Origin of the sequence: Mariprofundus erugo (assembly GCF_005818865.1) — a bacterium.
Classification (GTDB): Bacteria; Pseudomonadota; Zetaproteobacteria; order Mariprofundales; family Mariprofundaceae; genus Mariprofundus; species Mariprofundus erugo.
In genome coordinates this window covers 57672-98569 of the sequence record NZ_VBRY01000012.1, presented here as the reverse complement: position 1 = coordinate 98569, position 40898 = coordinate 57672, and the positions used below count along the sequence as shown (strand labels likewise).

Here is a 40898-nt window from a genome sequence, read left to right as displayed (position 1 = left end):
CTGGAGCCGCTGGAGCCGCTGGAGCCGCTGGAGCCGCTGGAGCCGCTGGAGCCGCTGGAGCCGCTGGAGCCGCTGGAGCCGCTGGAGCCGCTGGAGCCGCTGGAGCCGCTGGAGCCGCCGGAGCCGCTGGAGCCGCTGGAGCCGCTGGAGCCGCTGGAGCCGCTGGAGCCGCCGCCTGCGCATCAGGCTGTAAAGATTCCTCAATCGAACCCTTGATTGCAGCCAGCAGGGCAAGAGGAACCTTACCTTTTCGCTTGGCTAATTTGACCCCTTTGCCAGCACCACTGATCGCATTGGATGCATCTGCCGGTGTTGCCGGTGCTGCCGGTGCTGCCGGTGCTGCCGGTGCTGCCGGTGCTGCCGGTGCTGCCGGTGCTGCCGGTGCTGCCGATTCAGTATGCTGTAATGAGGTTTCTATCGACCCTTTAATGGCGGACAGAATATCAACCGACAACTTTCCAGGTTTACGCTTGGCAGGTCTGCGCACCGGCTTGTCTGCCTCAGCCGGTGCAGCCGCCACCGGGCTTTCCGCATCGGTCGCTGCGGCGGACAAGGCTGAGAAGCGTTGTGCCAGAGGCTCAATGTCAATCAGCCGACTACCATCCGGCTGCGCAATTCTTTCCTGCAGTTGATCATGCAGATCATAAAGGAACTGCGTCAGAGGGGCTGGATCTGCCAGCTCATGCGCAAGTGAATACTCCATGGCCTCTTCAAACAGATGAGCCAGTTCACACACGTCATATACGCCCAGCATCTGGGCAGACCCCTTGATCGTATGGGCATCCCGACGAATCAGGTTCAGCCCGTCCCGATCAAGTTTTCCCTCTTCAAGCAGTACAAGCCTGCGGCTGATCGAAAGCAGCCGCTCCCTTACCTCATCAAAAAATGGTGCAATAAAATCGGACACATCAAATTCCGACATATGCTCAGGACATATTCAGCAGACTTTCCGATGCCTGGCTCAGACGGGCAGACGCTTCTTTATTGGCGCGCATCTTGTCACCGGATACATGCAGAAGCTCGGAAATATGCTGAAGCGCCTGCAACACCTTGCTGTTGCGGTCGGCCTGTCGCTCCGAGGCCTGAACAAGTACGGATGCAGCCTGTGCATTCTTCAAGGACATGCCTTCGAGTCGACGCAGAACATCAACTGTCTGCTCAAAGCCCTGCAGATAGGTATCAATCTGCTGAATGCTCTCACCACTGCCGGCAATCGTCCTTGCGGAATCGGATGCCAGAGAAAGATCGGAACGGATGCTGTCGACCAGCTCACGGGTCTGAGCCGCCATACGCTGAACCTCGCGGGTCACACCGGCAGTGGCAGAATCAGCACCATCAATGGAAGCGTTGAGAACCATAAGCTGACTCTCTTCTGTAATGTCCTGAATACGATCAAGGCCGGCAGCCAGCTGCTCCAGACGTGCTTCCAGCTCTTTCACAGTCGCTGGAATGGTTTCAAGACGGACACGCACACTGCCTGCACCGGCCACACTCTCAGCCGCCTCTGCTGCACCACCCTTGGCAAAGGAGGTAGCCACTTTTGCGTTTTTCTCAAGGTTGGTGATATTGGTCGTCATCTTGCCACCGGCATCGGCAATCAGCTCAAGCCCCTTGATGACGCGCTCCATAAAGCGGGACTGCTGCTCCGTAGCATCAGACTGCTGCTCACTGGCATGGATAATATCGCCGACACTCTCAGCCACGCTGCTGGTTGCCCTGGATACCTCTTCCGCACGTTTGAGCAAGCCGCGGCTCAACAACTCAAGCAAGAGAACAATAAATGCGATAAATCCAAGCAGCATATACAGATGCATGTCGGCATCCTGCTGGTGCTGCTGTGAACGCTCTTTCAGCCGCTGCTCAAGTCCATCCACAATAACAGCCAGCTTTTTCTGTGCTGCAAGCACCAGATTCTGGGCCAGAAGGGTCACCTGTGGTGCCTGACTGGCAGGAATTTTGCCATCAACCACGTCATTGGCGATGGTCATCACTTCACCCATCAGACCAACCACCTTGGTCAACGCCTCTTTATCCTTGTCATTCAGATAAGGGTTATTATTCAAGCTGTCGTAGCTGGCCTGATAATCACTGACAGCCTTCTTCAGAACCGGATAGTTTTTCTCCTCTGCGGTCATGGCAAAGTCATTCAGTGGCACCATGATATTGGAAAGGGAGGCTTTAAATGCCTCAATTTCGAACTGACCCTGATACACACCTTCCAGCTGCTGCATCCCCTCCCTGTCCTTCAGCGATGCCACATAGACAATGCCTATGAGCACTGCGAACAAAAGCAGTGAAAGCATGGAATTTCGCCCGGCAAGTTTGCGCAGCGAAATTTGACCGGTTGCCCCGGAATCAGCGTGTGTAGTCATAAATCATCCTCCCCTCTGGTGCTTGCCATACTGAATATAGTTTCAGCTTTGGCAATATTTCAAATTATCTGACTTTTCATATGTTGAGCGACAGCTCCGGAGCAGCATCCGGACAGACGACTGTACTGTCACCATTGCAATATTTCAGACGCAAGCAGCACTGTCGCGATAGCAGCTCGGCATCCCCTGCAATCAGCCTTCAGATTGCAGGGCCGGCATGAAGTAACGGGCTGCAATCAAGGATATTAAAGCTGTGCCCATCGACTGTCATGCGGGTGACAGAGATATCCCCTTCCACCCGGTCAGCTGATGCAAGATCAGCCTCGGAAATATGCTTGATTCCCAGCACATCATCAACCTGCATGCCCACATGCATCGATTCATGACGCAAAATAAGAAAACGGGTGCGCGGAGTTTGCGCCGCATCCGAAGCAGCAATGGTCGTCACCTTGCCAATATCAATCATACATACAATCTGGCCGTGAATATTGGCAAGCCCGCGCAAATGGGCCGGCCCCATCGGCACCGGCGTCAAAGGATGCGGGCGTAAAACCTCACGAATCTGGCTTGAACGCACCAGCAGGGCAGACGAGCCAACCATCACGTGCAGCAATGCCACCATCCCTGTTTGACCTGCCGCAGACGGTCTGCCCTGTTCCTGTTCACTCATACTTCCGCCCCTCGCTTCATAATGTGTGCATACAAGCTCAGTATCTTGCGAACTCTGGCCTGCAATTTCAACGGTTCAACCGGTTTACCGATAAAATCATCGGCACCTGCCTTGAGCCCCTGCACCTCATCTTCCTCGCCCTTTCTTGCCGTCAGTAAAATGACCGGCATATCACCAAAACGGTCCTGCTCGCGGATATGCCTGAGCAGCTCCATACCATTCATGTGCGGCATATCCGAATCAGTCAGAACCAGTGCCGGCTTGAAGCGCTGGAGCATATTCCACGCCTGCTGCCCGTCTTCCGCCTGCATTACCTTATAGCCGTCGGCATGCAGAATAAACTCCACCAGATTACGCACACTGGGCGAGTCATCGACAACGAGAATCGTCTGCTCGACACTGTCAATCGCCTGTTTTGCCTGACTGCGATCATGCCGCTTCTGCACCTCGCCAAGACTGAGAAACTGCTGATCTGAACCAAGGTGGTCACGTAACTTGAAGCCTTCAGGGAACGAACAAACCCTCAACACCTCCTGCAGGCTGGTCTGCCCCGTCAATGCCTTGGAGACGCCATCCTCGAACATGGTCAGCATGCCGTCCTCTCTTGCCGCCTGCATCAACTCCCGATCCTGAGCTGCCCGACCGATCAGCTTGCGCATACGGTCATTCACAAACATCACCTCGTGAATACCGATGCGCCCCTTATACCCGATATGCATACAGTGGCTGCAGCCGACCTTATCATAAAATACCACCTGCTGCGGTATATCGAGACGCTTGACCAAATCAGCGTCCGGACGAACTTCCTTGCGACATTTCGGACACAGGCGGCGAACCAGGCGCTGGGCAACCACCAGACTCAGTGATGAGGCAAGCATCATCGGGTCGATACGCATATCCAGCAACCGGGTCACAGTCGATGGTGCATCATTGGTGTGCAGCGTCGAAAAAACCAGGTGACCGGTCTGGGCCGCATGCAATGCGATCTCGGCCGTCTCCTCATCACGGATTTCACCGACCATCACCACATCCGGATCCTGACGCAGGATCGAGCGCAGCACGGTGGCAAACGTCATTCCGGTTTTTGTATTCACCTGCACCTGATTGATTCCTTCGATCTGGAACTCAACCGGATCTTCAATCGTAATCAGGTTCATCTCTTCACTTTTGATATGATGCAGAAACGAATACAGGGTGGTGGTTTTACCACTTCCGGTCGGCCCCGTCACCAGCACTGCTCCGGTCGGCTGCTGGATACACTGCAGAATGCGCTTATAGGCCAGCTCTTCAAAACAGAGCACGTCGAGATTAAGGGCCAGACCGCCCTTATCGAGAATACGCATCACCACCTTTTCACCATGCAGTGCCGGCAGGGTGGAGATACGCATGTCGTAACTTTTATCTTTCAGTTTTACACGGGCCCGCCCGTCCTGCGGCGTGCGCGTATTGGATATATCAAGCTTGGACATGATCTTGATTCTGGATACAACCAGCGGATGCGCCCTTGATGGAAAGCGGATCATGGGGCGCAGCCGCCCATCCACACGCAGACGAACCACACTCTGGCTCTCGCCGGGTTCAATATGAATATCGGAACTGCCGATTTTCATCGCCTGCACAATCACGCCGTTGACCAGCTTGATCACGGGCGACTCTTCTGCTCCCCGCTTCAGCTCGTCAAGATCAGCTTCCTCCTCATGCGGATGAAACTCCTGCGTCAACTCCTGGGTCAGGGCGTGTTCGTCGTCCAGTCCATCCATGGCATCACCGAATGAGCCATCACTCTGCTGATAGCACTCGGCAATTTTTTTCAGGATATAATCGGTACGGCCAAACTTCGGTATGATCCGTTTACCCAGCTTGAATGCCAGTGTATCCAGCATCGATACATCCTGGGGATTACCCGTTGCAATCACAATTTCAGACGGTGTTTGTGAAAGAGGAATAAACTCATAGTCATAGCAGAGCTTTTCCGGGCAGATAGAGAGCAGCGACTTCTCTATATAGACAGCGCGCACATCCACATACGGCGTTTTGTACAGTCTGGAAACTTCATCAATGAGTGCATCTTCATCAATATCATTCAACTCAAGCAGGGCCGCCAGCAAGCCCTTGCGACGTGCCGTGTCCGACATTTCGGCAACAGACAACTGTGCCTCGGTGACCACACCGGACAAAAGCAGTAACCACTGATGTTTTTTTAAATCCATTGCTCCTGACATACGTCACCCTGTTAAAATACGAGACGTTAACATAACACTGCATAACCGACAAAAAAAGGGTTACAGGTCACACCTGCAAGCATGCCCGCATAGTCCGGTGAATGAGAAATCCAGCCCTGTTTGAGTCCCGCCAGTATTACGTTGCAACCAACCTGCTGAAAACAGCCATCAACCTGTGGAGTATAACCGCTAAAATAAAAAGGGGCAGTTGCATCACGCAACCACCCCTTTTCAATTCCTGCAGGAGAACTTTTTCTGTCAGCAGAGAGACCTAGTCACCGGTCCCTACGTTGGCATAAAAGGCTGTACCGCTTGCCTTGTCCTCATAGAGCTCAACCCACGCCTCAACACCCTGCTCGGTATCAGGCAGGCTGGCCATCGGAATCACCGCATTCACATTCTTATTCAGCGAATCAATGATACGGCACAGACCACCCAGTTCGAAAGCGGTATTGTTATTGGTACTATGATCACGGAATGTCATGTTGCAGTTGATACCCATGTCATTCAGACCATCACTGGAGTCACGCAATACGTCCTGCTGGATATTAATCACGTCACCATCGACAGAACCACGGGTGTGAGACAGCAGCAGCACCTGGGCGCCATTCATCGTCTGAATGAAATCACTGAATCGACCGGTCACAATCGGATCAAATTCAAATGCGCTATCCACCTTCTGAAATACTGCAAAGTTGATATTCCGCACTTCAGCAGCAGAGGCCTGGCTGGCAACCATACCACACATCACCACCCCAAAAACCATCAACGCTTTTTTCATTTTCAACTGGCCTCCACCAATAAATTCAAATCACAGCAACGATTGTAACGTGTTATTTGCCGAGAACTGCCCCGGTTTCCTTGAAGAAATAAACAGCGATACCGCTCTTTGGATCATCCCAAACATGATGCCAAACCCTCTCGGTCTCGATCGGATGCGGCATGATGATACCGGTAATCTTCTGACCATCGCTGGTCAGCATAGGCAGAAATACATCACACTTTCCGCCAACAGTCCAGTCGGGACCGCTTGAGGTGTTCACACTCAGCTGGCAATCGATACCCAGATCTTCATAACCGTTTGCACCACCGGAGCGCAGCACGTCGTTCTGGATATTCAGCACATCACCATCGTGAATGCCAACGGTCTGGGTGAGAACCAGGAAATCAGCCTTGCCATCGAGCGAGCCGATAATATCTTCACCCTTGATCTCGTCCGGCCACTGAAACGACTTCTGGTCCGGCAACTTGAAGAAAGCAGCCACATGCACATGCGTGCCCAGTTCGGATGCTGCCGCCACACCTGAAAATCCAATCATCAAAGCACATGCCATCAAAAACTTTTTCACATCAATCCTCCTTTATTGTTTTATTGTGATGCTTTACAGGGAGACTTCAAAACGAAGCAGACCGGCTTTCACCCTTGGCGCCGTTGGATCCCCTCCGGGATTCTGAATAACCTGGAATGAGGGCTGAATGGCAAGCCATGCAGCAGCCTGAATCCGATAGGTGAACTCATAGGTTGTCTCGGAGACCTTGGTTGATCCGACCGCATCGGCATGAAAATCAGCGCGAGCCATACCAACGCCGAACTCATCATCACCACGGGTTGGCACAATGCCCTTCATATGCACACCGGCACCGATATAGGTATAGATCTGATTGCGCGCTTTCGGAGAGTAGCCGTACTGACCAAAGACACCGATGGCGGCACCACTGTCGAACTGCATCAACTGCTGATCGACCACACCATACAAGCCATAGTTTTTACTGAAATTCTGGCCGGCAAACGTTACGTTGGCGGAGTGCTGCCAGTAGCCGATTTTATAGGCATTGGTTTCACCACTGGTAAAGCCAGCCTCGGTAATGACCATATTACCTTCACCGGCCTTGAATCCGCGTGTTGCCGGATCACCATCGTAAATGGCCGCCTGAACATAGACACCATCCATCGGCTCAACACGCAGACGCGCGCCAAGACCCGCTTTCGGGAAGATGGATGCGGCAATATTACCGGTCATATCCGGACCGATACCGAAGGAGCTGTTCAAAAACAGCCCGCCATATTCACTGGCATAGAACTCGGAATTCAGGTCGTGCAGACCACCGAGGATAGAAACCATGCCATCAGCAAATACCTGCTGATACCATGCTTCATAGATAATATACTGATTGGGAGCCTCGATATTACTGTAGCCCTGCAGATCACCGGTATAGGTCGTAGGATTGCTACCCGTGTTACCCAGCCCGTAAACGTGCAGTGTACCACCCGGCCACATACCCGCCTTTTCGGTATCAAGCTCAATCACCAGATCCATATTGGTCTGGTAAACTGTCTTGACCTGACCATTGGCCGTGACCGGATTGGCGGTAAAGTTTCTGGCGAACTCGCCGGTATAGACGCCCTCAATCGTCAGACCGGAAGCCTCCATCGCTTCACGCTGGCCACCCCAGCCACCGGTAATACCGGGAGCTCCGAGCAATTCATCAAAACGCTCTGCTGCAGTGGCCGGGGTTGCCCCCAGCATGGCTGTTGCAGCCAGGCCCATGGTGATTTTTTTCAATAGGTCATGCTGTGCCTTACGCACATGATTCATCTCCCCCACACTTCTCCCCTCTTTAATTAATTACAGGTTTCGGATTGCGTAAATCGCATCTTCCATCATTTGATTGATTTTCTCTTCCATCGCGTGACGCATACGATCAACGTCGCGCTTGTTCAGACCAGCTTTCTCCAACTCATCAAAATCCTTCATACTGCCCATTGCATCGCGCAGCTTTTTGATGATCAGATTCAAACGCTTCATGTAATCGGCCGAGTTACCGGCATCGGCAGCAACAGCAGACTTGTAACCGGTAACCGCTCCATTTTCTGTAACTGCAAGCGGCGCCGACAACGCAAAAGCGGCAGCAAGTGAAATCGCTATCAGACTTTTCTTCACTGAATTTCCCCTGTCCAATGTTTTTTAAGAAACCCTATGAAATCAATCTGAACCACTATTGTCAAGTATTGCCATAATTAAAAAAAATAGGGTTATTAACCACTTCAGGTAATCTACTGAGCCAGTGCGGCAGTGACGTGTTCATTATTCACTGATATGGCTATAGTCGCGCCATGACGCGTTACCTGTTTAAACGACTTGCCGGCATGATCCCGTTACTCTTCGGGATCACCATTATCTCTTTCGGCATGATGCACCTGGCACCTGGCGAGCCAAGTATTGTCGGACAGGAGTTCAACCCGAAGGTGTCTGCCGAGGATATTGAGCGTCTGCGCAGCTATTACGGACTTGATAAACCATTATACGAACAATACTGGCAATGGCTGCAGCGACTGGCGCAGATGGACCTCGGCCAGTCATTTTCGGCTGATGGTCGCGCCGTTCTCGACAAAATCAATGAACGCATTCCCGTCACCTTGTGGATCAATTCACTGGCAATGCTCCTGATCATTGCCATAGCGATCCCGCTCGGCATTGCCAGCGCCGTCAGACGCGACTCCTGGTTTGACAAGGGCACCACCATCCTGGTGTTTATCGGCTTTGCCATCCCCTCATTCTGGCTGGGACTGTTATTAATGATCAGCCTCGGCGTCAATCACAACTGGCTGCCTGTTTCCGGCATACACGATTACAGCTGGCGCCAAATGAGCTTCTGGCAACAACAGGCCGATCTGTTCGAGCATCTGCTTTTGCCGGTATTTGTTTCAGCCATCGGCGGCATCGCAGGCATGAGCCGCTTCATGCGCACCGGCATGCTGGAGGTGATCCGGGCCGATTACATCACCACTGCACGGGCCATGGGCATCCCTGAAGGAACCATCCGCTATCGCCTGGCCCTGAAAAATGCGATGCTGCCCATCATCACGCTGCTTGGCCTCTCCATTCCCGGCCTGATTGGCGGCTCTGTCATTGTCGAGCAACTCTTCTCGCTCCCCGGCATGGGACTACTGTTTTACGAAGCCGTGATGTCGCGTGATTACCCGCTGGTGATGGGCATCACCGTAATTGGCGCCATCCTCACCCTGCTGGGCAATCTGATTGCCGATATTGCCTACGCGTGGGCCGACCCGCGCATTCGCCACGGGAGCCACAAATGACCTCGACAACCGCCATGCCATCATCCGGGACTGCCGCCATCCTTCATATCCTTAAAAACCACCCTCTTGTGGTGATTGGCGGCAGCATTGTGATGACTGTTGCCGTGCTGGCGATTCTCGCCCCGTGGATCGCCCCCTATGATCCGACAGAAATCGATGTCAGCGTCATTCTGATGCCGCCGTCATGGCAACACTGGTGCGGGACCGATACCCTTGGCAGGGATGTTTTTTCCCGCATGCTGTTCGGTGCCCGCGTCTCCCTTGCCGTCGGCTTTGTTGCCGTCGGCATTTCACTGTTGATCGGCCTGTTGCTGGGGGCGATTTCCGGCTATGCCGGCGGTCGTACGGACAGCATCATCATGCGTATCACCGATATGGTTCTCTGCTTCCCGACCTTCTTTCTCATTCTGGCCGTCATTGCTTTTCTCGAACCATCCATCTGGAACATCATGATTGTGATCGGCCTGACCTCCTGGATGGGCATTGCCCGTCTGGTTCGCGCCGAGTTTTTAAGCCTGAGGCAACGGGAGTATATTCTTGCCGCCCGCAGCCTGGGCATCTCCCCGCTCCGGATCATGTGGCGCTATATGCTGCCAAATGCGCTGGGCCCGATTCTGGTCTCCGCCGTGCTCGGCATTGCCGGCGCCGTTCTTGTCGAGTCAGGCCTCTCTTTCCTCGGCCTCGGAGTACAACCACCTGATCCCTCCTGGGGCAATATCCTGACCGATGGCAAAGACAATATTCAGATTGCCTGGTGGCTCTCGATGTTTCCGGGCCTGGCCATTCTGATTACCGTACTCGGCTACAATTTGCTGGGCGAAGGGTTACGCGATTATTTTGATCCACGGCTGAACCGATAGTGGTCGATGACAACCACTACATGACCCTCGCCCTGCAGCAGGCCGAACTGGCCGCAGCCATGGGTGAAGTGCCGGTCGGCGCTCTTCTCGTTCTCGCTGACGGCCGCCAGTTTGCCGCACACAATGAGCCCATCACCCGGCATGACCCGGCAGCACACGCCGAAATGAGAGCCATTCAGGCGGCCTGCAAAGCCTGTGAAAACTACCGGCTTTCCGGAGCCACCCTCTTTGTCACCCTTGAGCCGTGCACCATGTGTGCCGGAGCCATTGTTCACGCCCGCATCAGCCGTGTGGTCTATGGTACCAGCGACCCGAAAACAGGGGCGGTTGACTCTCTCTACCGGATTTTGTCCGATACACGATTAAACCATCAGCCTGAGGTCACATCCGGCATCATGGCTGATGCATGCAGCACCCTGCTGAAGGATTTTTTCAGACAGCGCCGCAAACAGCGCTGATCTCATTCACAACCCGTCATGAAGCGACTGCTCGCCTCCTGCCGGTGCCCCCTTAAACTCACGACCAAGCAGAAAGAACTCGGCTGACGTTTTGCGGCTGGCTGCCGGTTTGATGTTTTTTATCCGCTTGAATGAAGTACCCAGATCCTTGCGGAAAGCATCATACCCCTCACCCATAAAGGTTTTCATCAGAATATCCCCGCCAGGGCGCAGATATTGACGGGCAAAGTGCAGCGTCATTTCATTCAGACCGATCATACGCATCTGATCCACCAGTTTATGACCACTCATCTCCGGTGCCATATCCGATACCACCAGATCCACCTGCCGCCCTCCCAGCGCCTCGGCCAGCGCCTGCTGCCCGGCCGGAGAGTCAAAATCACCCTGAATCAGGGTTACGCCCGATATCGGATCCAGTGGCAGCAGGTCAATACCGATCACCAACCCACCCGGCCCCACATGCCTGGCCAGCTCCACACTCCATGAGCCGGGTGCACAGCCAAGGTCAACCACCACACTGTTTTTACCGATCACCAGCCCGTGCTCTTCAATAATCTCGGTCAGCTTGAAGGCCGCACGGGAGCGCTTGCCCTCCCTCTGGGCCCGCTTCACATGCGGGTCATTGGCATGCCGATGAAACCATGCCGACGTTTTGCGTGCGGCTTTACTTTTGGATTGTTGTGCCATATTAACATCTCTCTCAAGCTTTCACTGCAAAGCAGCAGAAGAACGGGATCGGGGCCGGCAAGCCCTGCCACCCTCCTTCTGCGCCACCTCCGCAGCATGCTGTTTTAATGGAAACACTGAATCGATCAGCGCCTCCGGGCAGGCCACCCAGGCCTGCAACAGATCCTCCGCATCCGGAAGACCGGCGGATCTATTACTCCTTCATACGCCAGCCGCTGCGCCAGAGCTGCCAGCATGCCAGACAGGTCACCACTACCGAAACCAGTACCACCCCCATTGAGGCAAACGGGTCAGTGTCGCCCACACCGAGGAAACCATAGCGAAAGCCGTCGGTCAGATAAAAAAACGGATTGGCATTGTTGATGGCCTGCCAGAATGGCGGCAATTGCTGTACTGAATAAAACACGCCGGACAAAAAGGTCAGAGGCAAAATGACAAAGTTGGTCACCATGGCAACCTGATCGAAATCCCTGGCCCACATGCCGCCGATCAATCCCATTCCCCCCATCATCAACGAGGCACAGATACCATAAACCAGGGCAATCCCCGGATGCGGCATGGAGAAATCAACAAACGGCAACAACACCACCAGAAAAGCCGCCGCCACCACCACCGCACGCACCACGGCAGCCAGCAGAAACGCAGCCACCACCTCGAATGCCGAAAGCGGCGCCATCAGCAGATAAATCTGCATCCCCATCACCTTGCCCATGATCATAGAGCTGGAGGTATTGGCAAAGGCATTCTGCATCATGGCCATCATGGCAAGTCCGGGCACCAGAAAGGTAAAGTAATCCACCTCCATGCCCGGCACATGTCGATCTCCCATGGCATAGCGAAAAATCACCAGATACAGCATGGCAGTCAGTGCCGGGGTGACAATCGTCTGCATATTCACCTTGAGGAAGCGACGCACCTCCCGCATAAACAGTGCTCTTGCTCCGGTAAGATTCATCTGGCTCATGACTTTACTCCGCTGCCTTGAGCCTGACTGCCATGGCCGGTCAAACGCAAAAAGACATCTTCAAGATCTTCCCTGCGAACCCCTGCATCCATAGGCGGGCCAAAACGGGCGACAGCGGCCTGATAAGCCTGGTGAAAGGTGGATTGTCCGTCCTGACTCTGCCCGAGCTTCAGACACACCCCCTCCTCACTGCCACGCGGCTCAAAGCCGGCCAGCGCCACCTGATCCTCATCAGTCAGCGTGACAGGACGACCATAGTTCAGCCACAACCATGAACTGGCAATCTCCCGCATCAGCGTTCGCATCGGCTGAGCCGTAAGCAGCTGTCCCCGATCAATAATGGCAACGTGATCACACAACTCTTCTGCCTCATCCAGATAATGGGTGGTCAGCAGAATCGTAGTGCCACCGGCATTGAGCTCGCGCATAAAGTCCCACAACCGGCGGCGCAGCTCGACATCCACACCTGCTGTCGGCTCATCGAGAATGACCAGCTCCGGTCTGTGCACCAGAGCCTGAGCCACCAGCAGTCGCCGGCGCATGCCCCCGGATAACTGACGCGCTTTTTTTCCGGCATGACGGGTCAACTCAAGACGCTCCAGCAGTTCGTCCAGCCAGGCTTCATCCGGCCGACAACCAAACAAACCGGCCGTAAAACGCAACACCTCATGCGGTGTAAAAAACGGGTCAAAGGCAATCTCCTGAGGCACCACACCCATGCGCCGTTTACACCAGTTGCGTTCACTGAACAGATCATGGCCGAGCAAGGTCACTCTGCCTTCACTCGGCCGCACAATATCGGCCAGAATATTGATCATCGTACTCTTGCCCGCCCCGTTAGGGCCGAGCAGCGCAAAAAAGCTGCCTTGCGGCACACGCAGGGAGACATCATTCAGCGCCCTGTTGCCTTTTTCATAAACCTTGCCGAGGCCATTTATCTCCAGTGCATACATAACGGCATACACTAGGGCGATGCGGATGAATTGCCATCCTGGCAATCAGCAACCTGCGCCCCCCCTGCCAGCCACACTGACCCGATGCACCATCCCCCACTGACCCGCCCGATTTCCGCATCTACAGATTCCTCTCGAACTTTGCCGACAAAACGTATATGGTGCGCCACCCTTTTTTTATTATCAACAGAACAGGAGATGCCTTATGGCTTTGAACATCTATTATGATGCAGATGCCGACCTTTCCATCATTCAGGGAAAGAAAGTCGCAATTATCGGTTATGGTTCACAGGGACATGCCCACGCCAATAACCTGAAAGATTCAGGTGTGGATGTTACCGTTGGCCTGCGCTCCGGTTCTGCTTCCGTAGCCAAAGCCGAGGCTTGCGGCCTGACCGTCAAGAACGTTGACGAAGCCGTCAAGGGCGCGGACCTTATCATGGTTCTGACCCCGGATGAGTTTCAGTCACAGCTGTACAAGAACGAGCTGGAGCCAAACCTGAAGCAGGGTGCAACCCTTGCCTTCGCGCATGGCTTTGCCATTCACTACAACCAGATCGTTCCGCGTGCTGACCTGAATGTCATCATGATTGCACCGAAGGCACCGGGCCACACCGTTCGCTCCGAGTTCGTACGCGGCGGCGGCATCCCTGATCTGATCGCTGTTCATCAGGATGCAACCGGCGATGCCAAGGCCATTGCTCTCTCTTATGCTTCCGCAATCGGCGGCGGCCGTACCGGCATTATCGAGACCTGCTTCAAGGACGAGACCGAGACCGACCTGTTCGGTGAGCAGGCCGTTCTCTGCGGTGGTGCAGTAGAACTGGTCAAGGCCGGCTTTGAAACACTTGTCGATGCTGGCTATGCACCTGAAATGGCTTACTTCGAGTGCCTGCACGAGCTGAAGCTGATCGTTGATCTGATGTACGAAGGCGGCATCGCCAACATGAACTACTCCATCTCCAACAACGCGGAGTATGGCGAGTATGTCACCGGACCAAAGGTCATCAACGAAGAGTCCCGTTATGCCATGCGTGAAGCACTGCACAACATCCAGACCGGTGAATATGCCAAGCAGTTCATCCTGGAAGGCGCTACCAACTACCCGTCCATGACCGCATATCGCCGTCTGAATGCTGCTCACCCGATTGAACAGACCGGTGAGAAGCTGCGCGCAATGATGCCGTGGATCAAAAAGATCGTGGACAAGTCCAAGAACTAAGGCCTTTTAGCGCCGACAGAAAAGGAGGCCATATGGCCTCCTTTTTTATTTGGCAACAACAGGTGATCACACACACCATTCCTCAAACCGTTAAAACGAGTGCACACCGCCACGCAAGCATTTGTCACCCGACATCGACTGCTTTCGTGATCGTCCGCCCACCTTCCAAACATCATTGAAGCATCATCAGGAGTACAAGCGTGAACATTGGCATCATGGGAGCAATGACAGAGGAGATATCTCAGTTGCTACAGCATATATCCGAGACAGGGAGAGAAACCCGGGGCATGCGTGAATATGTCAGCGGCACGTTGCGCGGCAAAAAGGTCACCATCGTCTTTTCGCGCTGGGGAAAGGTGGCCGCAGCATCAACCGCCACCACCCTGATCGAGAGATATGGCGTCAATTATCTGATCTTCACCGGCGTTGCCGGCGCTATGGACCAGGACCTTCATGTCGGTGATATCGTGATTGCCGATACACTGATCCAGCACGACATGAATGCCAGCGCACTCCCCGGCATTGAACGACACGAGATCCCCCTGCTCGGCATCTCCAGCTTCAAAGTAGACAGCCGCCATACCGATAGCGCACGCCTGGCTGCGGAGTCCTACCTGAGCGAAAATCTGACGACCGATATCGATGCCGATACACTGCATGCATTTCACATTCACACCCCCCGGGTGGTCACAGGCACCATTGCAAGTGGCGATCAGTTTATTGCCGACAATCAGAGTGCCCTTGCACTGCGTGAACAGATCCCGGCCCTGAAATGTGTGGAGATGGAGGGGGCAGCCGTCGCTCAGGTTGCGCATGAGCATGGCATCCCCTATCTGGTGATACGCACCATTTCAGACAAGGCCAATGAAAGCGCTGCCATCGACTTCCCCCGTTTCATCGACAAGGTTGCTTCCCGCTTCACCTGCGGCTCTGTACTCAGATTACTTGATCTGATTCAGCATGAAGGAAGCGCTGATTAGGGAGATGCTGATTTATTGCCCTCCTGGCAAAAATCAGTTCGCAAAGACAAAATGACTCGGGCAGCACGCATAAGACATACTTTCATGCGCTTCACGGCCGATCGCCGTCCCGCCTACTTTAGCGGGTATGGAAGAGGGTCTGCACAACCGATCTGCTCAAAACCCTGACGGCGATAAAAACAGGAGTCACAGTGACCGCACGGCATGCCATCGGCCAAGGGATCGTAACAGGAGCGGGTAAGCCCGTAATCAAGACCAAGCTTAAGGCCGAGAGCAATAATCTCCGATTTCCCCAGCTGAATCAGTGGTGCAGCAATCTCAAGCTCCCCGCCCTCGCTACCTGCCTTGGTACCAAGCAGCGCTGTACGAATAAAAGAGTCGAGAAATTCCTGTCGGCAGTCCGGGTAACCCGAATAATCGACCACATTGGCACCAATCACCAGACGGGTTGCACCAACCGTTTCAGCAAGTCCTGCCGCCAGTGACAAAAAGATCAGGTTCCGGGCCGGTACATAGGTCGAAGGAATACCACCATGGCCGGCCTCATCCTTCGGCACAGGCGTCGCAGATGTCAGCGCCGAATGGCCGATTGCGCGCAGATCAACTTTAATCACCCGGTGATCGACAATCCCGAATGATGCAGCCACAGCAGCCGAAGCATCGAGCTCAATCAGGTGTCGCTGTCCATAATCAAAGGCAACCGTATGACACAACCAGCCTTTTTCCCGCACAGCCCATGCCAGCGCCGTACTGGAGTCCAGTCCGCCTGAAAGAAGCACCACAGCCTTGATCTGATCTGTATTCATACGCCTGAAGCCCCCTCGCCCCAGATTACCTTATGCAGCTGCAGTTGCAATCGCGCCGGCAAGCGATCCTCAAGCAGCCACTGACACAACTGATCCGCTCCGAGAGAGCCCCATGCGGACGAGAGAAGAACGGGAACATCACCCAGACCGAGCTGATACTTTTCAATCATCCCACGCGCCCACTCATAATCTGCCCTGTCAGTCAGAACAATCTTGATCTCATCTCCGGCCGATAAATCAGCCAGCAAATCGAGACGATTGCGAAGCACCTCACCACTGCCGGGCGCCTTCAGATCAACAATCTTCCGCACACCAGCCGGCAAATCAGCCAGCGGATACGCACCGGATGTCTCCAACTGCACCAGACTACCCATCGTAAGCAGCTCGCTTAAGAGTTGCGCACAATTTCGCTGCGCCAGTGGCTCTCCACCCGTGACCAGCACCAGCGGCCGTGCTCTGCGACGTACCTCATCGACCACATCGGCAATACGCATCCACTCGCCGCTATCGGTCGGAATCGCCTGCGGTGTATCGCAATAGGTACAGCGCAATGGACAGCCGGCCAGCCTGACGAACGTGCATGGCATACCTGCCAGCGTACTTTCGCCCTGGATACTGTCGTAAATTTCATGAATTCGAAGGCGGTGCCCAGGCTTTGTTATTGGCCGCTCTCCGTCGTAGCTGCTGGTGCAGGCGCTTGCTGCTCCAGAGCTTTCAATGCACTGCGCGCCTGCTCAGCCATCGCAGAGTCACCATGATCATTGATCAGCTTGCGATAATACTCAGCCGCGCGATCTGCATGGTTCGAAGTGGCAAAGATTTGTGCCAGCTTGAACAGTGCCGCACCATGTTTCACGCTGTTTGGATAGTGATCAGCCACAAATTTGAAGGCACTGACTGCGTTATCATTTTCGCCCTGAGCCAAACGCGTCTCACCAAGCCAGTACCACGCCTGATCGGCATATTCGCCATTGGGATATATATCCAGCTGTTTGTTAAAGCCCCTGGACGCCTCATCATAGCGTCCGCTTTTCAGCGCCAGATATGCTGCTGTATAAGCATTTTTCTCAGCCTCGGCCTGCGCGGCCACATCTACCGCCGGCGTCTCGGTCACCACCGGTACAGTCGGCGCCTCTACCGGAGAGACCCGGTGGGTCGCCTCTTTTTTGGCAGCCACATGGGCCACTGCGGCAGGAGCTTCCGGTCTTGCTGCAACGGCTGCGGTGCGATGTTTCTGCAGCGCATCCATCTGGGCGGAAAGCGCCTGAATCTGGGCTTGTTGCAACTGGGAAAGCTGCGTCAGCAACTCGATTTCAGAAAGCTTTTCCCTGATCTCAGCCATCGCCTCATCCTGCTGACGATTGGCCTCTGCCAGCTGCTGCTGTTGCTGCTGAAGATCATGCAGTGACGCCGTATACGACGGCTTGTCCTGCTCCCAGATGACCTTCCTGTCATTGGCACAACCGGAAAACGCGACAAGGCACAACAAGGAGACGGCCACTGGCGAAACCAGTGGCCGTCTGATGACCTTCACAAAGCTGGTCTTAGCGGCTGACAATGTCGCCGCGACGATTCTGAGCCCAGCATGCTTCACCGGAACCCTTGCATACAGGACGCTCTTCACCGAATGAAACAGTATCAATACGTGCAGCCATCACACCCTGACCCGCCAGATAGTCACGCACGCTGTCGGCACGACGCTGTCCCAGAGCCAGGTTATATTCACGGCTTCCACGCTCATCACAGTTACCTTCGATGGTAATGCTGGCGCTGTTGTTGGCATTCAGCCAGGCTGCATACGCATCCAGGGTAGCCTTACCCGCTGCATCCAGTGCAGAGCTGTCAAATGCGAAGTAAACCGCGTTGGTTGCAGGCTTGCTGGCATCAGCACCCTTGATCGGCTGTACTTCCTGCTGAGCAGCATTGCTGCCTGCATTCGCCTTTGACGCACTGCTATCAGTCGTGACGTCTACCTTCTTGGAGCAACCGGCAAAAACCATTGCAGCAGAAGCCAGTGCTACCATCAATATCTGCCTGGTTGAACCTGCTTTTATCGAACGAACTGAATCCATATTCTTCTCCTCACTGTAACCCATCTGGTAAGCGTATAGTGACACGCCTATATCGGCAGTCAACCATTTCAAGACCACCACCACCGCTCCGGCAGTTGCCGTGGACATGGCGAAACACTCTCAATATAGCCCACGCAATACTCACGTGTCAATTTGACTCCGAAAGCATAAACAGAGGCGGTGTTAGCGTCGCTTTTCATCGACAACCGCTGTTCCCATCGACAACAGAACAGGTATAATCTGCCATGCGAGGGCGCAAAAGTTCACCCGTTACTTGCCGCTACTCCCCTGCCACATTCCGCATGGCAAAAAACACTGGAGATCCCGAGATGACAGACGCAACCAAACGATATGTCTATTCCTTTCAACAGGGAGATGGCCACAACAAAATGCTGCTGGGAGGTAAAGGCGCCAATCTCTGTGAGATGACCCAGATCGGCCTCAATGTTCCCCCCGGATTCACCATTACCACCGAAGCATGCCTCGAATATCTCGGCGCCAATCGCACCCTGCCGGGTAGCGTCATGCAGCAGGTACGAGAACAGATGGCCGCCCTTGAGCAGATGACAGGCAAGGGCTTTGGCGATGCCCACAACCCGTTACTTGTATCGGTTCGCTCGGGTGCCGCGATGTCCATGCCCGGCATGATGGACACCATTCTGAATCTGGGACTGAACCGGCACACCCTGCAGGGTGAAATCGAACAAACCGGTGATGAGCGTTTTGCCTATGATGCCTACCGCCGCTTTATCCAGCTCTTCGGCAAGGTCGCTCTCGATATTCCTGACGAGCTGTTCGATGAACCTTTCGAAGCCATCAAACATCGTGAAGGTGTCAGGGAAGACGTCGGCCTGTCAGCCGAAAATATGAAAGAGATTACCGGACTGTTTCTTGAGGTGGTACACAGCCAGACCGGCCGACCATTCCCTGAAGATCCGTTCGAGCAGCTTGAGCTGGCCATCAAGGCGGTGTTCAACTCCTGGATGGGAAGGCGTGCCATCGATTACCGGCGCGAATTCAAAATCACCCCGGGCATGGCCAACGGCACAGCCGTCAATATCTGCACCATGGTTTTTGGCAACCGTGGCAACGATTCTGCTACCGGCGTTGCCTTTACCCGCAACCCGGGCACCGGTGTAAACGAGTTTTTCGGTGAATATCTGGTCAACGCGCAGGGCGAAGATGTCGTGGCAGGCATCCGCACGCCCAAGCCGATCGCCCGTATGCGCACGGAAATGCCGGACCTCTACCGCCAGCTGGAGGAGCTGCGTGGCAAGCTCGAAAGTCACTATCATGAAATCCAGGACTTTGAGTTCACCATCGAAAAAGGCACCCTCTACTGCCTGCAGACACGCAACGGCAAAATGAATACACAGGCGATGGTACGCACCTCCGTCGAACTGGTTGAGGAGGGGCTGATCAGCAGGGAAGCGGCATTGCTGCGCATCAACCCCGAATCGCTCGAACAGATGCTGTTCCCCCGTCTTGACGCCCATGCAGGCGCCACCCCTATCGCCTGCGGCCTGCCGGCCAGTCCGGGTGCAGCTTCCGGTCATGTGGTCTTTGATGCAGACCGCGCCGAGCAACAGGGACGCACGGGCAAGCGCATTATCCTGCTCAGAGAGGAAACAAAACCGGAAGACATACACGGCTTCTTCGCCTCTCAGGCGATCCTTACCAGCCGAGGCGGCAAAACAAGTCATGCTGCCGTGGTCGCACGCGGCATGGGCAAACCCTGCGTAGCCGGTGCCGAAGGCATTGAGGTCGATGTCACTGCACGCCGCGCCCATATCGGGGATGTTATCATCAAGGAAGGAGACCTGATCACCGTGGACGGCACCACCGGCAATGTCTATCTCGGTACGGTCAACACAGTCGAGGCGGAATTCACCGATGAACTGAAAACGCTGCTGTCATGGGCTGATCAGGCTGCCCGCCTGAAAGTGCTGGCCAATGCCGATATCCCGGTCGATGCCGAGCGTGCATTAAAATATGGTGCCATGGGCATTGGTTTGTGTCGCACCGAACGGATGTTCAACGCCTCTGACCGCCTGCCCATTGTACTGGAGATGATTGTTGCCGACTCGCTGGAACAGCGCCAGGCAGCTCTCGACAAACTGTTGCCAATCCAGCGCCATGATTTCATAGCCCTGTTCAAAACCATGGCGCCCAATCCGGTCACTGTTCGCCTGCTTGATCCGCCGATTCACGAGTTCCTCCCTTCCGAGCAGCAGCTGATCTCTGATTTGAAACAACTGCGCCATTTGCGCGACTCGCTGAGAGGAGCGGAAATCCTTTCCGACACCATCTCGCTGCTCTTCCCGAACGGGGCTCAGGGTGGATCAGGGTTACCTCAGGTCATCAGGGTGGCTGATTCATCACTGGTCGATGAGGCGATCGACAAAAAGGAGGCGATTCTGAAAAAAGTTCGCTCCCTGTTCGAGGTCAATCCGATGCTGGGCCATCGCGGTGTACGACTCGGCATCACCTACCCTGAAATTTATGCCATGCAGATCCGGGCTATCCTTGAGGCAGCCTGTGAATGCCACAAACAGGGTGTTGATGTGTACCCTGAAATCATGGTGCCCCAGGTCTGCACCCCCGAAGAACTCAGGGCAGTCAGAAAAAATGTGGACCATATTAATAAACAGGTGTCAGCGGATTTCGGGTTCTCCCCGATCTTCAAATTCGGCACCATGATTGAGGTTGTACGGGCCTGCATGCGAGCGGAGACACTGGCGAAAGAGGCCGATTTCTTCAGCTTTGGCACCAACGATCTGACCCAGGCCACATTCTCATTCTCGCGCGAAGATGCCGAAAACAAGTTTCTGCCACTCTACAATGAGAGCGGAATTCTTCGCGATAATCCATTTGAGGTCCTGGATACCCATGGCGTGGGCAAACTCATGGAACTTGCCATCGGCTGGGGGCGTACAACCAAACCTGATCTCAAGATCGGCATTTGCGGTGAGCATGGCGGACACCCCGCTTCGATCCGCTTCTGCCACGGCATCGGACTCAGCTATGTATCCTGTTCCGGTCCGCGCGTACCGATTGCACGTCTGGCAGCAGCGCATGCAGCCCTGCTGCAGCCAACCGCGTGACTACCAGCCGCTACAATCCGGCTATCAGGCCGGATTGTAGCGGCCTTTATCCGTCCACATGGACAACCCGCATGGATCAGCACCGGGAAGCCTGCCGGGCTGACACAGGACAGATGCCATCGCATTTTTTAGGCATGACAATTGCTCATATCGATGTAACGTTCGTATATGGTTACGTGATATTGGCGCAGCATCGCCAGCACCAAAGGGGTATTGCATGGAAGGCGCTCTTCAGAAGAGCCACATTGACCTTGTTTCGATTTTTACTGCTGCCAGTAATCACATGCACCGCTGCACCGATATCGATGCCATTATGCGCGTAGGCATCATCACATCCACCCAGCTCTTCCCTGCCAGCGCAGCAGCGGCAGGACGCATCAGCGACGACCAGCTGGAAGTGTATGAATATTGTGATACGAATGGCTGGCACCCCTGCCAGCTACAGATCAACGGCGGCAATTACTGGCTGAAAAGCCTGCACCGGCATAAACATATCACCATCATCCAGCATGGCACCAAACCACCTCTGTTCGATGCGGCCCATCTCCCCGCCCTGGCTCACAGCAGACAAATGCTGGCCATCCCCGTGACCAATCAGCATGGTGAACTGAACGCCTGCCTGCTTCTCTTTTCCGAAACATCATCGCCACTCACGGCAGAAGCCCGTGCGTTACTTGAGCAGCTTACATCCATGATGGCGGTCGCGATTGACAACATCAATCAACTGGCGGAAAGCAGAAGAATTGAAGAGGATCTTGAAAAGTCCGTTGCAACCTTCCGCAACCTGGTTGAGCAGATCCCCGCCATCACCTATATCACCACCCTTGATCGCAGCCGACTGCTTTTCGTCAGCCCGCAGGCAGAGGAAATTCTCGGCTATCGACAGGGAGAGCTGCTGGACAAACCTGAGCCATGGCCACAGCACATTCACCCGGACGATCGCGACCGCGTGCTCGCCGAAATAGAGCTGAGCATGCAAAACAACACCCCCTTTCATTCAGAATACCGGATCCGCGCAAAAGACGGGCGTGACATCTGGTTTAAGGATGCCGCCGCCACGGTAAGAGAGCATGAGCATGATCTCTACCTGCAGGGGGTATTGCACGATATCACAGAACGAAAGGCCTCCGAAAAGCGCCTGATGCAGATGGCTCACTTTGATCAGCTGACAGGCCTCGCCAACAGAGGGCTGTTCCTTGATCGCGTTGATCAGGCCCTGGCCCAGGCGCGCAGACATAAACAGGGATTTGCCATCCTCTACCTTGATCTGGATGGGTTTAAAGCGGTCAATGACTCACTGGGACATAAAGCGGGGGATGAGTTACTGACCGAGGTTGCCCACAGACTGCGTGCCAGCGTGCGGGAGGTGGATACTGTCGCCCGTATGGGGGGGGATGAATTCACCATCATCCTCAACGAGGTCAGCTGCCGCACATCGGTTCAGCATGTGGCCGATAACCTGATCAAACAGGTGGCCCAACCATATCACCATATCGGCCCCGAATACTCGATCACACTCAGCATGGGCATTGCATTTTATCCTGATGATAACATGAACCGGGATACACTGATCAAGGCGGCCGACCATGCCATGTATAAAGCGAAGAAGAACGGCAAGAACTGCTACTTCATCCATCAACCCTGATCACGGGCAAGCCACCGTTACGATTCGATACAAGCGAGCTAAGCCGTCAGGCTCTTCAGGATGACATCTCCGGATCGGTGATTCGACAGATACTGGACTGATTTTTGCCAGAGTGGCAATCAACCGGTGTCGCCTTAAACACCCTTTCTGTTATAGAGATCCATCAAGCGCGATTCGAGGGCATCATTTCCTGCCACCTGACCGGCCTGACGAGCCTCGCTGGAAATGGAAACCTGATCCGGCTTCTGAGCCTGTGGCTGCGCACTGGCCGGTGCCTTGGCCGCAGACTGATGGGTCTGCTGAAGCAGTCGCGTGATAAACCCATCAACCGGTGAAATCGAGAAACCCACAACCGCTCCTTTGTCATTCCAGGGCTGGGAACCGGCATTGCATGGTTCCCGCACCACTTTCTATCGGAGAGGAAATGGCCGACTTTAGAAAAATTTTATATTTATTTTTCTGCAGCCGGAATATGGACGGAAACGACTGCAAACCGCCATCGCCAGAATCAGCTCACCTTGGCTGGCAACTCAATGGACCAGATATGAAAGCCGGAGGTTGCCCCCCGCACCTGATGCTCCTGCTCGTCATCCCGTTCAATGTGGCGATCCGAGTGAAAATAAACCTTGCCATTATTGGCGATACTCGGAGCTCCATCCCGTGCCTTGTCACTGGTCAGGCGCATGAGATTACGGCCATCGCGACCAATCAACCATATATTCCAGTTGTTGTTATGATGCTCTTCCTCCTCACCATCGACGGAGCGATTGGAGGTAAAGGCGAGCCAGCGTCCGTCCGGACTCCAGGCCGGCTGGGCATCCACATGATCCCCTTCCGTCAGCTGAACCAGATCCGAACCATCCACATTCATCATGAACAGATGCCAGTTATGCTTTTCCTGCATGGAAAATGCAATACGGGTGCCATCCGGAGAGAGGGCCGGATTCACCCCGGCTGCCAGTTCAACCTCTGCCCCCTGGCCGCTAATCCGGGCAATACTCGGGTGTTTTCCAGGCACCTGCCAGTTTGTAAAGAGCGGTTCGCCATGCTGCCTGTCACCACCACCATGATCGGCAGCAGTATCCAGACGCACCGCAATGACACTTTCATCATCGAGAATCAGCGGCGTCCGCAGCTCTCCATCCAGCCTGCGGTCGAGCGTACGCAAAACACCGCCCGTCACAGGCTTGCGCCATAAACCCAGACTGTCGCTGCGATATGAGAGAAAGGTGATTTCGTCATTGCCATGCCAGGCAATGGAGTCCGGGATCTGCTGGTCATAGTCACCGACGACATGAACCGGATCACCATTTTCAAGCATTCGCAGTGAAATCACCGGCTTGCCATGCTTGCCCGCAATCACCAGCAAATATTTCCCGTCCGGAGAAACCTTCGGATACATCTCGTTTTCCCCTGCCTCCAGGGTTAACAATACGGCGCCATCACCATCGGCTCTATCGACATCATGTCGCGATGAGCCTTCATCCAGCCAGTCAATAAAACCTCCGGCATGTGCCGGCGAAACCGCCAGCATCATTACCGCAAGAGCTATCAGCATGCGCATCATGGCCATATACAGCCTTAATTCAGCTTAAGTTGCCAGATATTCCATTTAGATGAGGTCGATGTTTGCGGCTTCTGAGGATCCCTGTTCGAGTGAAACACAATCGAGTGCTCATCCATCCAGGCCGGACCACCATCGGTTGCCCGCTCGGCATTGGTCAAACGGGTGACCTTGCCCGAAGCAAGATCAAGCATATAGATAGAGGTTCTCATCACAGAGCCTGCGGCATCGCGATTGGAAACAAACACCAGCTTGCTGCCATCGGGACTCCATTGAGGCTCAAAATCCCCGAACGGTGAATCGGTAAGCTGTACCAGCTCGCCACCATCGATCTGCTGCATCCACAGATCGTAATTACCATTCACCTCGCGTGTAAATACAATCCTGCTGCCATCAGGGGAGATGGCACCGTTAAATGCGTTGGGAATCATCGTCAAATCACCGGATTTACGATTGAAGATGTAGAGTGATGGCGGATCAAACTTATTGCCATTGCCTGTTTCAGTAGCCTTGTAGCCAGCCTTGATTCTGAAGCTGTCATAATCGTAGGTACGCCACAGCTGTCCGGTCAGCTCAAACTCGGGAGACTGGGCATAGGAGTTCAGCATCTCATTCTGACGCAATTTTTCAAACGGCGTGTCATAGCACCAGACCTGCCCATCGGCACTGGCGTTGAGATGGTAAGGAATCACACCACCGCGATAAATATTGCCGGAAACAATGGCGACATGGCTTTCACCGTGCCCCCGCCACATCCACGCAGAGACAGGCCCCAAACGATTGCTGACATAACCGACCGAGCCATCGTTTACCGCAACACCAAAGCGAATGGCTTCATTCAGCGTCATCGACGCGACTTCGCGCACAGCTGATTGTGGCGACTGCTTTGACACACGCACAACACCGGCATGCTTCAGCGTCATGGTACTGTAAACCATGAAGTCGCCGGCAACAGAGGGATAAACGGTATCTACGCCCTTTTCGGTAATCAGCGGCGTCACCGGATACAATGGTTCGGCACTTTGGCTCGATCCGGCTGCGGCTGACGCAATCTCGGCCCCCAGCATTGCAAGTGCAAAACCTGCCACCACCCACTTCTTTCGCATATTGCCCCCTTCGTTTTCACGCACCGACCAGCGTACACCGGTCAGCCAGACATACAATCGCGGCATTATGACAAAGTGTGTTTAAAAGTACCTGTGACCCAGATCACAGATTCATCGGTTTCAGCCAGGGATTCACACCATCAGCTTCGCATCGGAAGCCACCGGGGCCTGAATCAGATCTTGCCTTCCTGTTTCAGGTCGTTGAGTAGCTCCTCATAGCTGACAACCGGCTGATACTCTTCTGCATCAAAAGCCATCAGGTTCTGATGGTCCTCAGCCAGAAGATTCCGTACCGCTTCATTCACAACGTCGGAGATTGAGCGGTTGCTGCCAACCGCCTTCAACTTCAGAGCCTTATGAATATGCTCATCCAGATAAATCGTGCACTGCTTTGCTTCAGACATCACCCACCTCTTCACGCTGCAGCATAATGTCTGGACATCAAAACGTCAAAAAACTACTCTTTTTTGTGTTCCTTATAGTAATTAATCAGACCATTGGTTGATGAATCATGGCTTGTGACCTTCTCATGATCATCAAGCTCGGGAAGAATCTTTCTGGCCAGCTGCTTGCCCAGCTCAACCCCCCACTGATCGTAGGCATTGACATCCCAGATGACACTCTGAACAAAAGTTTTATGCTCATACATGGCAATCAGGCTGCCGAGCGCATGCGGTGTCAGCCGCTGAAACAGAATGGAGTTGGTCGGTTTGTTACCAGGAAACACCTTGTGTGGCAGCAGCGCCTCCAGCCGCTCACCACTGAGCCCCTCTTCGATCAGTTCCGCACGCACTTCCTCTTCACTCTTACCGAGCATCAGCGCCTCGGTCTGGGCAAAAAAGTTCGAGAGCAGAATCGGATGGTGGCGTCCAACCGGATTTTTTGTCTCGACAGGTGCCAGAAAATCACATGGGATCAGCTTGGTTCCCTGATGAATCAGCTGATAAAATGCGTGCTGACCATTGGTACCCGGCTCGCCCCAGATAATCGGACCGGTTGAGTAATCAACAAGCTTGCCGTCACGGGTGACCCGCTTGCCGTTGCTCTCCATATCCCCCTGCTGAAAATAGGCAGGAAAGCGATGCATATACTGATCATATGGCAATAGCGCACAGGAATCGGCATCAAAAAAGTTGTTATACCAAACCCCGAGCATGGCCAGAATCACCGGAACATTCTCCTCGAGCGGTGCCGTACGGAAATGCTCATCCATCTCATGCGCACCGGCAAGAAGCTCCTCAAAGTGATCCATACCGATATAGAGAGCGATTGAAAGACCGACTGCACTCCAGAGCGAATAGCGACCACCCACCCAGTCCCAGAACTCGAACATATTGGCCGGATCAATGCCAAAGGCCGCGACAGCCTTCGCATTGGTGGATACCGCAACAAAGTGCTTGGCCACTGCCGTTTTGCTGCCACCACGGGTCAGGAACCAGTCACGGGCCGTACGCGCATTGGTCAGCGTCTCCTGTGTGGTAAATGTTTTCGAAACAATGACAAAAAGCGTCGTTTCACGATGCAGGTTGCGCAATGTTTCGACCATATGTGTGCCGTCGATATTGGAGACAAAGTGCATATGCAGCTTGTCACGCCCGAACGGCGTCAGCGCCTCGGTGACCATCACCGGCCCAAGATCGGAACCACCGATACCAATATTCACAATATCCGTAATCGGCTTGCCGGTACTGCCCAGCCATGCCCCCGAGCGAACAGCTTCGGTAAACTCTCGCATCTGATTCAGCACCCGATTCACATCCGGCATCACATCACGGCCATCGACCATCACCGGTCGGTTGGAGCGGTTCCGCAAGGCGGTATGCAACACCGCCCGATCCTCGGTATTATTGATACGCTCACCGTGGAACATGCGCTCCACCCAGCCGGGCACATCACGCTCACGTGCCAGCTTCATCAGCAGAGCCATCGTTTTTTCACTGATAATATTCTTGGAGTAATCAACGAGCATATCGTTGAAGTGGGCGGAGAATGTTTCAAATCGATCAGGTTGTTCAGCAAACAGGTTACGCATATGCACCTGCTTCATTTCATCCGCATGTTGCGCCAGCTGTTTCCACGACTCTGTTTGCGTCAGTTCAGACACACTCCCCTCCTCAGTCACATATACATCTACAATGCACAGCATACTGCCTCCCTCTATCCCGTTCAACCGCAGCGATACCAAACCAGCCCCCTCCCGCCTATACGCAGATGAGCGCGATACGACCATTTTTTTAGCGCCGGCAAGGCTTTGCAGGCATACCCGCCCTGATTCCACACAGGCGCAGCAACCTCTGCCGGACCGACAGAACGCCCCCGCTCTTATCTCACCGCTGACGTTTTCTTTCCTGTTCGTCCGCCTCCGCCCTCAAGCGCCCCCACCCCGCTTTACCAGCCGAAGTCCTGCACATTTTTAACTTGCAAGGATTATGCTAGCTTTGAGCTCAACTGAAGGGGGGGAGCATCCATGGCTGGACTCAATATTGTTTTTATCGCATCCGAGGCATCACCACTGGCTAAAACAGGAGGACTTGCGGATGTCACCGGCTCGCTGCCCCGGGCTCTGATGAACCAGGGCCATGAGCTGACCATCATCATGCCCTATTACCGTCGACAGATGCAGCAGACCGGCATTGAGGCAACCTCGATGCATAGCACGATTGAGATGTGGGCCGACGGCGTAAGACATCACTGCCCGCTGCATCAGGTATATCTTGATGGATTGCGTTATATCCTTATTGAGCAGGATGCACTCTTTAACCGCGACGGCATTTATGGCCCGCCCGGCGGAGCGTATGAGGATAACTTCCTGCGTTTTCTGCTGTTCAGCCGCGTGGCACTTGAGGCTGCCGCACAACTTGATCGGCCTGTTGATATTCTGCATTGCCATGACTGGCAGACAGGCATGATTCCGGTTCTGCTGAAAACGCAGTACCAGCATCAACCGAAAATCGCCCACGCAAAAACGGTGTATACCATTCACAACCTGGCTTACCAGGGCGTATTCCCGGTCAGCTGGATGCACAGACTCGGCCTGCCCTCTCACCACTTCCACCCGGGCGGCTTCGAATTTCACGGCCAGATCAACTGCATGAAGGCCGCGATTGCCGATGCGGATGCACTGACCACGGTCAGCCCGACCTATGCCGAAGAGATTCTCACGCCTGAATACGGCTGCCACCTTGAAGGTTTTCTTCATCATCACACCTCAAGACTCAGCGGCATTGTCAACGGCCTCGATATCGAACAATGGGATCCGGAAACCGATACACAAATTGCCGCCTGCTATGGCGCCAACCACATTACCGGGAAAAAGCAGTGCAAACAGGAGCTGCAGCAGCACTGCAACTTCCCCGTTGCCGCCGATATCCCGGTGCTCACACTGATTTCACGACTGGCCGATCAGAAGGGCATCGATCTGGTGCTGGCCAATGCGGGGCGCTGGATTGAGCGCGGCTACCAGATTGTCGTACTTGGTTCCGGTGACAGTCATACCGAGCACCGTCTGCATGAACTGGCAAACCATCATCCGTCGAACATGTATTTCTGGCGTGGATTCAATGAAACACTGGCTCGCCAAATCTATGCCGGCGGCGATATTTTTCTGATGCCTTCCCGCTTCGAGCCGTGCGGACTCGGCCAGTTGATGGCCATGCGCTATGGCACTGTACCGGTTGTACGTGCGACCGGCGGCCTGAAAGATACGGTCATTGACCATGCCGTCGACCCGGCCCACGCCACCGGATTCCACTTCAGCGATGCAACGCCGCACGCCTTCGATGAAGCACTTGAATCTGCGATTGCAGCATATCGTCAACCGCACCACTGGGCCGCGATCAGAACACGAACCCTCAAACGTGACTCATCATGGGATGCTTCTGCCGCCGCTTACAGCACCCTGTACGCACGCCTGCTGGGCCGCTGACGCTGATGTCGCGTGTCCTTGCTGCCGACATCGGCGGTACCAATATTCGTGCCGCTGTCATTGATGCGAATGGCTCATTACTCGATGAAGTGCGTGTCGATGCACAGCTGAGTAACCCGGCCCTGAGCGCAGACGAGATCATCCATATCATCGCTGATCTGCTGCAACCGATGATCACCGCTGATATCACCGCCGTTGGACTGGGATTTCCCGGCTTTTTCCGTGGTTCTGACGGTGTACTTGCCGCCTCTCCGAACCTGCCCAACATCCGTGAACTGCCACTGGCTGAGTCACTCAGCAGTCGTCTTGGCATCAGGGTGGCGGCACAAAATGATGCACTGTGTGCTGCCATCGGTGAGCACCGGTTCGGTGCAGGCAAAGGCGCCCGCAACCTGCTGCATATCACCCTGGGTACAGGTGTAGGCGGTGGACTGATCCTCTCCGATCAGCCATGGACCGGTGAATATGGCATGGCCATGGAGTTCGGCCATGTACGCGTCGCCGACGAACGTGCCTGTGGCTGCGGCCTGCATGGCTGCCTGGAAGCCTGGGCCTCGGCCACAGCTGTCAGCCGCATTTATGCAGAACAGACCGGCTGCATCAAATCGGCAGGCGACATCTACAGCGCCGCCTGTTCCGGGGATAGCGTGGCTGAAGCCCTGCTCCGGCAGACAGGAGAGTATCTCGGTGCAGCCATTGCCGAGGCAGTGAAACTGCTGGATGTACATACCATCACAATCAGCGGCGGACTTTCAGGTGCATGGTCGCTGCTTTACCCGCCCCTGATGGCACGCATGAATAGCCGCCTGATCCCCCCTCTGCGTGATACCATCCATGTTTACCAGACCTCACTGGGAGACCAGGCCGGTTTGCTGGGAGCAGCATACATCGCCCGCTCATAGAGGCATGTATGCCTGCTCAGCACTCGTCGCCCACACCATCGTGATAAAAGTGAAAGTGATTCTTGCCGTTTTTTTTCACCGTATACATGGCTGCATCCGCCTTGCTGAGCAACCCCTGACGATCGGTCGCATCATCGGGAAACAGGGCAATGCCAATGCTGCAACCAATCATTCCCCCCTCGCCGATCTCGGGATAAGGCGCTGAAACAGCATCAATGATCAACCCGGCTTTCCGGGACGTATTGATGGGACCTTTTACATCAAACAGAATCACGGCAAACTCATCGCCCCCCAGTCTGGCCACCGTATCCACCTCACGCACACCATCTGACAACCGCGCCGCCACAGACTGTAACAGTCGATCGCCCGCCTCATGGCCCAACGTATCATTCACCGCTTTAAAGCCATCAAGATCGATAAACAACAGGGAAATCTGCAAGCGATTACGTGCCGCCAGCATCAGCGACCGGCCAAGACGATCATTGAACAGAACCCGGTTGGGTAACCCGGTCAGGTGGTCGTAATGTGCCATTTTACGAATCTTCTCTTCGGCACACTTGCGCTCGGATATGTCGCGGATAATACCGACATAGTGGCGAACATGGTTAATCATCACCTCACTGACCGCCAGCTCCATCGGAAATGTGGAACCATCCTTGCGCCGCCCTGTCACCTCCCGCCCGATACCGATCACATGCTTCTCATCTGTCATGGCATGCTGCTGAAGATAGCCGTCATGTTCACTGTGATAAGGTTCAGCCATCAGCATCTTCACATTACGGCCCATGACCTCATCATTGCTATAAGCGAAGATTTTCCGTGCTGCCGGATTGAATGACTCGATCGTGCCTGTCGCTGAAATGGTGATAATACCATCAATGACATGGTTAATGACTGCCGCAAGCTGATCCTTTTCCTCTACAATTTTCTGTTCGAATGACTTGCGCTCGGAAATATCACGGATGATACCGACAAAAGCATGGGTACCATCCATACTCAGTTCGCTGACGGCCAGCTCCATCGGAAACACTGCCCCATCCTTGCGCCGTCCTGTGACCTCCCGCCCGATACCAATCACCCCGCGTACACCGGTGCTGGCATAGTGCCGGAGATAGCTGTCATGCTCACTGTGATAGGGTTCGGGCATCAGTATATTGACGTTCTGACCGATCACCTCTTCACTGCTGTAACCGAAAATCCTGCACGCTGCCGGATTAAATGCCCGGATTGTACCGTCCGCAGCAATCGTGATGATACCGTCAAGAATATGATCAATCACTGCAGCCAGACGTTTGGTTTGCAGCTCCACCTCCAGTTGCAGCATATGATTGGCCTGCTGCTGCTGAGTTGCATAGTCATTGATCGCCTCATAAAGTGTTTGCAACTCATCGGTGACCAGCGTCGAATCCACCCTTACTCCGGCCTCGCCGGCCTTCAGCGCCCTGGTAGCCGCTGCCAGTTGAACAATCGGCACAACAATCCGCCTTGAAACCAGCCACAGCGTCAGCAGAAAAAGCATCAGGCACATCACCACACTGATCACCAGCATCCGCCTGTGCGCCAACCCGATCTCCGCATAGGCCAGGTCTTCAGGTATATGTAATGTCAGAAGCCAGTAGCGGCGAGGCTCCAGGGGTGAGAAATAGACCTTCGTAAAACCGTCCAGCTCATCGTGCACCGCATGAAACCCGATATAATCATCGCGGCTTCTGGCCATTGCTGCCAATCCGGGTTCTATGCTATCCAGTCTGAGCTGCCCATCTCCCAGCTCCCAGGCAAACTCCATCGCACCATTGTCATGGCGGATATAATAACCTCTGTCATTCACAACATGATGCCGGACTCCACCTGGGTCGGAGTGAAGGTTAGCGAACAGCATATCTGAATAGAGATGGATCACGACCAAACCTGTCAGATCGTGATCATCACGATACACCGGGGTCGCTATTCTGAGCACAGGCACATGCGGCAGCTGTATCTCTCCGTGCTCACGATAAAGCGTGATATCAGAGGTATATATCTGCCCGTTTTTCAGCCGCATCGTTTCGCTGACATATCGTTCAGCCGCGTTACTCTGCAACGCCTGCTCCGCCACCACTGCAATCGCCCCGCTGGCAGTCCGACCCACCCTGACCAGCTCATGCCCATGACTGTCAAGATAGCTGATTTGAAAATATTGCGCGTGATTGCCAAGCATCGCGCTGAAAATCACCGCCAGTCGCTGCCGCCACTGCTGCAGCGAATCACCACCAACCGGATCAATCCCCTGATGGTCCCGGGCCCGTATGATCGCTGCAACCGGCGGCACATCACGCAATGCCAGCAAATTGCTTTTTTCACTGTTCAGAGAGCGGAGAATCTGGTCTCTGAACTCCATAAGCCTGCCCTGCTCAATCTCCGTTGCAATCACCTTCGACTGCCAGTAGCTGACATAACTGCTGACAAGCAGAACCACCAGCAACACCCCCGACAGGGCAATCGCCGTTTTGCCCCGCAACCCGAGCCTAGGGTTTCTCTGCATATCCTTGCCCGGCAACATGCAGGCAGGATGTATCGATAAACGTCTCTGCCTGCTCCGGTGGCAATGGCTTGCTGAACAGATAGCCCTGGCCGTAGTGGCAGCCCATGCCGATCAGCACGTTTCTGTGCGCCTCAGTCTCTACACCTTCAGCCACGACCTTCATCCCGAGATGGGTTCCCAGCTGAATAATCGATTCGGTAATCTTCCGGGTTGCCGGATCACTGTCGATCTTGAACGTGAAGGACTGATCCACCTTGAGCACGTCAAACGGGAAACTGTGTAAATAACTCAGGGATGAATAACCTGTACCAAAATCATCGAGATAGAGTCGGGAACCACACTCGTGCAACTTACCCAGCAGGCTGCGGGTATACTCAGCATCCTCCAGAATGGCTGACTCGGTAATCTCAATGCGCAAATGCGAAGGCGGGAACGGTGCCTGCTCCAGAAGCTGATAAATCAGCTGCAGGGTGGCTTCATCCGCCAACTGCAGCGGTGACAGGTTGATACTGATATACAGATCACTGCGCACACCTCCCATGCCGTGCCATTTGCATAGCTGCTGAAAAGCCTGTCGTAACACCCACTTGCCGATCTCAATAATCTGCCCCGTCTCTTCTGCCACCGGAATAAATTCGGCCGGTGATATCATGCCGCGATCGTGGTGCATCCAGCGAATCAGGGCCTCAAAACCTGCAATCACCTCATGCTGCAGGTCCATGATCGGCTGCAGGTAGAGCTGGAATTGATGACCGGCAATGGCATCGTCCAGTTCACTTTCGAGCTGAATCCGCTGCAAGGCAGCATCATGCATACGCTGATCGAACAGGCTGTATTGCTGGGAGCGTTTTCTGGCCTCACTCTGAGCCAGTGCTGCATCTCTCAGCACATATTCAGGGACACGTGAAGAGCTGTGGTCAATCATGGTAATACCGATGGAGGTGCTGACCTTGATCTGTTGCGCACTTTCCCGGAAAGGCCGGCCCATGGCCTTGTCAATACGCGTCGCCATGATTTCGGCTGCATGCTGCGACTGAACCTTCGGCAGCAACATGGCAAACTCGCCGCTATGCACATAGGCAAACACATCGCTCGGCCGTGTGCAGTCGCGAATACGGCGTGCCACCTTGGAAATCAGGCGATCACCCAGCGTATCCCCCATCGATGTTCTCAACTCTTTCATACGGTTGATGCCGATATAAAGCACCGCTGCCTGGTAGTCGCCATGTACATCGGATGCATGAATGGCCGATGTCAGGTGATTCATAAACATTTTACGATTGGCAAGTCCGGTTAATGGATCTCTCAAACTCTGCTCAACCAGCTCTTTCTCACTCTGCTTGAATACGGTGATATCGGTCAGGGAACCGGCCATACGAATCGCGTGCCCGGCCTCATCACGGCGGGCAATGCCACGCGCCTGTAACCAGCGATTTTTTTTGCCATCCTCACTGCTGATTTTGCATTCATGACTGAAGTACTCGGTCAATCCGTTAAGATGACGATTAATCCGCTTAAGCAGTCCGCTCTGTCCGTCAGCGGCTGCCAGCAGATCAAAAAAATCTGCTGCCGTCCTGATCGCACCGGATGTTTCATCTCTGCCCACCATGGCATAGACACGCGGCGACACATACACCTGGTCATTAACAATATCCCAGTCCCACAGTCCGTCGTTGGAGCCCTCGGCCGCAAGTGAAAAACGCTCCTCACTGCTGCGCAGGGCCTGCTCCGCCTTCTTTTTCTCGGTCACATCCCGCTCAACGGCAACAAAGGCCACCATATGATTGTGCTCATCATACACAGGTGTAATGGTCTCTTCGGCCTCAAACAGCAGACCATCCTTGCGACGATTGGTGATCACGGCCCGGAATGTTTCGCCAGCCAGAAGAATCTTCCACATCTCCCGGTAGAATGCGGTATCCTGATGGCCACTCTTGAGAATGCGGGGCGTCTGCCCGATTGCCTCTGCGGCGGAATAGCCGGTCATGCGTTCGAAAGCCAGGTTGACGTATTCGATCGTGCCGTCGAGCGCCGTAATAACCACGGCATCAGCTGCCGCATCAAGCGCTGCCATGACCATGGTCTGTGCCTTCTGCAATCGTCTGTTTTCGGTGATATCGCGGGATATCCCCAGCACCGCCGGCACATTACCGTCGAAAAACGACAACGGGATCTTGCTGGTCTCAAGAATATGGCATACGCCGTCCGGCGTCGTCAGCTGGTCGATCATCCCTTCAATATGCTCATGATGATCAATCACCTTGCGGTCCTGCTCCTGAAACAGCGCAAATTCGTCAACATCCCTGTGCCAGTATGCCTGATTTGTACCAATGATCTGGCTGACACTGGTACCATAAAATTCGGCAGTTGCCTGATTGGCCAGCAAAAAGCGGCCATCACGATCCTTGACATAAATCATGCCCGGAACCAGATCGATAATCGTTCGTAACATACTGTTGGTTTTCAGACGCTGCCGTACCTGCTCAAGTGCATAGCACAGCGAACGTCCAAACAGATCAGCACTCATACCCTTCAGCCGCAGCACATCGGTTGCACCCGCCGCAAATGCAGCATCGATCATCTCTTTATCAATGCTGTTGGTGCAATAGATCAACGGAACAACCATTGCCAGTTCTGTCGCACAACGGTGTAGCAGGGCGATTCCTGTACATTCGCCCGCTTGATCATCCACTAAAAGTAAATCGCCCCGCCTCTGTTGCAACGAGGCATAGGCCTCCTCGACAGTGACAGACTCAAAACGGTACAGAGCTGCATCTCCAGCCAGCGCAGTCAGCTGATCAAGCAACGCCCCGCCTTGATCGACCACAAGAATATGTAACATACGATTACTCCGGTCGTGGCTGTTGCACAATATCCGATCTGCTGAAGAGCGATGTTTCCGAGGCATGACACAAGCCGTCAAAGGTCAGCGGTTTGACCATGCCTGCTGCCCTGCTGAGGGAAAAAATATGCAGAGCATCCCACTCTGCGGGGAGCCCCCCCAAAACCGGTTGATTCAACTTCATCAACGACCTCCTGTTGTTGCGGAAGTATCACTATCCATGCAATGCTGATACTCCACTGCAGCTTCCACCCGGATCGGCATGGCGCTCTACAGTCGCTCAGCTTATAGCAAGGGCCATGCCTGCCAGGGCACAGGCGTGATGCTGATGTAAACATCCAAACAGTTTGCCACAGCAGGGGGCAACGGCTGTGGGCAACACAGTGATCAACAGCAATAAAAAGAAGTTGTCGTCATCCAGACGGATAACGGTTGGCTTAACCGGCCACCATGAAGAGAGCCCTGCATCAAATGGCGCGATAGCAATGTCTGCAAGAAAAAATATTCCGGGATTGAGGCGCATCGTGGTGACTATGCGACAAAAGCCCGGGGCATTTTTTTGGCTGCTATCCCTGCCCCGCAGTAGATTTGAGTGAAGTCCGACAGGCTCCTAGTTCAGACTGCCTGGCACCGCCAGCGTAAAAGCGGCAATCGGCACATCAAATACCTCACCATCATCAGGGCGCGACATCCGGTAACTGCCCTGCATACATCCAACCGGCGTCTCCAGTACACAAAAGCTGTGATAATAGAAGGCCTGACCGGCTGCGATCACGGGCTGTTGACCAACGACGCCGTCACCTTGCACCTCTTCCACCCGTCCATCCGCATCACTAATCTGCCAGTATCTCGATAACAGCTGCACCGAAACTGTGCCGGCGTTATAAATACTGACATGATAAATAAAAAGGTAACGCCGGTTTCCCGGATCGGAATGTACTTCGGCATATTCGGGTTTGACATGCACCTCGACCCGCACACCGGCTGACATGTTTTCAGACACCCTGCTCTCCCTTATGACACGATCGATTTCAGCATTGCCTGCAATGATTCCGGACGATAGGGCTTCTGCAGAAAGCCGGCCAGCCTCTGACCTGAAAAGGCAACCGTCGCCTCCTGTTCATTATAACCGCTGGAGAGAATCACCTTTACCTCACTGTTGATACGCCTGAGCTCGGTGAAGCAGCGCTTGCCATCCATCTTTGGCATGGTCATATCCAGCAATACAGCAACCACTTCATGTTGATGCTCACGATACACCCGGACACCATCCTCGCCATCCACAGCCTCCAGCGTATCAAAGCCCATATCCTCAATCACCATGGCTGCTGCCTCGCGTATCGCAGCTTCGTCATCCACAATCAAAACGGTACCACCCGGTTGGCGGGGCTCATCCGGCAACAACTGCGTTACCACCTCTTCCGCCTGTTGCCCCGATGCCGGCAACAACACCTTGAAGGAGCTGCCACGCCCTGGCTCCGAGTAAAGTTTGATGGCACCGCGATGACTGCGCACAATTCCCAGCACCGCACTCATGCCCAGCCCATGACCGGTAAATTTGGTAGTAAAAAACGGTTCAAATACGCGACTTTGCGTCTCCCTGTCCATACCACAACCGGTATCGCTGACCTCCATATACACATAACGCCCTTCCGGCAGCTGGTCATCCATACATGTCGTCAACAGATAGTCACGATCGACATGCATCACACCGGTGGAAATCGAAATGACACCGTTTTTTTCACCAATTGCATCTGCAGCATTGATCACCAGATTCATCGCCACCTGCTGCATCTGGGCAACATCCACCTCGACAGCGGGCAGATCATCCGCCAGGTGATATTTCAGAGTGACATTTTTCGCAATGGATACGGTCAGCAGTCGGGAGACCTCCTCCAGCATCACCGACAGGTTGATGGCCCTGATCACAAACTTGCCTTTCCCTGAATAAGCCAGCATCTGCCTGCAGAGATCAGCAGCCCGTTCACTGGAAACCACAATTTGACCGAGAAACTTTTGGGCTTCCTGAGGCTGACTCAACACCTTGCGTTCTGCCATGGCGGCATTACCCAGGATGGCTGTCAAAATATTGTTAAAGTCATGGGCAATACCACCGGCCAGTACACCGAGGGATTCAAGACGCTGGCTGTGCTCGATTTTTGTCTGCATATCGGCATGTTCCCGGGCGACCCTGTTTCTCTCGGTCACATCCTGGGCCAGCGTCAATACCGCCGGTGCACCTTCGTATTGCATCTGCAGGGAGCTGACTTCAACCTCGAAACACTCCTGTGCAGCATTCACATAACGCACAGCTACATGATCAAACAGCGCCCCTTCTTCCACCACAGCGCGCGTTCGCTCAAGAAAAGTAGCCCGATCCTGCGGATGAATATATTGTATAACCTCATCACCGAGCACCTCATCCAGTGATGATACACGCATGCGCCTGAGCACATACGGATTGGCATAAAGCAGGCGCCCGTTTCGGTGAACGAGGATACCGATATCGGCCAGCTCAATGAGCTTGCGCGTGTTGGCCTCGCTCTCGCTAAGCTCGATGGTTCGGCTGCTGACCTGACGTCTGAGCATCATAATATGCAAACCAAGCAGCAGAAATGCACCGGCTGCAGCCAGCGATCCGACCCACCACAGGTTGGCCCTGACCACCTCTCCCATCGTCGCGACAGGCTTGTAGAGAAACCCATCCAGCCGGTAATCCGGAGGCAACAGGCCCTGATCGCTATATACCCTGGCGATCCGCTGCCAGCGATATTCGTTCATATAACCGATATTGACCACGTTCTGCATAATCAGACTGGCCGATTCTGTCGCTTCAAACAGCAACTGGTCTCGTGACAGATGCTGCGTGTTGTATTTAAGCAGGATCAGATCAATCGTTTCATCCACATGCTCAAGTGCATCATTCCAGCCACGGGCGGTGGCCTGCATAAATGCTTTGACCCGATCGGGATGCTCATGCACCTCAGCATCGGAGGTAATGATGATATCACCATAAAAATCGATGCCCTGATCAATTGGCCGGAACAGACGGTAAGGCACATGCAAAAGCTGCAGCTGATGCGGCTGATCCGTCAGGTAGGCCGCAAATGCATCCGTACTGCCAGTGACAAGATCCTGAATATTGTAACTGATGTCCTGTCGCACATAATCCGCATGACCAATCCCTGCTTCTTTAAGCGCTGCGATAATATCGGAATTCTGATAGCCCGGCTGCAACATGATCCTTTTGCCACGAAGATCCGTTATGGTTTGAATGGCAGCAGTTTTTTTCACCAGCAGTACCAGCGGTGAGTGCTGGAAAATAGCCCCCAGCGCGACGATCGGCTTGCCGTGACTGCGCTCAACCAGAGCACCGGTACCCGTCACCCCATAGGCAGCCCTGTTCATGGCAACATGCTCAATGGAGGAGCGCCCCTGCCCCCCTTCAATCAACGTCACATCCAGACCGGCATCCCGGTAATATCCCTTTTCAAGCGCCATATAGAAGCCGGCAAACTGAAACTGATGCTTCCACTTCAGCTGCAGCGTGATCTTCTCACCGGCCGTTGCATTCATGGCGATCGCCACAACAAAAGATACCAGCCAGCCGGTCAGTCTGATTGCACGCGTCAACCCCACCTCCTTACAACAGCCTCATTCAGAAGGTCCACTTCAGCATCGCCTGCAATACACTGCTGTGTACCAGCCGATGACGATGAAATGCCCACTCGACTCCGACCTGCATCGCTGACCCGTTTTCACTGTTCTGACCATGACCCAAAAAGCGGACCGGATCAAACAATAACTGCGGCTGGCCATTCACTTCAACACCATTGTTATCGCTGCCATTGGCATCGATATAACCGTTTAACACCAGCAGATCCCGGTACAAAGGCAGGCTCCAGGCAGTGGTGACCTGCCAGGTCATGCGATTAAAGTTATCCTTGCGAGCATAGCCATCCACCTCGAAAAATTTAAACCCGGGCAGAATCAGGTTAATACCCAAACCAGCCATGTCCGCCTTGAACCCCTCGCCATCGCGATTGATCTGACCGGCGATAAACAGGTCACTGATGATACCAGCCTGCAGATCATGACCGGTCAGGGCAGAAAGGCTGAGGCGTGGATGCCATTCACCATACATGCGCGTCGTTTTGCCGGTCGGTCGGGCGGCAAAATCGACAAAGTTTCCTGATTTAAAATCGACAAAAAGAAAGTTATCGCCATAGGCCCAGGTACCAAAGTGTTCAACCGTGACGGTCGTCATGCCACCACCCGATGTATTGGAACCGTAATAGGGATCATGAAAATGATTACCATAAAGCAGCTGCACATTGGTACTCGAGAATTGTTCAGCCAGCAGTGGCTGACTTGCCAGACAACACAGCCAGAGACAGATGATCTGCCTCCACCAGCGGCCTGGAAAATGACCCGCCACCTGCACCAACCGGCGCACCCCTGCGCCATATCCGATGCTCATCCGCCCCGCCATATCAGCCCCCTGATCGAACCACTCGAGCCATGGTGTCCGGAGTCCCCAACAATCCGGACATATTCACCTTCAGCGATTTTCAGCAAGATAAGGGCCACTATCAGCGGATAAGTATATCCTCAACAGCAAACTGGATGGCATCCCCTCCCCGCCACTCATCACGCTGCAACTGCCCCAGCACAGAAATACTCAGTCCGACAGCCATGGCCTCGTCCATGGCACCTGCACCAAAAACAATACCATCAATCCGGTGATGGCCATCCGTCAACTTCAGGCGGCTCACGCCCCCCTTCAAATCACGCCGTTCGGCGATATGCATCCCCTCCAGCAGCCACTGCACCGGCGGATTGGCGCGTCCCAGTGGCTCAAAGCGCATCAGACGCTCGGCAAGGCCGATATGCATCGCTCCGGCGCCGAGTACACCGTCCACAT

The 40898-nt window shown here is 54.2% G+C and carries 37 protein-coding genes and 1 pseudogene (1 of these 38 only partly in view); 11 read left to right on the top strand and 27 right to left on the bottom strand.

What is annotated here, in order from left to right; genetic code table 11:
- A partial coding sequence (locus FEF65_RS13680; protein ID WP_238701382.1) for a hypothetical protein occupies positions 1–216 on the top strand: 216 nt, incomplete at its 5' end.
- A gap of 38 nt (positions 217–254) precedes the next feature.
- Complete coding sequence (locus FEF65_RS13675; RefSeq protein WP_162530330.1) at positions 255–632, top strand: hypothetical protein; 378 nt, start codon at positions 255–257, stop codon at positions 630–632.
- 47 nt (positions 633–679) lie between these two features.
- Here the strand turns inward: FEF65_RS13675 and FEF65_RS13830 are convergent.
- The 8 genes and pseudogenes from FEF65_RS13830 to FEF65_RS11875 form a co-directional block, all read right to left on the bottom strand.
- Positions 680–922: pseudogene (locus FEF65_RS13830) on the bottom strand (Hpt domain-containing protein); the annotation flags it as partial.
- 4 nt (positions 923–926) lie between these two features.
- Positions 927–2372: a methyl-accepting chemotaxis domain-containing protein gene (locus FEF65_RS11905; protein ID WP_138240039.1), complete on the bottom strand. Its 1446-nt coding sequence runs from the start codon at positions 2370–2372 to the stop codon at positions 927–929.
- A gap of 199 nt (positions 2373–2571) precedes the next feature.
- Positions 2572–3042, bottom strand: coding sequence for a chemotaxis protein CheW (locus tag FEF65_RS11900; protein ID WP_238701381.1), 471 nt, complete (start codon positions 3040–3042; stop codon positions 2572–2574).
- Positions 3039–5252: an ATPase, T2SS/T4P/T4SS family gene (locus FEF65_RS11895; RefSeq protein WP_138240038.1), complete on the bottom strand. Its 2214-nt coding sequence runs from the start codon at positions 5250–5252 to the stop codon at positions 3039–3041. The genes FEF65_RS11900 and FEF65_RS11895 overlap by 4 nt, the downstream gene beginning before the upstream one ends.
- Positions 5253–5535: 283 nt before the next feature.
- On the bottom strand, positions 5536–6045 hold the full coding sequence (locus FEF65_RS11890; protein WP_138240037.1) for a hypothetical protein: 510 nt from the start codon (positions 6043–6045) through the stop codon (positions 5536–5538).
- 52 nt (positions 6046–6097) lie between these two features.
- On the bottom strand, positions 6098–6613 hold the full coding sequence (locus FEF65_RS11885; RefSeq protein ID WP_138240036.1) for a hypothetical protein: 516 nt from the start codon (positions 6611–6613) through the stop codon (positions 6098–6100).
- Positions 6614–6646: 33 nt separating this feature from the next.
- Entirely contained in the window at positions 6647–7861 is a 1215-nt protein-coding gene (locus FEF65_RS11880) for a carbohydrate porin (RefSeq protein ID WP_138260573.1), read from the bottom strand.
- Positions 7862–7891: 30 nt separating this feature from the next.
- Positions 7892–8206, bottom strand: coding sequence for a hypothetical protein (locus FEF65_RS11875; protein WP_238701380.1), 315 nt, complete (start codon positions 8204–8206; stop codon positions 7892–7894).
- Between the two features lie 173 nt (positions 8207–8379).
- Between FEF65_RS11875 and FEF65_RS11870 the strand changes: the two genes are divergently transcribed.
- From FEF65_RS11870 to tadA, 3 genes are read left to right on the top strand one after another with little or no spacing between them, the layout of a single operon-like run.
- Positions 8380–9363 carry an ABC transporter permease gene (locus FEF65_RS11870; RefSeq protein ID WP_138240034.1) on the top strand — a complete coding sequence of 328 codons (984 nt, stop codon included), beginning with the start codon at positions 8380–8382 and terminating at the stop codon, positions 9361–9363.
- A 14-nt stretch (positions 9364–9377) separates the two neighbouring features.
- Entirely contained in the window at positions 9378–10223 is an 846-nt protein-coding gene (locus tag FEF65_RS11865) for an ABC transporter permease (RefSeq protein ID WP_138240049.1), read from the top strand.
- A complete protein-coding gene (gene tadA, locus FEF65_RS11860; protein ID WP_138240033.1) occupies positions 10223–10681 on the top strand; it encodes a tRNA adenosine(34) deaminase TadA in 459 nt (152 codons plus the stop codon). Before FEF65_RS11865 ends, tadA begins: the two co-directional genes overlap by 1 nt.
- Before the next feature lie 6 nt (positions 10682–10687).
- Here the strand turns inward: tadA and FEF65_RS11855 are convergent, their stop codons facing one another.
- From FEF65_RS11855 to FEF65_RS11845, 3 genes are all read right to left on the bottom strand, one after another.
- Complete coding sequence (locus tag FEF65_RS11855) at positions 10688–11368, bottom strand: RlmE family RNA methyltransferase (RefSeq protein ID WP_138240032.1); 681 nt, start codon at positions 11366–11368, stop codon at positions 10688–10690.
- Positions 11369–11561: 193 nt separating this feature from the next.
- Positions 11562–12332, bottom strand: a complete 771-nt coding sequence (locus FEF65_RS11850) for an ABC transporter permease (protein WP_138240031.1) — start codon at positions 12330–12332, stop codon at positions 11562–11564.
- Entirely contained in the window at positions 12329–13285 is a 957-nt protein-coding gene (locus FEF65_RS11845; RefSeq protein ID WP_138240030.1) for an ABC transporter ATP-binding protein, read from the bottom strand. Before FEF65_RS11845 ends, FEF65_RS11850 begins: the two co-directional genes overlap by 4 nt.
- A gap of 211 nt (positions 13286–13496) precedes the next feature.
- Here FEF65_RS11845 and ilvC point away from each other — a divergent pair, with 211 nt between their 5' ends.
- The gene (ilvC, locus tag FEF65_RS11840) at positions 13497–14507 is read left to right on the top strand and encodes a ketol-acid reductoisomerase (RefSeq protein WP_138240048.1); all 1011 of its coding nucleotides are present in this window, start codon (positions 13497–13499) and stop codon (positions 14505–14507) included.
- A gap of 200 nt (positions 14508–14707) precedes the next feature.
- On the top strand, positions 14708–15487 hold the full coding sequence (locus FEF65_RS11835; RefSeq protein ID WP_138240029.1) for a 5'-methylthioadenosine/adenosylhomocysteine nucleosidase: 780 nt from the start codon (positions 14708–14710) through the stop codon (positions 15485–15487).
- Between the two features lie 113 nt (positions 15488–15600).
- Here FEF65_RS11835 and queC read toward each other — a convergent pair whose 3' ends face one another.
- From queC to pal, 4 genes are all read right to left on the bottom strand, one after another.
- The gene (gene queC, locus FEF65_RS11830) at positions 15601–16293 is read right to left on the bottom strand and encodes a 7-cyano-7-deazaguanine synthase QueC (RefSeq protein WP_138240028.1); all 693 of its coding nucleotides are present in this window, start codon (positions 16291–16293) and stop codon (positions 15601–15603) included.
- On the bottom strand, positions 16290–16880 hold the full coding sequence (locus FEF65_RS11825) for a radical SAM protein (RefSeq protein ID WP_138240027.1): 591 nt from the start codon (positions 16878–16880) through the stop codon (positions 16290–16292). Before FEF65_RS11825 ends, queC begins: the two co-directional genes overlap by 4 nt.
- Before the next feature lie 71 nt (positions 16881–16951).
- Positions 16952–17827: a tetratricopeptide repeat protein gene (locus tag FEF65_RS11820; RefSeq protein ID WP_138240026.1), complete on the bottom strand. Its 876-nt coding sequence runs from the start codon at positions 17825–17827 to the stop codon at positions 16952–16954.
- A 10-nt stretch (positions 17828–17837) separates the two neighbouring features.
- On the bottom strand, positions 17838–18473 hold the full coding sequence (gene pal / locus FEF65_RS11815; protein WP_238701377.1) for a peptidoglycan-associated lipoprotein Pal: 636 nt from the start codon (positions 18471–18473) through the stop codon (positions 17838–17840).
- A gap of 221 nt (positions 18474–18694) precedes the next feature.
- Here pal and ppdK point away from each other — a divergent pair, with 221 nt between their 5' ends.
- A complete protein-coding gene (gene ppdK, locus FEF65_RS11810) occupies positions 18695–21469 on the top strand; it encodes a pyruvate, phosphate dikinase (protein ID WP_138240025.1) in 2775 nt (924 codons plus the stop codon).
- A 217-nt stretch (positions 21470–21686) separates the two neighbouring features.
- On the top strand, positions 21687–23114 hold the full coding sequence (locus FEF65_RS11805) for a diguanylate cyclase domain-containing protein (protein ID WP_138240024.1): 1428 nt from the start codon (positions 21687–21689) through the stop codon (positions 23112–23114).
- A gap of 134 nt (positions 23115–23248) precedes the next feature.
- On the opposite strand, the gene FEF65_RS11800 is transcribed toward FEF65_RS11805, so the two are convergent.
- The 5 genes from FEF65_RS11800 to pgi form a co-directional block, all read right to left on the bottom strand.
- On the bottom strand, positions 23249–23464 hold the full coding sequence (locus tag FEF65_RS11800; protein WP_138240023.1) for a hypothetical protein: 216 nt from the start codon (positions 23462–23464) through the stop codon (positions 23249–23251).
- Between the two features lie 158 nt (positions 23465–23622).
- On the bottom strand, positions 23623–24681 hold the full coding sequence (locus FEF65_RS11795) for a TolB family protein (protein WP_202978276.1): 1059 nt from the start codon (positions 24679–24681) through the stop codon (positions 23623–23625).
- Between the two features lie 14 nt (positions 24682–24695).
- Positions 24696–25850 (bottom strand): TolB family protein, encoded by a 1155-nt coding sequence (locus FEF65_RS11790; protein WP_238701376.1) that lies wholly within the window; start codon positions 25848–25850, stop codon positions 24696–24698.
- A 107-nt stretch (positions 25851–25957) separates the two neighbouring features.
- Complete coding sequence (locus FEF65_RS11785; protein ID WP_138240022.1) at positions 25958–26188, bottom strand: CopG family transcriptional regulator; 231 nt, start codon at positions 26186–26188, stop codon at positions 25958–25960.
- Between the two features lie 53 nt (positions 26189–26241).
- Positions 26242–27888 carry a glucose-6-phosphate isomerase gene (gene pgi / locus FEF65_RS11780; protein ID WP_138240021.1) on the bottom strand — a complete coding sequence of 549 codons (1647 nt, stop codon included), beginning with the start codon at positions 27886–27888 and terminating at the stop codon, positions 26242–26244.
- A gap of 363 nt (positions 27889–28251) precedes the next feature.
- Between pgi and glgA the strand changes: the two genes are divergently transcribed.
- Entirely contained in the window at positions 28252–29709 is a 1458-nt protein-coding gene (glgA, locus tag FEF65_RS11775) for a glycogen synthase GlgA (RefSeq protein WP_138240020.1), read from the top strand.
- Between the two features lie 5 nt (positions 29710–29714).
- Positions 29715–30611 carry an ROK family protein gene (locus tag FEF65_RS11770; protein ID WP_138240019.1) on the top strand — a complete coding sequence of 299 codons (897 nt, stop codon included), beginning with the start codon at positions 29715–29717 and terminating at the stop codon, positions 30609–30611.
- Positions 30612–30627: 16 nt separating this feature from the next.
- On the opposite strand, the gene FEF65_RS11765 is transcribed toward FEF65_RS11770, so the two are convergent.
- The 7 genes from FEF65_RS11765 to recJ all read right to left on the bottom strand — a co-directional run.
- Positions 30628–33150: a PAS domain S-box protein gene (locus FEF65_RS11765; RefSeq protein ID WP_138240018.1), complete on the bottom strand. Its 2523-nt coding sequence runs from the start codon at positions 33148–33150 to the stop codon at positions 30628–30630.
- Positions 33116–35974 carry an EAL domain-containing protein gene (locus tag FEF65_RS11760; RefSeq protein ID WP_161595242.1) on the bottom strand — a complete coding sequence of 953 codons (2859 nt, stop codon included), beginning with the start codon at positions 35972–35974 and terminating at the stop codon, positions 33116–33118. The genes FEF65_RS11765 and FEF65_RS11760 overlap by 35 nt, the downstream gene beginning before the upstream one ends.
- 4 nt (positions 35975–35978) lie before the next feature.
- The gene (locus tag FEF65_RS11755) at positions 35979–36158 is read right to left on the bottom strand and encodes a hypothetical protein (protein WP_138240016.1); all 180 of its coding nucleotides are present in this window, start codon (positions 36156–36158) and stop codon (positions 35979–35981) included.
- Positions 36159–36584: 426 nt separating this feature from the next.
- Complete coding sequence (gene apaG / locus FEF65_RS11750) at positions 36585–36965, bottom strand: Co2+/Mg2+ efflux protein ApaG (protein ID WP_138240044.1); 381 nt, start codon at positions 36963–36965, stop codon at positions 36585–36587.
- Between the two features lie 23 nt (positions 36966–36988).
- Positions 36989–39607, bottom strand: a complete 2619-nt coding sequence (locus FEF65_RS11745; RefSeq protein ID WP_138240015.1) for an ABC transporter substrate-binding protein — start codon at positions 39605–39607, stop codon at positions 36989–36991.
- 25 nt (positions 39608–39632) lie between these two features.
- Positions 39633–40454 (bottom strand): outer membrane protein OmpK, encoded by an 822-nt coding sequence (locus tag FEF65_RS11740; RefSeq protein ID WP_161595241.1) that lies wholly within the window; start codon positions 40452–40454, stop codon positions 39633–39635.
- 112 nt (positions 40455–40566) lie between these two features.
- On the bottom strand, positions 40567–40898 hold the 3' end of the coding sequence (gene recJ, locus FEF65_RS11735; RefSeq protein WP_138240013.1) for a single-stranded-DNA-specific exonuclease RecJ. Its footprint extends 1357 nt past the window's final position; only the last 332 of its 1689 coding nucleotides appear in the window; its start codon lies off the right edge, out of view — the gene reads right to left on this strand; the stop codon is at positions 40567–40569.

What these genes read in the sequence shown, in the direction of transcription:
- FEF65_RS11905 (WP_138240039.1), bottom strand. Translation starts at nt 2,372, where the DNA reads ATGACTACACACGCTGATTCCGGGGCAACCGGTCAAATTTCGCTGCGC.
- FEF65_RS11900 (WP_238701381.1), bottom strand. Translation starts at nt 3,042, where the DNA reads ATGAGTGAACAGGAACAGGGCAGACCGTCTGCGGCAGGTCAAACAGGG.
- FEF65_RS11895 (WP_138240038.1), bottom strand. Translation starts at nt 5,252, where the DNA reads ATGGATTTAAAAAAACATCAGTGGTTACTGCTTTTGTCCGGTGTGGTC.
- FEF65_RS11890 (WP_138240037.1), bottom strand. Translation starts at nt 6,045, where the DNA reads ATGAAAAAAGCGTTGATGGTTTTTGGGGTGGTGATGTGTGGTATGGTT.
- FEF65_RS11880 (WP_138260573.1), bottom strand. Translation starts at nt 7,861, where the DNA reads ATGAATCATGTGCGTAAGGCACAGCATGACCTATTGAAAAAAATCACC.
- FEF65_RS11870 (WP_138240034.1), top strand. Translation starts at nt 8,380, where the DNA reads ATGACGCGTTACCTGTTTAAACGACTTGCCGGCATGATCCCGTTACTC.
- FEF65_RS11865 (WP_138240049.1), top strand. Translation starts at nt 9,378, where the DNA reads ATGCCATCATCCGGGACTGCCGCCATCCTTCATATCCTTAAAAACCAC.
- FEF65_RS11855 (WP_138240032.1), bottom strand. Translation starts at nt 11,368, where the DNA reads ATGGCACAACAATCCAAAAGTAAAGCCGCACGCAAAACGTCGGCATGG.
- FEF65_RS11850 (WP_138240031.1), bottom strand. Translation starts at nt 12,332, where the DNA reads ATGAGCCAGATGAATCTTACCGGAGCAAGAGCACTGTTTATGCGGGAG.
- FEF65_RS11845 (WP_138240030.1), bottom strand. Translation starts at nt 13,285, where the DNA reads ATGTATGCACTGGAGATAAATGGCCTCGGCAAGGTTTATGAAAAAGGC.
- queC (WP_138240028.1), bottom strand. Translation starts at nt 16,293, where the DNA reads ATGAATACAGATCAGATCAAGGCTGTGGTGCTTCTTTCAGGCGGACTG.
- FEF65_RS11825 (WP_138240027.1), bottom strand. Translation starts at nt 16,880, where the DNA reads ATGCCATGCACGTTCGTCAGGCTGGCCGGCTGTCCATTGCGCTGTACC.
- pal (WP_238701377.1), bottom strand. Translation starts at nt 18,473, where the DNA reads ATGTCCACGGCAACTGCCGGAGCGGTGGTGGTGGTCTTGAAATGGTTG.
- ppdK (WP_138240025.1), top strand. Translation starts at nt 18,695, where the DNA reads ATGACAGACGCAACCAAACGATATGTCTATTCCTTTCAACAGGGAGAT.
- FEF65_RS11805 (WP_138240024.1), top strand. Translation starts at nt 21,687, where the DNA reads ATGGAAGGCGCTCTTCAGAAGAGCCACATTGACCTTGTTTCGATTTTT.
- FEF65_RS11795 (WP_202978276.1), bottom strand. Translation starts at nt 24,681, where the DNA reads ATGATGCGCATGCTGATAGCTCTTGCGGTAATGATGCTGGCGGTTTCG.
- FEF65_RS11790 (WP_238701376.1), bottom strand. Translation starts at nt 25,850, where the DNA reads ATGCCGCGATTGTATGTCTGGCTGACCGGTGTACGCTGGTCGGTGCGT.
- FEF65_RS11785 (WP_138240022.1), bottom strand. Translation starts at nt 26,188, where the DNA reads ATGTCTGAAGCAAAGCAGTGCACGATTTATCTGGATGAGCATATTCAT.
- glgA (WP_138240020.1), top strand. Translation starts at nt 28,252, where the DNA reads ATGGCTGGACTCAATATTGTTTTTATCGCATCCGAGGCATCACCACTG.
- FEF65_RS11770 (WP_138240019.1), top strand. Translation starts at nt 29,715, where the DNA reads ATGTCGCGTGTCCTTGCTGCCGACATCGGCGGTACCAATATTCGTGCC.
- FEF65_RS11765 (WP_138240018.1), bottom strand. Translation starts at nt 33,150, where the DNA reads ATGTTGCCGGGCAAGGATATGCAGAGAAACCCTAGGCTCGGGTTGCGG.
- FEF65_RS11760 (WP_161595242.1), bottom strand. Translation starts at nt 35,974, where the DNA reads ATGTTACATATTCTTGTGGTCGATCAAGGCGGGGCGTTGCTTGATCAG.
- FEF65_RS11755 (WP_138240016.1), bottom strand. Translation starts at nt 36,158, where the DNA reads ATGAAGTTGAATCAACCGGTTTTGGGGGGGCTCCCCGCAGAGTGGGAT.
- apaG (WP_138240044.1), bottom strand. Translation starts at nt 36,965, where the DNA reads ATGTCAGCCGGTGTGCGGGTCGAGGTGCATGTCAAACCCGAATATGCC.
- FEF65_RS11740 (WP_161595241.1), bottom strand. Translation starts at nt 40,454, where the DNA reads ATGAGCATCGGATATGGCGCAGGGGTGCGCCGGTTGGTGCAGGTGGCG.